The sequence below is a fragment of the Bifidobacterium platyrrhinorum genome (genome assembly GCF_010667645.1).
Taxonomy (GTDB): domain Bacteria; phylum Actinomycetota; class Actinomycetes; order Actinomycetales; family Bifidobacteriaceae; genus Bifidobacterium; species Bifidobacterium platyrrhinorum.
In genome coordinates, this window is record NZ_WHZV01000005.1 from 109,940 (window position 1) to 166,805 (window position 56,866).

Below are 56,866 nucleotides of genomic sequence, written 5' to 3' on the forward strand. Positions count from 1 at the left end.
AGGTGAGGCTGGAGACCGCGTACGCCGGCATCGGCACCGGCGCGCTGCTCGTCCTCATCTACGGCGCGCTCGGATACGTGGGCGTCGTCTCGGGCACCATCGCGGCCATCGACCCGTCGAAGGACACCGGCGCCACCGTGCTCACCAATCTCACCTCGTCGGTGTTCGGCGCCGCCGGCACCGCGTTCCTCGGCCTGGTGTTCGTCGTCGCCTGCCTGAACGTGTGCACCGGGCTGATCTGCACGTGCGCCACCTATTTCCACGAACGGTTCCGCACCGTCGCCGGGCATGGCGTGACCTATCGCGCATGGCAGGTCGTCTTCACCGTGTTCAGCTTCGTCGTCTCGAACGCCGGTCTGAGCCTCATCATCAAGGTGTCGGTGCCGGTGCTGTCCGCGCTGTATCCGATCGCCATCGTGCTGGTGCTGCTCGCGCTCACGCACCGCGTGTTCGGTTCGCGTTTCCCGCGCGTCTATTTCTGGACCGTGGCCCTTGTGGGCGTCGTCGCCTTCGCCGGCTGCGTCTCCTCCCTGACCGCCGTGGCCGGGGGCTCCCTGCCCTGGCTGGACGCGACGCTGGCGCTGCTGCCCCTGCAGGGATACCAGCTCGGGTGGTTGGCACCGGCGGCGCTCGGCGCCGTATTCGGCGTCATCGATTCGCTCGTGCGTCGATGATACGGCGTCGCCCGCTCACCGCGCTTTGGCCGCCGCCTCGTTGATGCAGCGGATCGCGTTGAGGGTGCGCGGGTAGCCGATGTAGGGCATGCATTGGGAGACGACGGCGATGAGAAACGCCTTCTCGTTGCCCACGCGCATGTTGGCGGCGGCATGGCTGGTCAGTTGCGGTTCGCATCCTCCCTGCGCGGCCAGGAAGCACAGGGTGATCATCTCGCGTCGGCGTACGTCGAGGCCGCCGCGCGTGTAGTAGTCGCCGAAGCAGTTGTCGGCGAGCCATTTGTTGATGTGCCGGGTCTCCTCGGGGCCCGAAGCGGCGAAGCCGCGCATGCGTTCGCCGAAGATGCCGATCTGCGCCCGTTCTCCGGCGGCGGCACGCGTCTCCGTCGTGGTGGTCGATTGGCCCTCCAGCGGCAGGTCCACGCCCTGATCGACGAGGATGTCGTTGGTGAGGTTGAGGAACGGCAGCACGCGCCCGAATCCGAGGTAGGCGACCGCCTGGTAGACGATCTCCTTGGCCTGGACGGGGGTGACGCCGCTGCGCAGGGCGACCGGGAGCAGCATGCCGTAGGCGTCCGCGCCCTGGCTTCCGATCAACGTGGCGAGGATCGCCATCGAACGGGTCGGATCGTCGAGGTCGGGGTGGTTCGCGCCGGGCTCGTGCACCACCTCGTCGTACGCGAAACGGGAAAACAGGTCGATGAATTCAGGATCGCACTGTGCAAGCGTGGGTTTGCCGTCCGCGAACAGACCGCCTTTTCTGCCGAACATGGGGGCTCCTTCCATCATGGGCGGCCATGCGTCCGCCGGTTCGGTCACCAGCGTAGGAGCCACGGGGGCCGCAGGCAAATGCCGCGCGGGACGTCCGGACCATGCCCGGCGGGCATGCGGGACGGACGCCCCGCGCCGACGTCACGACTGCCAGTAGTAGTCGAAGAAGTCGGCGATCTTGGCGGTGGCGTCGCGCAGCACTTCGATGCGCGGCAGGTAGACGATGCGGAAATGGTCGGGCTCGGCCCAGTTGAAACCGCCGCCGCGCGTGATGAGGATGCGCTTCTCATGCAGCAGGTCGAGCGCGAACTGCTCGTCATCGTGGATGTTGAACCGTTTCACATCGATCTTCGGGAAGATGTAGAACGCGGCCTTCGGTTTGACGGCGCTCAGGCCGGGGATCGCGTTGATCGCGTTGTAGATGTATTCGCGCTGCTCGTAGAGACGGCCGCCGGGTACGATGTAGTCATTGACGCTCTGGTGGCCGCCTAGCGCGGTCTGCACGATGGACTGGGCGGGCACGTTCGAGCAGATGCGCATGTTCGCCAGCATGTTGATGCCCTCGATGTAGTCCTTGGCGATGCGCTTGTTGCCCGACAACACCATCCATCCGACGCGGTAGCCGGCGATCATGTGCGACTTCGACAGGCCGGAGAACGTGACGCAGAACAGGTCGGGGGCGAGCGAGGCGATGGACGTGTGCGTCAGCCCGTCCATGACGAGGCGGTCGTAGATCTCGTCGGAGAAGATCATGAGGTGGTGCTCGCGCGCCAGGTCCACGATCTGCTGCAGCACCTCCTTCGGGTAGAGCGCGCCGGTGGGGTTGTTCGGGTTGATGAGCACGATGGCGACGGTGCGGTCGGTGATCTTGGCGCGCATGTCGGCGATGTCCGGGTACCATTCGGAGCCCTCGTCGCACACGTAGTGGACGGCCGTGCCGCCGGCGAGGTTCACGCAGGCGGTCCACAACGGGTAATCGGGGCTGGGGATGAGCACCTCGTCGCCGTCGTCGAGCAGGGCGGACATGCACAGGTTGATGAGCTCGCTCACGCCGTTGCCGGTGTAGATGTCGTCGATGGTGACGTTCGGCAGGTTCTTGAGCTGCGCATATTGCATGATGGCCTTGCGCGCGGAGAACAGGCCCTTGGACGGCGAGTAGCCTTCGGTCTCCGTGAGCTGGTGGGCCATGTCGTAGACGACCTCGTCCGGCGTGCGGAAACCGAACGGCGCCGGGTTGCCGATGTTGAGCTTGAGGATGTGGGTGCCGTCGGCCTCCATGCGGGCCGCCTCGTCGACGACGGGGCCGCGCACGTCGTAGAGCACGTTGTCGAGCTTGTGGGATTTGCCGAAGGTGCGCCTGCGCGGGGGCACCGCATCCGCCGCGGCCGCCGGCGAGGACGATTCGGCGCCGCCGGCCACGTCACCGTGCTCCGCCGGCGCGGGGACGCCGGACGCGCCGCCGCCCCGGAGCCAGCCGGCATCCACGTTGAGTTCGCCGGCGAGGAAGTCGAGGATGTCCTCGCGCGGCATGGTCTTGCCGGCGACGTACTGGCTGATGTGGCTCTTGCCCATCCTCACGCCGCGCTGTTCGGCGGCGCGCACCAGGTCGACCTGCTTCAACCCCCTGTCGTTCATCGCCTCGTGCAGCCGCTCCGCGAACACCGCTGTGGACATGTCTTCCTCCAAACCATGAAGTTCAATATCCATATTGAACATTGGTTCATAACCTAGAGGGAGTTCAAGACAAGTTCAATTCCATCCGCGCATCGTTTCGCATGCCGGACGGAGGGAATTGAACCTCCGCCCGGCATGCCATGCGGGGGATCTCACAGCAGATGCGTCTCGATCCATTGGGCGACGCCGTCCTCGTCGTTGGACGGGCAGATTTCGTCGGCGATGTCGAGCACCTTGGGGTTGGAGTTCGCGACGGCGACGGAGCGGCCGGAGAACCGCATCATGTCGATGTCCACGAGGTCGTCGCCGAAGGCGATGGTCCGCTCCGGGGCCACGCCCATGCGCTTACACAGGGTTCCCAGGGCATCGCGCTTGTTGGCCTTCGGGTTCATGAACATATACAACGTGCCCTCCGAGACGGACAGCGCGAAGTCGTCGGGAACCAGATGACGGATCGCCTCGCGCTGCTCACCTTTCGGGAACGCGATGATCTTGTCCGCGACGCCCGTGGGCACATCCGTTTCGGTGAAGTCGGTCAGGCGCCAGGTCTGGGTCTTCCAGTAGACGCTGACGTCGAAGTTCGTGTACCTCACGTCGTCCATGACGATGCCGACCTCGAGGCCGGGCATCGCGTCGAGCAGGGACCGGCATACCTCGCAGGCGCGCGACGACGGGAATCCGATCTTCATGAGATGGCCGTCGTCGGGCATACGGCCCGAGGTGAGCATGTCGTAGTCGGATTTCGCCGGATCGAAGTCGATGAGCGCGCCGTTGAGATAGATGCATGCGTCGACCGGCAGCCGCTCGGCGAGGGCGTAGCCGGTGCTCACGGGTCTGGCCGTGGCGATGGCGAACCGATAACCGGCATCATGCAGGCGTTCGACGGCTTCGACGGACCGCTCGGTGAGGTGTCGTCCCTCGAAGGTGGGGGCTCCGTGCAGCAGCGTGCCGTCGAGGTCCGCGACGATGAGTTCCGGAGCGCGGAGGCCATTCACGACGGCCCCGCTCACAGCAGCCCCTCGCAGTAGGAGCGGACGAGCTCGGCGGAATGGTGCAGCTTGGCGTGCTCCTCCTCGGTGAGTTCGAGTTCGACGATCTCGTTGGCGCCGTTGGCGCGCAGTTCGGTGGGCACGCCGAGGAACACGTCGTGCTCGCCGTATTCGCCGTCGAGGAGCGTGGAGACGGGCACGATGCGGCGCTCGTCCCACAGGATCGTCTGTACGATGCCGGCCACGGTGGAGGCGATGCCGAAGTTCGTGCCACCCTTCGCGGCGACGATCTCGTTGCCGCGCATGCGCGTCTTCGCCTCGATCTCGGAGGTGGAGACGGAGGCGAAACGGCTCTGGTTGTCCGCGAGGAACTTGGCGAACGGCTTGCCGCCGAGCGAGACGGTGGACCATGCGGCGAACTGGGAGTCGCCGTGCTCGCCCATGACGAAGCCGCCCACGTTGCGCGGGTCGAGTCCGGTCTCCTCGCCGATGATGGTCTTGAGACGGGAGGTGTCGAGCGCGGTGCCGGTGCCGAGCACCTGCGTGCGCGGCAGTCCGGAGCGCTTCCACGCGTACCAGGCCATCACGTCCACGGGGTTGGAGACCATGACGATCACGCCGTCGAACCCGGAGGCCATGACATGGTCCACCACATCGCCGACGAGGCCGACGGTGAAGCCGAGCTCGGCGAGACGGGTGGAGTTCTTCGGCGGCTTGCGGCCGACGGTGATGACGACGATGTCGGCGTCGCGGCAGTCGGAGTAGTCGCCGGCGCGCACCTTGACGTGGCGGTCCTGGAACTCACTGCCGTCATCGAGGTCGTGGCTCTCCCCCATCGCCTTGTCCGCGAAATGGTCGATGAGCACCAGCTCGTTGCACAGGCCGTGCGTGACGATGCCGAACGCCGCGGTGGCGCCGACCTGGCCGGTGCCGACGATGACGACCCTGTTGCGGTTCATGGTGACCATGTGTGTCTCCTTCAGTGTTATGGCCGATCGGGCCGCGGGACCCATAAACGAACGGGACCCATGACCGAACTGACGGTCATGGGTCTCCTGCGCATGTATGCGTGCGATCCGCGGATCAGATGAGGTTGAACTTGGTCATCAGGCCGAGGGCGATGATGATCGCCACCCAGATCAGCGCGATGATGACGGTCCAACGGTTCAGGTTCTTCTCGGCGACGCCGGAGGTGCCCGCGTTCTGGGTCAGGCCGCCGCCGAACATATCGGACAGGCCGCCACCCTTGCCCTTGTGCATGAGGATGAGCAGGGTCAGCAGGCAGCTGAGCACCACGACGATGATTTCAAGGGCGATCTTCAGAGCGGTCACGGGTGGATTACCTCCGGTTTGGATTCGGTCTGCGCTCAAGCATAGCGCAACGTGCTGAAAAACGGGAAGGCCCGGTCAGCGGGTGGCCTTCTCGGTGAGCCGGCAGATCTTGGCGAGCTCGTCCACGTCGAGCGCGGCGCCGCCGATGAGGAAGCCGTCCACGTCCGGTTCCCCGATGAGCTCGACCGCGTTGCGGGACGAGACGGAGCCGCCGTAGAGGATGCGCACGGTGTCGGCGACCCTGTCGTTGAACGTGGTCCGCAGGTCGTCGCGGATGGCCTGCGCCGCGTACTGCGCGGACTCGGGCGTGGCGACCATGCCGGTGCCGATGGCCCACACCGGTTCGTAGGCGATGAGCAGACGGGAGGCCTCGTCCTCGTTGAGGTCGCGGGTGACGTCGTGCACCTGGCCGACGGCGAAGTCGAGCTCGATGCCCTGGCGGCGTTCCTCGAAGCTTTCGCCGACGCACAGGATCGGCCGCATGTCCGCGGCGAGCACGGCACGCACCTGGTCGACGATGTTGGCGTCGTCCTCCGGGTGGTACTTGCGGCGTTCGGAATGCCCGATGATCACGTACGAGCAGCCGAGGTGCGCGATCATGTCGGCGGAGATGTCGCCGGTGAACGCCCCCTGGTTGGTGACGGACACGGATTGCGCGCCGTAGCGGATCTTCAGCTTGTCCGCCTCGACGAGCACCTCCACGCTGCGCAGCGAGGTGAAGGAGGGGAACAGCGCGACCTCCACCCTGCGGAAGTCGAAGTGCGCGTCGCGCAGCAGCCATGCGAGCTTCTGCACGAAGTAGGTGGCCTCGAGATGGTCGAAGTTCATCTTCCAGTTGCCCGCGACCAGCGGGATGCGTTCGGATGCCATGGTCCCCCTTCAATGGGCCGCCGATGAACGCGGCCTCATGCGATGAATGATACGGGCGGGTGCGACAGACAGCATTGGCTCCCCGTGCCGGTCGGGCGCGGGGAGCCAATGACGGTCCGCATCGGGATCAGACTACTCGAGCACCTTCAGGCCCGGGAGCTCCTTGCCCTCGAGGAACTCGAGGGAGGCGCCGCCGCCGGTGGAGATGTGCGAGAAGCCGTCCTCCGGGAAGCCGAGGTTGCGCACCGCGGAGGCGGAGTCGCCGCCGCCGACGATGGTGAAGGCGCCGGCCGCGGTCGCGTCGACCAGGCCCTGCGCGACGGCCTTGGTGCCGGCCGCGAACTCCGGGATCTCGAAGACGCCCATCGGGCCGTTCCACACGACGGTCTTGGAGTCGACGATCTTGTCGTGGAACAGCTTCTGGGACTCCGGGCCGATGTCGAGGCCCATCTTGTCGGCCGGGATGGCGTCGGCGGCGACGACCTCCGGGGCGACCGGGGTGTCACCGGCCGGGAAGCCGGCGTTCACGACGATGTCGGTGGGCAGCACGAGCTCGACGCCGTTCTTCTCGGCGGTCTCGATGTAGCCCTTGACCTTGTCGAGCTGGTCCTCCTCGAGCAGGGAGGTGCCGACCTCGTAGCCCTTGGCCTTGAGGAAGGTGAACACCATGCCGCCGCCGATGACGAGGCGGTTGGCCTTGTCGAGCAGGTTCTCGATGACGCCGAGCTTGTCGGAGACCTTGGAGCCGCCGAGCACGACGGTGAACGGACGCTCCGGGTTCTCGGTGGCCTTGGACAGCGCCTTGACCTCCTTCTCGACCAGCAGGCCGGCGGCGGCCGGCAGATCGGCGGCGACGTCGTAGTTGGAGCCCTGGGCACGGTGCACGACGCCGAAGCCGTCGGAGACGAAGACCTCGCCGAGGGCGGCGATCTTCTTCGCGTACGGAGCGCGCACGGCGGGATCCTTGCTGGTCTCCTCCGGGTTGAAGCGCACGTTCTCGAGCAGGACGACATCGCCGTCGTTCATCGCGGCGACCTTGGCCTGGGCGTCCTCGCCGTAGGTGTCCTTGGCCAGCGGGACCTCGATGCCGAGCAGCTCGCCGAGGCGGGCGGCCACGGGGGCGAGGGACAGCTCGGGAACGACCTTGCCCTTCGGGCGGCCGAGGTGGGCCATCAGGATGACCTTCGCGCCTTCCTCGCGCAGCGTCTTGATCGTCGGCAGGGCGGCCTTGATGCGGCCGTCGTCGGTGATCGTGGTGCCGTCCAGCGGGACGTTGAAATCGGCGCGAACCAGGACGCGCTTGCCCTTGAGATCTCCAAGATCCTTGAGTGTCTTCATGAATATCCTTTCATAACCGCTTTCGCGGGAAAGTGGCGATGTCTTGCCACTTCGCATAATACAACAGGCCCGCCGGGGCGGCGGGCCTGACACAGGATTTTTTGGAACGTCTTCGGGAAACGTTCCCGGAACGTTCAGGAACGCGCCTTCGCGGTCTTCTCCGCGAGCTGCAGCAGACGGCGGATGCGTCCGGCGATGGCGTCCTTGGAGATGGGGGGCTCGGCGATGCGGCCGAGCTCCTCGAGGCTGGCGTCGCCGTGTTCGAGGCGCAGCTGGCCGGCGGCGCGCAGGTTGTCCGGCACGTCCACGCCGGCCTCGTCGAAGAGTTCGAAGGCCTTGCGCACCTTGTCGCAGGCCTCGGCCGCGGCCTTGGCGGAGCGGCGCATGTTGGCGTCGTCGAAATTGGCGAGGCGGTTCGCCTTGGAGCGGGTCTCGCCGTCGGAACGCTTGCCGGTCCAGTCGCGCGCGGAGCGCATGGCCCCCATCGAGTTGAGCATGCGTTCGATGGAGTCGGGATCGGTGAGCGTCACGCGGTACGACTTGCTCAGCTGGCGCGGCTTGGCGGTGATGCCGAGGCGGCGGGCCAGGCCGGCGAGGGCCATCGCGGCCTCGTTGCACGGGCAGATGATCTCCATGTAGGGGTTCTTGCCCAGGTCGGACAGGATGCCCTTGGCCATGAAGGCGCCGCGCCATGCGGCGCGCACCTGGGCGATCTTGCCCTGCACGATCTTGACGGGCAGGCCGCGCACGGCCTTGTTGCGGTCGATGAGACCGGTGGCCACGGCGAGGTTCACCGCTCCGCGCTCGACCTTGACGACGTGGTACTGGTGGGAGCCCTTGGGAGTGGTGCGCGTCGAGGTGATGAGCTTGGCCTCGAGGTTGTACAGGTCCTCGATGTTCGTGCGCAGCCATTCGGCGGCGACGAGCGAGTCGAACGTGGCGAGCATGACCACTTGCTTCTGGGCGTTGTTCATGAAGCCGCCTGCGAAGCGAATCATGGCGGTGACCTGCGCCTTCCTGGCGTCCGCCTTCTCGTCCTCCAGCGCCGCGAGCTCGCTTTTCACATCATCCAGAAGAGCCAAGAGCCAACCTCCTAAGTCTCGTCCCTCTCAATGGTTCCGGGGTTCGGGTCCGGCGCGGAAGATGAAGATCATGCCCCCGCTGTCCGCCGAACTTCCGTGATACCGGCCATCTTGGACAACCCTCGCGCCGTTCCCGCTTTTTCGCGATGGTCGTCTCGACATGTGGTCAGGGCCGCGAAGCGCGCGATTCAGCGCCTTTTACGCTGCTCGCGGGCGGAAACCGTGACATCAAGCCCATGTGAACGCAAACGCTTCGCCAATGCCTCGCTCATGGCCACCGACCGGTGCTGGCCTCCGGTGCAGCCGACGGCGATGGTCACGAAGTGCTTGTCCTCGCGCGCGTATCCGTCGATGGCGACGAGCAGCGCGCGCTCGTAGGCGTCGAGGAACTCGGTCGCGCCCTTGCTGTTCAGCACGTAGTCGGCGACGGGCTTGTCCGCGCCGGTCAGCTCGCGCAGGCTCGGCACCCAGAACGGGTTGGGCAGGAAGCGCACGTCGGCGACGAAGTCGGCGTCGGTGGGGGTCCCGTATTTGAACCCGAAGCTGAAGATGTGCACGGACACTGTCTTCGGCCCCGAGCCGACCATGGCCTCGTACAGTTTGGTGGACAGCTGGTGGATGCTCAGCGCGGAGGTGTCGATGACCGTGTCCGCGCGCTCCTTGAGGTTCTCGAGCAGCGCGCGCTCCTCGTTGATGCCGTCGATGAGGCGGTTGCCGTGCTGCAGCGGATGGGGGCGTCGCACCTGCTCGTAGCGTTTGACGAGCACGTCGTCGCTGGCGTCGAGGAACAGGATGCGCGTGCGCACGCCGAGATCGTCGAGGTGGCTGAGCACTTCGTTGAGGTCGTCGAAGTATGCGCGCGACCGCACGTCGATGACGGCGGCGAGCTTGTGCACGCCCTTGCCGCCGCCGGCGTTGGTCATCATGTCGACGAGGGGGACGAGCAGTTTGGGCGGCATGTTGTCCACCACGTACCAGCCCATGTCCTCCACGCAGTCGGCGGCGTGGGACCGCCCCGCGCCGGACATGCCGGTGATGAGCAGCACCTCGAAGCCGTCGGCGGGGTCCGGCTCGTTGCCCGTGGCCCCGTTGCGCGGGTTCGTGTTCGTTTCGGTGATCACAGGGTCTCCTCCAATGCGCGCCTCATGGCGATCTCCAGATGGTCGTCGTCGACGGTGACGTCCTGCAGGCGACGGTCGGCGTCGGACGGCGGATCGTCGTCCCAGATGCCCGTCATGAGCAGCACCTGGATGAGCGCCTGGTACAGGAGCATCTCCTCGCCGCCGATCGCATGGCCGCCGTGGGAGCGCCATGCCTGCATGAGCTTCGTGGGACGCGGGTCATAGACCACGTCGAGCAGCATGCCGTCGAACGCGTCGCCGGGGCGGTCGAGCGTTTCGGCGAGGCCGTCCGCGGCATGCCCGGGAATCGTGTTGATCACGTAGTCGGATTCACGGGCGGCGGCGGTCACCCCGTCCGCGTCGGACAGGTCGATCTCGTCGTAGGGACGGCCTTCGACGCCGCGGAACGCCTTCGCGGCGGAGTCCAGTCCGAGGTCGCGGCCGGGGTGGCGCGCGGCGATGGTGATACGTTCGACGCCCGGCAGCATCAGGCAGGCCGCCGCGGCCGACGTGGCGGTGTTGCCGTTGCCGATGATGAGCGCACGGCGTCCCGTCCGCCCGTTGCGATGCACGCCGAGTTCCCGGTCGGCGTGGTCGAAGGCCAGCTGGATGCCGACCACATCGGTGTTGTAGAGCCTGATCGCCGGCTTCCCGTGGGGCCATGCGGGATCGTCGTGGGTGGATTCGTCCCAGTCGAGCACCGCCGTGTTGGCGACCCTGAGCTCCCGCGCCCACACGTTGCGGGGCGTGCCGTACGGCTGGATGGTCTTCTTGAGCGGCATCGTCAGGCTGAGTCCCCGCCACGTGGGGTCGAGCCCCTTGAGGAACCCGTCGAGGTCCCCCTCCCCCACCTCGTGCCTGTCGTACGTCCAGCCGTCGAGTCCGAGCGAACGGTACGCCGCGTTGTGCAGCACGGGCGACAGCGAATGCGCGATGGGCTTGCCGAGCACCGCGCACCGATTGGCGATCGTCATGCTTCCCTCCTTGCCTTCCCGGTTCTCCCCGACCATCCTACTCGGGCCGTCCGGACCGCGGACGGAAGCCGTCTCCTCATGGCCGGCGCGCGCCGCTGCCGCCGGCGGCGCCCGTATCGCCGGCACCGCCGGTTCCGTCCGCATCGTCCGCATGCAGGGCGTCATAGATGGCCTGCGCCTTGGCATGGCCTATTCCCCTGACCTGTTCCAGCTCCTCGACGCCGACGCCGCGCATCGCCTTGACCGAGCCGAAATGCGCGAGCAGCCGCTTCTGGTAGGCGGGCCCCACGCCGGGGATGCCGTCGAGGGCGCTGCGCAACGCCCCCTTGCGTCTCGTCTGCCGGTGGTAGGTGATGGCGAAGCGGTGCGACTCGTCGCGCACGCGCTGCAGCAGGTACATGCCCTCGGACCGGCGTTTGAGGATGATCGGGTAGTCGTCGTCCGGCACCCACACCTCTTCGAGCCGTTTGGCGAGCCCGCATACGGCCACGTCGTCGACACCGCAGTCGGCGAGCGCCTTCGCGGCGGCCATGGCCTGCGGCCTGCCGCCGTCGACGACGACGAGGTTCGGCTTGTAGGCGAACCGGTGCCGGTCCGTGTTCTGCTGGACCACAGCGTCGCCCGCGCCGGCGTCCCGCGCGGCCGCGCCCAGCCCGTCGCCGGCACCGGCGCGCGTGCCCGTCGCCGCCTCCGCGCGTCGTTCCGCCTCGATGCTCTCGCCGGAGTCGCCGGCGATGTTGCCGTGACGGAAGCGCCGCGTCAGCGTCTCGTAGAGGGCGCTCAGGTCGTCGAGCGCGCCCTGGCCGTCCTTGCCGCGGATGGCGAAACGCCGGTATTCGCTTTTCTTGGCGACGGCGTCCTCGAACACGACCATGGAGGCCACCTGGAAGGCGCCGCCGACCGTGTTGGAGATGTCGTAGCATTCGATGCGCAGCGGGGCTTCGGCGAGGCCCAGCGCGTCGGCGACCTCGTTCATGGCGCGGGTGCGTGCGCCGATGTCGGCGATGCGGCTCATCTTGGCGCGCGCCAGCGCCTGCGCGGCGTTGTCGTTCGCCCTGTCCATGAGCTGCCGCTTGTCGCCTCTGCCGGCGACGCGGATCGTGACCGCGCCGCCGCGCAGTCCGGTCAGCCATGTTTCGAGCTCCCCGCGCCGGGACGGTTCGAGCTCGATGGGCGTGATGACCTCGCGGGGCACCGGGGCGATGGGGGCGAGCAGGTCGGCGCGTCCGGTGACCTCCCGGCGCGCGTTGCGTTCGCGCGTCGCCCGCGCGCGGGACGCCGCGTCGGTCGCGGTCACACGCTGCGTGGAGCCGATGGCGTCGCGCCGTTCCTCGACCTTCGCCGTCGCGTTCCCGTCCGCGCCGGAGGCGGCCGGCGCGTCGGGACGCGTGTCGGCCGCGGCGTCGTTGCGCGCGTCCGAGTAGACGCGCACGAGCAGGTCGGCCATGAGGTCGGCGTCGTCGATGTCCTCGACGCGTTCGACGCTCCAATTGCGTTCGCCGCGTATCGCTCCGGCGCGCACGTGGAAGGCGTGCACGGAGGCTTCGATCTCGTCGGTGGCGAAGCCGAACACGTCGGCGTCGACCTGGTCGTCGAGCACGACCGCGTTCTGTTCGACGACGGTGGAGAGCATGGCGATCTCGTCGCGCAGGCGCGCGGCCTTCTCGAATTCGAGGTCGGCGCTGGCCTCCTTCATGTCGCGGGTGAGCTGCGCGATGTACGACCTGCCGAGCCTGCCGGTCATCACGCCGACGAGCCGTTCGCACATGCGCCGGTGCTCCTTCGCGTCGATGCGGCCGACGCACGGCGCGGAGCATTTGCCGATGGAGGCGAGCAGGCAGGGACGTCCCGTGAGTTCGGCCTTGCGGTAGACGCCGTCGGTGCAGGTGCGCACGGGGAAGGTGCGCAGAAGACGGTCGAGTCCGTGGCGCAGGTCCCACACCTTCGCGTAGGGGCCGAAGTAGCGGGTGTCGCGGCGTTTGCGGCTGCGCGTCACCCATACGCGCGGCACCGTCTCGCCGGCGGAGACCGCGAGGTACGGATAGGTCTTGTCGTCGCGGAACTGCACGTTGAACCGCGGGTCGAACTCCTTGATCCACGTGTATTCGAGGGTGAGCGATTCGAGTTCGGTGCCGACGACGGTCCATTCGAGGCTGCGTGCGGTGAGCACCATGGTCTGCGTGCGTGGGTGCAGCAGGTACAGCGGCTGGAAGTAGTTGGTCAGGCGGTTGCGCAGGTTCTTCGCCTTGCCGACGTAGATGACGCGTCCCTCGCCGTCGCGCCATTTGTAGACGCCGGGCAGCGCCGGGATGTCCGAGGTCTTCGGTCGGAACAGGTCGCGCGAGTCGCCCAGCAGCGGCGCACCGTTGCGGTTCGTCCTCGCCGTCGGGCCGCCGGCGCCGGACACGTCGGCCGTCGCTTCCCCGCGCAACGCGTCGGCCGTCCGGCGCCATGTCTCCGGCGAGTGCCGTTCGATATCGTTGGTCATACACCACCATCCGCAACAGATTCTGCATAATATGCGACCGCATCCAAGGCGTTGCGACGCGATCGAGCGGCCGGCCGGGGCGTGCGGCGATCGACCGTGGGCTTGGCCGAACGGCCTGGAGTGTGTCGGGCGCCGCACGCCCCGGCCGGCCGCGGACACCGGACGAACCGGAAACGGCGGGCTACAGCATGTCCTTGAGGAAGCGGCCGGTCCAGGACGCCTCGCATTGCGCCACCTGTTCGGGCGTGCCCTGCGTGACGACGGTGCCGCCGCCGTCGCCGCCCTCGGGCCCCAGGTCGATGATCCAGTCGGCCGACTTGACCACGTCGAGGTTGTGCTCGATGACGATGACCGTGTTGCCCTTGTCGACGAGACCCTGCAGCACCTTGAGCAGCTTGTTCACGTCCTCGAAGTGCAGGCCGGTGGTCGGCTCGTCGAGGATGTACACGGTCCTGCCGTCGGAGCGGCGCTGCAGTTCGGTGGCGAGCTTGACGCGCTGCGATTCGCCGCCGGAGAGCGTGGGCGCGGGCTGGCCGAGGCGGATGTAGCCGAGGCCGACGTCCACGAGGGTCCTGAGGTACCGGGAGATGCCGGTGTACGCCTTGAAGAAGTCGGCGGCCTCCTCGATGGGCATGTCGAGGATGTCGGAGACGGTCTTGCCGTTGTACTTCACCTCGAGGGTCTCGCGGTTGTAGCGTTTGCCGTGGCAGGTCTCGCATTCCACGTACACGTCGGGCAGGAAGTTCATCTCGATCTTGAGCGTGCCGTCGCCGTGGCACGCCTCGCAGCGCCCGCCCTTCACGTTGAAGGAGAAGCGGCCGGGCCCGTAGCCTCGCACCTGCGCCTCCGGCGTCTTGGCGAACAGGGCGCGGATCTTGTCCCACACGCCCGTGTAGGTGGCGGGGTTGGAGCGCGGCGTGCGCCCGATCGGGTTCTGGTCGACGTGGATGACCTTCCTGACCTGGTCGAGGCCCTCGACGCGGCGGTGCTTGCCGGGCACGATGCGCGCGCCGTTGAGCTTGTCGGCGAGGACCGGGTAGAGGATCGTGTTGACGAGCGAGGATTTGCCGGATCCGGAGACGCCGGTGACGACGGTGAACACGCCGAGCGGGAAGCTCACGTCGATGTTCTTGAGGTTGTTCTCGCGAGCGCCGACGACCTTGAGCTGCACTGTCCTCCTCACCTTGCGGCGGTGTTCGGGCACGGCGATCTCGCGGCGGCGGGCGATGTAGTCGCCGGTGATCGAACGCTTCGCGTCGACGAGGTGCCTCGCCGGGCCGGAGTAGACGACCTCGCCGCCGTGCTCGCCGGCGCCGGGGCCGATGTCGACGAGCCAATCGGCCTCGCGGATCGTGTCCTCGTCGTGTTCGACGACGATGAGCGTGTTGCCGAGGTCGCGCAGATGGTGGAGCGTCTCGATGAGGCGGGCGTTGTCACGCTGGTGCAGGCCGATGGACGGCTCGTCGAGCACGTACATGACGCCGACGAGGCCGGAGCCGATCTGCGTGGCGAGTCGGATGCGCTGCGCCTCGCCGCCGGACAGGGTGGCGGCGGCCCGCGACAGGGTGAGGTAGTCGAGGCCGACGTCGTTGAGGAAGCCGAGCCGGGCCCTGATCTCCTTGAGCACCTCGCCGGCGATCATGGCGGCGGAGCCTTCGAGCCTGAGGCCGTTGACCCATTCGAGCGCGCGGGCGACGGGCATGTCGCACACGTCGAAGATGGACAGGCCCTCGACGGTGACGGCGAGCACCTCGGGCTTGAGCCTACGACCCTTGCACACCTGGCAGGGCACTTCGCGCATGTACGACTCGTAGTATTCCCTCATCGACTGCGAATCGGTCTCCTCGTGACGGCGCATGAGCGTGCGCACCACGCCTTCGAAGCCGGTGGAGTATTCGCGCAGGCGGCCCCAGCGGTTGCGGTAGGAGACGTCGACCTTGAACTCGTGGCCGTAGAGGATGTCGTGGCGCACGTCGGCGGGCAGGTCCTTCCACGGGGTGCGCATCGAGAAGCCCATCTCGCGTGCGAGGCCCTCGAGGATGTGGCCGTAGTACTGGGAGGTCATCTTCGTGTTGCTCCACGGTTCGATGACGCCTTCGGCCAGCGACTTGTCCGGGTCGGAGATGACGAGCTCCGGGTCGATCTCGAGTTTGAAGCCGAGGCCGGTGCAGGCGGGGCATGCGCCGTAGGGCGCGTTGAAGGAGAAGGTGCGCGGCTCGATCTCGTCGAGTTCGAGCACGTGCCCGTTCGGGCAGCTGCGGTGCTCGGAGAACGGTCGGCGGCGCGCCGGGCTTCCCTCCTCCTCGTCGACGAAGTCGATGACGATGGACCCGTTGGCGAGTTTCAGCGCGGTCTCGACCGAGTCGGTGAGGCGCTGGCGCATGCCGTCCTTGACGACGAGGCGGTCGACGACGACCTCGATGGTGTGCTTCTTCTGTTTGGCGAGCGTGATGTCGTCGGACAGCTGCCTCATCTCGCCGTCGATGAGCGCGCGGGCGTAGCCGTCGGAGCGCAGCAGTTCGAGCATGTCGACGAATTCGCCCTTGCGCCCCTTGACGACGGGGGCGAGGATCTGGAAGCGCGTGCGCTCGGGATAGCCCATGAGCGCGTCGACGATCTGCTGCGGGGTCTGCGAGGCGACGGGTTCGCCGCATTCGGGGCAGTGCGGCACGCCGGTGCGCGCGAACAGGAGCCTGAGATAGTCGTAGATCTCGGTGATGGTGCCGACGGTGGAGCGCGGGTTGCGGTTCGTGGTCTTCTGGTCGATGGACACGGCGGGGCTCAGGCCCTCGATGAAGTCGACGTCCGGCTTGTCCATCTGCCCGAGGAACTGGCGCGCGTACGCGGACAGTGATTCGACGTAGCGGCGCTGCCCTTCGGCGAACAGGGTGTCGAACGCGAGCGACGACTTGCCCGAGCCGGACAGGCCGGTGAACACGACCATGCGGTTGCGCGGGATGGCGAGGTCCACGTTCTTCAGGTTGTGCTCGCGCGCGCCCTGGATGGTGATCTTGAGGTCGTTGGGGATGTGCGAGATGTCGGCCACGAGCGAACCGTCGTGCTCGACGAGCGGCGCCTTGCGGATCTCGCGCGCGAGGAACGAGTCGCTGGTCATGACCTTCTCGACGACGACCCCGCCGTTCCTGCCGCCCGTCGTCTTCCGTTTCGTCGCCACGATCCCCGCCTTCCGTCGATGCGCCGCCGCGCCCGTCAAGTCCGCATCAAGGATACCCGATGGCGCGACGGAATTCGAACACCTGTTCGATGGCGTGTCCGCGGCCGTTCCGGGCCGCGAGGGCCCGCAACGGTCACGCCGGGACGCCGTCCCCGCCGTCCTCCCGCTCGAGCACGGCCTCGCGCAGCGAGGTGAGCCCCGTGTCGGGGTCCTTGTAGGTGACATAGGCCTTGGTGGAGACCTCGAGGATCTCGCCGGTCTTGCTTTCCGGCGCGGAGACGATCACCTGGAAGCCGAGGCGCGGCAGCACGGTGAGGGCGCGCTGCGTATAGCGCCCGTCGGCCTTGATGAGGGCCTCGTCGAGGAACAGCGTCGTATAGCTCGGCCTGAGGCGGTTCTCCATGCCGCCGCCGAGCAGGTAGATGAGCGCCGCTCCGTACACGAACGAGGTGAGCTCCTGCAGGGCGCCGCCGGAACGTCCGCCGGTGGAGGTGATGCGTTCGTCCGGCCCGTCCTCATGGTGCACGATCGCGTAGAAGGTGGACCGGCAGCGCGGGTCGAGGTCGCGAGCGCCGTAGCTTTTCACGCCGTTCGCGTCCCGCACCTGCGCGAGCTGGTCGCGCAGCAGCCCGATCATCGGGGCGCAGGAGACGAAGATCGAGCGCATCTCGTCCACGTCGTTCCTTCCGGAGGATTTCCAGCCGTCGAGCGACGCGATGGCGTGGGCGAGCCGGGAGGAGAAGACGCGGTCGGGGCGTCGCACGTCCGCGTGCAGGGACAGGCTGCCGTGCTTGGGACCGAACCGTTGTCCGTCGAGCATGGCGTTGATGCGGTCCAGCTGGTCGCGGATGTCGCCCGCGTCGGTGTCGATGGCGCGTTTGACGGTCAGCAGGCCCATGCGCAGCTGTTCGAGGCAGCGACGGTATTCGGAGCCCGTGACGCTCTGGGCGGTGAGTCGCGACAGTCCCTCCAGCTCGTCGAGGTAGTAGCGGTGGTCCTCCACCGTGGCGGTCAGCGCGTCGTCGTCCTGGTCGTACATGGCCTTGTACGAGCCCATCTTCGTCTCGACGACGCTTCTCGCCGCCTTCGTCCGCGCCTCCAGCCCCTCGATGCTGGCGGCCATGTCGGCGACGACGCCGTCGACGACGCGTTGCGGGAACGGCTTGCCGTCTGTGTGCGCGCCGGCGCCGATGATCATGTGGGCGCGCAGCGTCGCGTCCGTCAGGCCGGCGAACCGGCGCTCGTAGGCTTCGGCGAGCAGGGCGGAGGCACGGCCGTCGACCGGCGCGGCGTCCTCCCCGTCCGCCCGCCCGTCGCCGTACCCGGCCTCCAGCCATGCGCGGGCCGCGTCGACGGCGCGTCCCGCGTCGTCCGCCGCCTGGCGTTCGGCGAACCGGCGGCGCTCGTGCCGGTCGCGTTCCCGTTCCAGTTCCTCCCTGCGCCGGGCGAGCCCGGCGAGTTCGGGGTCGTCGCCGATGGATCCGATCGTCGATTCGATGTCATGGACCCTGTTTTCGGCGCCGTGGACGTCCACCTTCTCCCATGCGGCGTAGGCGAGCTGTTTGGACAGCTCGCATTCGCCGCGCAGGGCCTCCAGCCGGCGGCGGGCGTCGGCGTAGGCGTCGTCCGCATCGCGCAGACGCCCGCGCGCGTCCTCGGCCTGGGACGCGAGCATGGCGAGGTAGGTCCCGTTGACGTAGCCGATGATCTGCCTGCGGTCCCCGACGCCGTGCTGTCCGTGCCGTCCGCTTTTGATCTGGCCGTCGGCCTGCACCTGACGGTGCACGCGGTCGGCATCGTCGATGGCGGCGACGCAGAGGGCGTCGAGACGTTCGGAGCGGGTCTGCGCGCGCAGCCAGCCGGCGAACGGGGAGTCCTCGCGGTAGCGCAGTTTCGAGGACATCCATTCCCCGTCCGCGGCCGGCGTCCCGGCCGCCGCGGCGTCATCGTCGCCGCCGCGTGCGAGGTCGACGAACCGCCACGTGCGGCGGGCCATCGCGTGCGGGTCGATGGCGCTGACCTTGGCGGCGAATCCCCGTTCGTGACGGCTGTCGACGAGGATGGTCTGCGCGATCGGGGCGTAGACGACGTTCATGGCCTCCCGCCACTCCTCCTGGTCCTCGCGCACGTCCATCAGTTCGGCGACGTACGGCAGTTCGGCGGCGTCGAGCCCGGTGGCTCGGCACAGCATGGCGCGCGTCTCGTCCATCTGCTGGGTGATGCGGGTGCGCTGCGACTTCTGCCGCTCGTAGTCGCGTTCGAGCCGTTCCAGTTCGCCGCGGGCCTGCGAGCGGGCGGCGAACGCCTCGTCGCGCCGGTCGTCGAGTTCCGCCACGCGTTGCGGGTAGAGGCGTGTGAAATCCACGGCGGCGATCCTGCGGTCCGTCCACCCGTGTTCGTCGTCGGGCATGGTCTCGCCGATCGATGCGAACCCGGATGCGATGCGCTCGTGGTTCGCCTTCACGTCGTCAAGCGTCCGCCGGGCCTGTTCGAGTTCCGCTTCGAGGCGGGCGCGGTTGCCGCCGTCCAGCCCGTTCATCTGGTCCCGGATGGCGTCGATGCGGACGGTCAGGTCCTCGGAGGCGCGCCGGGCGGACTGGGCGGCCGCCTGGTGTTCGCGGCGCTCATGCTCGTCGAGGGGCATCCGACCGGCGACTTCGGCGCGCATGCGCGCCTGCGTCCATCGACGGATCGTCGCCGCGCCCGCCGGACGGGAGGGGTCGACCTCCTTGAACGCGAGGACGTCGCGGTGCGCGTCCTCGTAGGCGCCGTAGGCGTCGCGGATGTCGGCGAGCGCCTTCACGCGCTTCGCCTTCTCCTCCATCTCGCCGAAGTTGGCCTCGTAGCGTTCGTAGTCCTCGACGGCGCCGCGGGCGAGCTCCAGGGCCTCGGGCACGCCGAGCACGCCCTGCTTGAAGATGTCGTCGAGCCGCGATGGGGCGTCGGCGGATTGGATCCTGTGCAGCAGGCGGCAGGCCTCTTCGCTCAGCCCCATCATGCCCCAGATGTGTTCGTGGAACGCGTCGGCGTTGGTGAAGGTGTCGCAGCCCGGGTAGGCGGCCTTGAGCTGTGTGGGTGTGAACGGGTGTTCGCGGTGCGCGTCCATGGCCCGCGGGTCGATGGGTTCGCCCCATGCCACGTATTGGCGTTTCACGTCGCCGCGGCCGTCCCCGGCCATGAGGTAGAGGAATTTGCCGCAGGAGAGCACCTGCCCGCTGGTCATGTTCCGGTAGGTGTCCACGATGGCGCCCCATACGGGCTGAGGCGCGCCGTCGGCGTCGCGGCCCCGCAGGTAGATGGGTTCCTCCCCGCCGGCGTCGCCGCCCACGCCGACCATGCCGCGCAGGTAGGTGTAGTCGTTGCGTTCGGACCGTCCGGAGTTCGACGCCTTGTTGAACGGCGTGCCGGTCGGGTACAGCAGCGAGATCTGCGCGTCCACGAGCGTGGATTTGCCGGATTCGCTGGCGCCGGCGAGCAGGGTCACGGGCAGGTCCGGGTCGGTGGAGGGGCGGAATTCGTGGTAGCCCTGATATGAGCCCCAGTTGACGAGGCGGCGGCTTTCCATCATCCACCGGTCGGCGATCATCTGCGGTTCCCTGAATGCCATGGTCACTCCTCCCCGTCCTCGTCCGCGGCGTCGTCGGCTGCCACGCCGAGCCATGCGTCCGCCAGCGACCGGTCGAGCACGGCGGGCACGAGCGGCGTGATGCGGTACATGCCCTCTTCGTCGCCGGCCGCCAGATACCCGTAGGTGGTCATCGTGTTGACGAGCGTGGTCACCTGCCTGAGCACGCCCTCCTCGTCGTTGCGCGAGGCGAGGTATCCCGCGCCGGTGGCGAGCGCGGCGCGCATTTCGTCGAAGCCCACGATCCATCGGTCCGGTTCCACGCGCATGTTCTCGTATTCGAGCACGCGGATGCGCAGGAACGCGAGCAAGGACGCCTCCTCGCGTCTGAGGCTGGTGCGCGTCTTGAGCGAACGCAGGGCGACGTCCGGCCCGGTGACGGGGGTCGCGTACATGATGCGGTGGCGTTCGTCGTAGACGAGTTCGAGCATGTCGTTGTTGAGCGATCGGATGACCGCGTCGCGGTTGTCGTTGACGAGGTCGACCAGTTCGCCTTCGATGTACCGTTCCCTTTTGAGCGCGATGGCGGCCATGCGGGCGTCGGCCGTCATGTCCCCGAGGTCGCCTTCGAACAGGGCGTGGGGGTTGGCGTCCGTCCCGTCCGCCCGGGGGTTTTCGCCGATGGTGTCGTCGGTCATGGTCTTCCTTCCTCCATGATGTCGTCCAGTTCGTCCGGGGAGGCCGTCAACGGCCGTGTGCGCCAGTCGCGCGTTTCGCCGCCGGCCGTCGTGCAATGCCAGACGACGCCGCCGGGCCGTTGCGAGCCGATCGCGCCGAGGAAGCCGACGAGCTCGCTTTCGCGCCGTTCCGCCGCGGGCAGCCGGTTGAAGCTGGCCGCGATGTCGACCGCGCCCGCGACCGTCACCGGATCGCGTCGGATGAGCTCGATCATGCGGCGCAGCCGCGGGCCCCCGTTGTCGACCAGGGCCTTGAGGTCGACGCGCGGCCCGTCGGCGCCGCCGGCGTCCAGCCCGGGCGGTGATGTGCGGACCATCGACCGTGCCGGGCGTGTGGGCAGCGGGGAGAGCCTGACGCCGGCGACGTCCGTGCCGTAGGGTCTTCCATCCCCGCCCGGATGGGCCTTCGCGTCCGCGTTGACGGCCGCGTACAGCCGGTTGAGCCGCGTGAGCATGGACCGGTAGCGGGTGTCCGTCCGCTGGCGCACGAGACGTCCGATCTCCTCGTTGGAGACGCGCATCTGGGCGCGTACCGCCTCGATGCCGTCGTAGATGTGCGCGAGCTCGTCCCTCACCTGCCCGAGCAGCGCGGCGGACTCGCCGGCGAGGTATGGCGTCCTTGCGATGTCGCGCAGCGCCTCGTCGATCTGCTGGCGGCCTTCGTCGGTGATGATCACCTGGAAGGCGTCCTCGAAGCGCCGCCCCATGTCGGAGTCGCCGAAGCTCGCGCGGTATTCGGCGTCGTAGGCGCCCAGTATCTCGTCGACGCTCATGTCGCCGGCCTGCATGCGCCGGCGGAGCGCGTCGCCGTTGTCGCGTTCGGCGAGCACGAGTTCGCGCAGGTCGACGGGCACGCCGCGCAGCGTGTTGTGGATGACGGCGATGACGTCGCCCACCTGCGAGTCGGTGAGCCGTTCGTCGCGCCGGCCCTGTTGGATGCGTTTGATCTCGTGCCTGCGTTCCTTGATCTCGCGGTTGAGCAGGCGCACGCGTTCGCCCGGGTCGGCGGTCAGCCGCATGCGCGCGTGCTCGATCTCCATGATGATGCTGTTGGCCTGCGCGCCGGACAGGGACCGCGACTCGTCCTCGAGCCGTCCCAAAGCCTCGATGGCCCGGTGGGCGCGGGCGGTCAGGCGGTAGAGGAAGCGGTGGGACGCGGCGTCGTGCGAGTTGGCGAGCCACGCATAGTCCCCCTCCCCCTCGCGGGTCAGATCGACGAGCACGCGATGCGCCGCCTCGGCGAACGTGAGGTCGGGATCCGGCGTGTAATCCCCGCAGTCGGCGAGCGAGGAAAGCCCCTGGGCGAACCGTTCCTCCAGGGTCTCGCGCGGCAGTTCGCCGGTCAACGGGTCGAACGCCGCCTTGAGCAGCGCCACGTACATGCGCGAGTTGCGGCGCAGCAGCAGTCTGAGCACGCCGGTCTCGTAGACCGGCCGCAGCCGTTCCATCTCCCGTCGCGCATCGCCCATGGCGCACCTCCCGTCCGCGTCTCACCTAGAAGCTAACACACGCCCGCGCGGGCGGCGTGTCAGGAGGACATGCCGATGACGCGGTCGCACCATCCTGCGGCGAGCTCCTCGTCATGGGTGACGACGAGGACCGCCGCGCCGCGCCGCGCGAGGTCGCGCAGCAACGCGCCCACCCGTTCCATGCGCGGGCGGTCCAGTCCGCTGGTCGGTTCGTCGAGCACGATGAGCCCCTTGCCGCACATGAGCGCGGAGCCGATCGCCACGCGCTGCTTCTGGCCGCCGGACAGGCTCATCGGATGCCGGTCGGCCACGTCGGCGAGGTCCAGGTCGTCCAGCAGCCGTTCCCGTCGGGCGGCGAGATCGCCGTCGGACGGGTCCATGCCGAGGGAGAGCTCCCCGCGCACGCTGTCGGCGAACAGCTGCTGGTTGACGTCCTGCATGACAAGGAACCCGACGCGCATGAGCCCGCGGGCGCGGGCCGGCGCGCCGTCCAGCAGGATGCGCCCCGAAAGCGGGCGGGACAGCCCGGTGAGCGTGCGCACCAGGGTGGTCTTGCCGGCGCCGTTGCGTCCCATCAGCCCGACGATCTCGCCGCGGCGCAACGCCATGTCGGGTATGGCGCGGCGGAACGCGTCGCGTCGCTCCCCACGGCCGCGCCGCCGAAGGGGCGACGCCCGCCGGCTCCGTCCGCCGTACCCGACGACGAGGCCTTCGGTGCGCAGCAACGCGCCGTCGTCGGCGCCGCCGACAGCCGGCGCGGAGGCCTTCAGCCTCGCGACGCGGCTCCTGGCCGGCCCCAGGTCGGTGGCGCGCAGGCCCAGATCCGCCACCCGTCCGGCGGGCATGGCGAGGAACTCCCCCGCATCCCATTCGCGCGTGATCCGGCCGCGTTCGCACAGCACGTACCGGTCGGCCACCCCGTTCAGCCAGGCGAGGCGATGCTCGGCGATGAGCACGGCGACGCCCTCGGCCTTGAGCCGGATCACGGCACGCCGCATGTCGTCGACCGCGGCCGCGTCGAGGTTGCCGGTGGGCTCGTCCATCACGACGAGACGCGGGCCGAGGACCGTCGCCGCGGCGACGGCGATGCGCTGCCGCTGCCCGCCGGACAGACGGAACGCGTCACGGTCCAGCAGACCGGTCACGTCGAACCGGCGCGCCACATCCGCCACGCGCCGCCCGATCTCGTCGGCGGGCATCCCCATGTTCTCGCAGGGGAAGGCCAGCTCGTCGGTCGTGTTCGCGTTGAAATACTGGGTCTTCGGATTCTGGAACACGCTGCCCGCCAGCGGCGTGAGACGGTCGACCGGGCCGCGGGCCGCGTCGACCCCGCAGGTCACGGCGCTTCCGTCGAGGTCGCCGTGGAAGAACGCGGGCGCAAGCCCGTTGACGACGCGCGTCAGCGTGGTCTTGCCGCACCCGCTCGCACCGCACAGGACCACGCATTCGCCGGCGCGCACCCCCAACGAGACGTCATGCAGCGCGGCACCGGCGGCGTTCGCGTAACGGAAGGAGACGCCATGCACACGTACGGGATCGACGACGCTCATCCGATCACCCCCGCGGTGTCCAACGCCAACGGCGCGGCGCACGCCAGCATGAACAGCCAGTCGACGGCACGCATGCGGATCGTCGTGCGCGAGGTGTGCACGCCGGAACGGCCCAGACCCTTTGTCAACGCGGCCACCGACAGGTCCTGCGCCACGAACGCCGCGTTCATGAGCAACGGCACCAGCACATGTTCCAGCATGCGCATCGGATGCCGCAGCGCCGCGAAACGGCCGGACACGAGCCCACGCAACGCCATCGTCTCCCGGATGCGCCGGTAATCCCCGGCGATGGTCGGAAAGAAACGGATGACCACCACGCACGGCACCACCACGGACTCCGGCACGCGCATGCGCCGCATCGCGCACACGAACGCGCTCGCCGTCGTGGTCGAGACCGCGTACGCGCCCGTGATGAGGCACGGCAGCATCATGCCCAGTCCCACGGCGAGCGCCGGGATCACATGCAGCCATGGTGCGCCGAGGGATTCGGGGTCGAGCATGGCGGCGACGGCCAGAACGGTGTACAAGGCGGCGAAACGTGTCGCCATGCGGCGGCGCCCCGCGGCGACGAGGGGCAGGAGGAACAATGCGGTCATGATCGCCTGGGTCGCGGCTCCCGCATGGAGGAAGAGCATGAGATTGGCAAGCAGCAGCAGGACCAGCTTCGTGCGCGGGTCGAGGGCCGCGGCGCCGGGGGTTCCCGGCATCAGGCGAGTCCGGCCTTGGCGAGGTGCTTCCTCATCAGCCGCATGCCGAACAGGCCTCCGACGGCCGCGCACACCAGGATCGCCGTCATCGACGCGGCGAACGTGCCCATGTTGATGTTGGCGAACACGCCGTCGATGTAGGCCGCGTCCTTGCCGCGCGCCTCGAGGCTCGCCACGTAGGCGTCGCGCATGAACCACAACGGCAGGATGGGACCGGTCAGGCCGTAGGAGAACACCACGTAGGAGACGAGCAGCGGCGCCTTGCCGCGGTAGGCGCCGGCGCGCGCGATCAGATCGGCGGCGACGGGGAACACCACGCTCGCCGCGAACGAGAGGATGAAATGGCCGGAGACGAACAGGAACAGGCCGATCACCATCCCCATCACCGTGATGCCGCCGAACCGTCCCACCCGGGCGACCGACAGCATGTAGACGGGTCCGGAGATCAACGCCGCGATCGCCGGAAGGAAGATGGAGCCGAACCCGCCGGTGAACAACGTGCTGACCAGCGTGGCCACGCATACCATCACGAAGTAGAGGGCGGAGAACACGCCGATGGAGATCAGTTCGGGCACCTGCAGCCGCGTCCCGCGGGAGGCGACGGGCGGGTTCTCGGGAGTGGTCCTGGGTGCGGTGCTGTCGCTCAATGGGTCTCCGTTTCATGCGGGGGCGTGACGGCGGCGTATGCCGGCGATGGGCATTCCCAATGTAACGGGGCGGGACCGCGATGGCAATACCCCGGGGAGAAATAATCCGCCGTCGTCCGGGCCGCCCGTGCTTATGCACCGGTTTATCCACCATTGCGCACATTCCCTCCATCCGTTTTGCGTCGGGGCGACGTCCGTACCAAAGTGGTGACCGGCGATCACCAAAGGAGGTTCGCCCGCGGCCGTGCGGCCGACGCAAACGAAGGGACGAGGAACATGACAATCGCAACCGGCACATGCGGCACCGACGCACATGGGACCATCGACGACGGCGAAGGGCGCGGGGAGGACCCCGGCATCGACACGTCCGCGGGACCGTGGGTCGAACGGTTCAAGGAGGACGTCGACCGGCAATACGTCTCCGACGGGCAGATACCCCGGGCCACGGGGCTCATCACGGCCATCGTGCGCGAGGCGCTGAACCAGGGGTTCTCGGTGCCGGACCCGGCCGAGCCGCTGTTCGAGAAGGCGCGCGACGGCAGATGGCCGTGGCCGCATGTGATCGTGCAGCGGGACGGGTACCTGCTGTCCTTCCACCTGGCGGAATCCTCGCGGGCGGGGACCGCGCCGAAGACCCGCGTCCTGGGCGCACGCGCCGCGGCGGACGGGACGCCGAAATGGATCGAGGAACGGTCACGCGAATTCGTCGGCACGGGGATGATGGTCATGCGCGTCGACAGCGACATGGTCCATTACCGGCAGAAGACCAGCAGGGACACGACCAACACGATGATCGAGGAACGCATGCCGTCCCTGTTCAAGGCGCTCTCGGACGCGACGAGCACGCAATACCGGCTCGCCGACATGGAGCGCAAACGCGCCCTGACCCTCGAACAGGCGCAGCGCGAGTGCCGCAGCGAACGGCTGTACGCCGCATTGCGCCGGGAGGCGGCGCTGCATGCGGACCTGGACCGCGAGCGCGGCTATCTCGATCTCGTCGAACGGAGGCTCGGACCGGAACCCGTCGGCGCGGACCAGTCCGACATGGAGGAGTTCCGGCGGCTTTCGGACGCCATCGCCCTGATGCGCCGGCGCATCGACGCCCTCGACCCGCTGACCTCCGGCGGCGTCGCATGGGCGGACCAGCCCGAGCCGACGGATGCGGACGTGTTCGAGTACATGCACCGCAACCAGGGACCCGCCCCGTTCGCGTGGGATCGGCCGGCGCCGGTCCCGTCGCCGCGCCATGACGATTTCAGGCCGATGCCCCCGGACGATTTCAGGCCGATGCCCCCGGTCGGCGACGGTTTCTTCGACTAGGCGGGTGCATCCCCGCGCGCCGATTACGTGCATGCAACACCACATTGGCATACTGTCCGGCAATGCCGTCGACGCGCCCCGTGGAGGGCGGAAGGAAGGTCACGATATGCCGCAGGTGTCGCAACGCGCCGCAGAGGCGCTCTATCCGAGCGTGCGAGAGATGTTCGAGCTGGCCGCGCACGTGCCGGACGCCGTCTCGTTCGCCATCGGCGAGCCGGGCTTCGACACGCCGCAGCCGGTCATCGACGCCGCCTACCGGGCCGCGAGCCTCGGCGACACGCACTACACGCCGAACCGCGGCGCGGCGGCGTTGCGCGAGGCGTGGTGCGAGCACCGCAACACGGCGGACGGCACCGACTACGACCCGGACACGGACGTGATCGTCACGGCGGGCGGCATGGAGGCCGTGTACCTGGCGATGCTGGCGACGCTCGATCCGGGCGACGACATCCTCATCCCCGACCCGGGCTATGCGAACTATTTCGGACAGGTCAGGCTCGTCGGCGCGAACGTCGTGCCGGTGCCGCTCGACGCGGGCCACGGCTTCCGTATGCAGGCCGCGGACGTGGAGGCCGCCGTCACTCCGCGCACACGCGCGATCCTGCTCAATTCGCCGTCGAACCCCACCGGCGCGGTCATCGACGCCGAACAGCTGGATCTCATCGCCGAGGTGTGCGAGCGGCACGACCTATGGGTGATCAGCGACGAGGTGTACCGCTCGTTCGTCTACGATCCGTCGGTCGAATGCCTGTCGATCGCCGCGGTGCCGGGCATGCGCCGGCGCACCGTGGTGGTGGACAGCTTCTCGAAGACGTTCGCGATGACCGGTTGGCGCATCGGCGCCGCGTTCGGTCCGAAACCGATCATCGACCGGATGACGGTGATGCAGGAGGACATCGTCTCCTGCGTGCCGGGCGCGCTGCAGACGGGGGCTGTCGCCGCGTTGGAGGGATCGAACGAGATCCTCGACGAGATGACGGCCGTCTACCGCAAGAACCGCGACATGGTCGTCGCCGCCGTGGAGGGCATGCCGATGGTCTCGTGCGCGACGCCGGACGGCGCGTTCTACGTGCTGGTGGACGTGCGCGGCACCGGCATGGACGACCATGCGTTCGCGGTCGACCTGTTGGAACGGGCCAAGGTGGTGGTCACGCCCGCTTCCGGGTTCGGCGATCGCGGCCGCGGCTACGTGCGTCTGAGCTACGTGGGCACGCCCGAAGCCACCGCCGAGGGCCTGCGCCGCATGCGCGCGTATCTGGAGGGCTACTCCTCGGCGACCAGTTCGAGGTAGGAGTCGTTCCACAGATCCTCGTCGCCGTCGGGCATGAGGAGGACGCGTTCCGGGTTGAGCGCCTCGACGGCGCCCTCGTCGTGGGTGACGAGCACGATCGCGCCCTCGTACTTGGCGATGGCCTTGAGGATCTCCTCGCGCGAGGCGGGGTCGAGGTTGTTGGTGGGCTCGTCGAGCAGCAGCACGTTGGCACGCGAGGTGACGAGCGTGGCGAGCGCGAGTCGCGTCTTCTCGCCGCCGGAGAGCACGCGGGCCGGCTTCATCGCGTCGTCGCCGGAGAACAGGAACGAGCCGAGGATGGAACGCGCCTGCGTGTCGTTGAGTTCGGGGGCGACGTGCGTGAGGTTCTCGAGCACGGTGGCGTCGAGGTCGAGCGTGTCGTGCTCCTGCGCGAAGTAGCCGATCTTGCAGCCGTGGCCGTAGTCGACGGAACCGGTGTCGGGCTGTTCGATGTGGGCGAGCAGGCGCAGCGTGGTGGTCTTGCCGGCGCCGTTGTAGCCGAGGATGACGACGCGCGAGCCCTTGTCGATGGCGAGGTTGACGCCGGCGAACACGATGTTGGAGCCGTACGCCTTGGAGATGTCCTTCGCCATGATCGGGGTCTTGCCGCACGGCGCGGGTTCGGGGAAGCGGATGTCCGCCACCTTCTCCTTCTTCTGCGCCTCCGAGGTGTTCTCGAGGAGCTTCTCGGCGCGGCGCATCATGTTCTGTGCGGCGACGGCCTTGGTGGCCTTGGCATGCAGGCGGATGCCCTGCTTCATGAGGCGTTCGGCCTTCTTCTCGGCGACCTCGCGTTCGCGGCGTCGGCGCTCCTCGTCGACGACGCGCTGGTGCAGGTACGCCTTCCAGCCGAGCGAGTACATGTCGATCTGGCCGAGCTGCGCGTCGAGGTGCCACACCTTGTTGACGACCTCGTCGAGCAGTTCGGTGGAGTGGGAGATGACGAGGAAGCCGCCCTCGTACTTCTTGAGGTAGCCGCGCAGCCATTCGATGGAATCGGCGTCGAGGTGGTTCGTGGGCTCATCGAGGATGAGCGTGTCCGCATCCGAGTAGAGGATGCGCGCCAGTTCGATGCGGCGGCGCTGGCCGCCGGACAGGGTGCCGAGCTTCTGCTCCATGACCTCCTGGGGCAGGCCCAACGAGGCCGCCATGGTGATCGCCTCGGACTGGGCCGCGTAGCCGCCGGCCTTGTCGAAGTCCTGCATGGCCTTGTCGTAACGGTTCATGGCCTTCGTCATCACATCCGGGTCCGGGTCGGTCATCTCCTTCTCGGCCTTGCGGATGCGGCTGATGATCGAGGCGATGTCGCGCGCGCTCATCATGCGGTCGAGCGCGGTCTGCTCCGGGTCGGCGGCGTGCGTGTCCTGCGGCAGGTAGCCGAGCTTGCCGGAGACGCGCACCTTGCCCGCGGTGGGCAGCATGTCGCCGGTGACGACGCGCGTGAGCGTGGTCTTGCCGGCGCCGTTGCGCCCGACGAGGCCGATCTTGTCGCCCTTGGCGACATGGAAGTCGGTGGGGTGCAGCAAGGTGCGCGCGCCGATCTGAATCTCCAGACCCTGTGCATCGATCGCCATAAACCCCACCCGTCGCTTTCCGTGTCGTTCGTCGTCGGCGCCATGCGCCGTTTTGCCAACGACCCACTATAACGGCAGGGCGGAAGAACGCCCCGCACGGCCGGACTAGACTGGACGGTGGATCCGGACGCCCATGCGTCCGGGAGGGAATATCGGGAACCGGCCGATTACATGAGCCCGGGGAGGTCGCCATGGATACAACGAACGATGCGGAACGTCGTGGGACCCTGCTGCACGCCGCCTACGCCGCCGCCGACGTGCGCGAAATGGAACGCCCGCTGCTGGATGACGGCGTGCCGCTGATGCGCATGGCGGCGAACGCCGTGGCGCATACGGCCGCGGCGATGCTCGACGACGAGGACGTGGACGTGGAGGACGCGGTCGTCACGTTGTTCGCCGGCGCCGGCGACAACGGCGGCGACGGCCTGTTCGCCGCGGCGATGCTCGCCGAGGAGGGCGCGCAGGTCAACGCGGTGGCGGTCGGCCGCTCGTTGCACGACGAGGGGTTCGCCGCGCTCGTGCGCGCCGGCGGCAAGATACTGGTGCTCGACCCGTCGGCGGAGATCCCGGGATGCGCGTCCGGGTTCACGCCCGGCGAGGCCGGCGAACGGCTGCACGCCGCGGTCGACGTGGCCCGGCGTTCGCATCTGGTCATCGACGCGATGACCGGCATCGGCCTGACGGGCGCGCTGCGCGGCATCCCGGCGGCGGTCGCCGCGTCGCTCGGCGTGCCCGCCGCCGACGGGCGCGGGGACCTCGTGTCTCCGCTGCCCGATCGTCCCGCGCTGCCGGACCGCGAGGGCGACGACGGGCTGCCGCTGGTGCTCGCCGTGGACACGCCGTCCGGCGTCGGAGTGGACGACGGTTCGCTCACCGGCGCCTACATCCCGGCGGATGCGACGGTGATGTTCGGTGCGATGAAGCCGTGCGCGATGCTGCCGCCGGCCACCTTCGCATGCGGCCGGCTGACCCTGGTCGATTTCGGATTCGACCTGGACGGCGTGGAGCCGGCCGCCGAGGCGGTGGACCGCGACCTGGCGGCCGGCGCGATACGTCTGCCGCGGGTCGACGATGCGAAGTATTCGCGCGGCGTGGTGGGCCTGGTCACCGGCTCGGCGCGCTACCCGGGAGCCGCGGTGCTCACCACGAGGGCGGCGGCGCGCACGAACGTGGGCATGGTCCGCTACCTCGGCCCGGAGCGCGCGCAGGACATGGTTCTCGCGGCGTTGCCGGAGGCGGTGCTCGGCAAGGGACACGTGCAGTCGTGGGTGGTGGGATCGGGTGTGCCGGACAACGACGGCGACCCTGAGCTCCGCGACATCCAGCGCGAGACGATCGCCGCGCTGCTCGCCCACTATTCGACGGACGACGAGGGGTCGGCGGCGATGCCGCCGGTCGTCGTGGACGCGGGCGCGTTGGATCTGCTGCCGGACCACGTGCCGTCGCAGGTGGTGCTCACGCCGCATGCGGGAGAACTGGCCCGCATGCTGGGCGTCTCCACCGCCGAGGTCGCGTGCGAGCCGCTGCGATTCGCGCGCGAGGCGCAGACGGCCACGGGCGCGACGGTGCTGCTCAAGGGGCCGGCCACGATCGTGGTCGGCGACGGCGGGCACACGTTCGTGGCGGGGGCCGGCCCGGCCTGGCTGGGCACGGCCGGCGCGGGCGATGTGCTCGCCGGGCTGACGGGGGCGTTGCTCGCGCAGACGGGCACGGCGGATCCCGATCCGGAACTGGTCGCGGAGACGGTCGCCTCGGCCGCGTACCTGCACGGCTCGGCCGCGGCCATCGCCTCCGAATCCGAACAGCGCGGCTGGCAGGAGCCGGAATTGTTCGGCATGCGCGGGCGGTCGCGGCGGTTCCATACGCTCGGCCATCCGATCGTCGCCTCGGACGTGATCGGCGCGATCCCGGACGCGTTGGCGGACGCGCTCTCCTGACCCGAGCACACCGCCACGTAGACTGGACCCGAATCCATTCGACACCCGATCCCATGCAAGGAGCCATCATGGCCGACTCCCCCATCACCGACGTGATCTTCGATTTCTGCGGCGTCCTGCTCGACTGGCAGGTGCGCGCCTGTCTCGAGGGCCGTTTCCCGGACGACGTCGTCGACGCGATCTGCGCCGACGACGACCCGCACGGGTTCTTCCGCTACGAGGACCGCATGGACGCGGGCGAGGACTTCGACCGGATCTGGCCGGACGTGGTGCGCGAGCAGGGCGGGGAGATCGCGGCGGTCTTCCGCTACTACATCGACCATTACGGCGACGCGTTGCCGCGCATGCTGCCCGGCATGGAACAGCTGCTGCGCGACCTCAAGGCCCACGGCTACGGCGTGTGGGGGCTGACGAACTGGTCGCATGAGACGATCCACATCGCCTTCGACAAGTACCCGGTGCTCGGCGAACTGCTGCAGGGCACGGTCGTCTCCGGTGTCGAGAAGATGCACAAGCCGAACGCCGACATCTACGAGCTGGCGCTCTCCCGCTTCGGTCTCGAGGCGGACGGGTGCGTGTTCTTCGACGACACCGCGAAGAACGTGGCCGGCGCGAACGAGGTGGGCATCCATGGCCTGCTCTTCTCCGGCGCCGTCGCCGCGCGCGATTCGCTCGCCGGACTCGGCGTGCGGCTGTAGACGCCGCACGGCCGCACGGCGTCCCCATACCAGGGCATCTCACCGTACGGCCGTGCGGATGGAATCCCCGGCTATAACCTCGACCCCCGGCCATCCCCACTGGTATAACTGCTATTTATGACGCTTCTGCAACTCAAATACATCGTCAAGATCGTCGAATGCGGTTCGATGAACGAGGCCTCGCATGAACTCTACGTCTCCCAGCCGGCCCTGAGCTCCTCCGTCAAGGAACTGGAGAAGGAGCTCGGCATCGAGATCTTCACCCGTTCCTCGCAGGGCATCGCGCTGACGGTCGACGGCGCGGAGTTCCTCACCTACGCGCGCCAGGTCCTCGACCAGGCGTCGCTGCTCGAGGAACGCTACAAGAACGCGAAGCCGCGCAAGCAGCTGTGCACCGTGTCCACGCAGCACTACATGTTCGCGGTCGAGGCGTTCGTCGAGATGATCGACTCCATCCACTCCGACGAGTACGAGTTCACGATCCGCGAGACCCGCACGCGCGACATCATCGATTCGGTGGCGAACATGCGCTCCGACGTGGGCATCATCTACCTGTCCGATTTCAACAAGGACGTCATCGGCAAGCTGCTGCGCGAGAAGCATCTCGAGTTCCACGCGCTCTTCCGCGCGCCGCTGCACGTGTTCATCTCGCGCACGAATCCGCTCGCCTCGAAGAAGATGGTCACGATGAAGGACCTCAGGCCCTACCCGTTCATCCAGTACGAGCAGGGCGAGGACGGCTCCTTCTACTTCGCCGAGGAGGCGGTCTGGCCGGACTACTCCCCCAAGCAGATCAACGTGACCGACCGCGCCACGATCCTCAATTTCATCATCGGCCTCAACGGCTACACGGTGTGCACCGGCATCGACAACGGCGACCTCAACAACGAGAAGATCTGCACCGTCCCGCTCGACTCGGACGAGACGATGCTCGTCGGCTGGATCACCAACGAGCGCGCCAAGCTCTCCAAGGCGGCGGAGACCTATCTCGACAAGCTCAAGAGCGTCGTGGCGGCCCACGGCTACAAGCTCATCGACTAAAACGGCCGATCCTCGCCCCGGATACGGCCCAGGAAATGTGAACCGCACCCCGATTGTCGGGACTGAAGCAATTCGGATTCGATGATCGGAGGTGCGGTTTCTCGTGTCCGGGGATCGCCGGCGTCATTATGACGATGATTTCGTGCGGGCTACGTTAGGCCCGATTCAGAACCGGCGGGCCGTCACATCGTCCCCGTACCGTCCATAGTCGTCCGCCGTGCCGCCGGGGCCGCTCACGCTCCAGGACATCGGGGTGACGGTCTGCCCCGTGAAATCATGACGGTCGAGGATCCGCATCGTGCAGTCCGAATCGGGCATGCAGACCGCTCCCGAGGCGCTGTCGAACATCGCGAAACCCGTGTAGGCGACGTCCCCGTCGTCGTCCGTGGCCTGGTAGTCGATCGAATAGTACGTGTATGTGTTCGACGTCGTGTTGTGCACGGTGATGGGGATGGACCGGTATCCGTAGTCATCGGTCATGTCGCCTATGGACACGACGGCGAGCGCGGGTGCCTTCGTCTGCCTGCCCGCCGTCTGGAATTCCTCGACGGCGGCACGGTACCGCTCGCCTTCCGCCTTGGCCCCGTCGAGGGATTCCCTCGCCTTGGCCACGTCCTTCCTGCGCAGCCCGATGTCCTGTTCGGATTCCCCGAGGTCGCTCCGGGCCAGTTCCAGCCTTCGCCGTTCGGCCCGGTACGGCGCGCTGCCGGCCACGTCGATGTCCGCGGCGCCCCGCCTCCAGCCGGCCGCCGCGAGGGCCGCGGGCACGCCGAGCATGACGATGGCGCACGCCGCCGCGGCCGCGATCCTCGCGGCACGACGGACATCCACGGCGCGCACGGCCCCGCGCACCGTGTCGATGGCGCGTACGATCGCCCGGTACAATGCGTCATCCCAATGGTCGTTCCCGTTGCCTCTCATGGAATCACCTTCGTCGGCATGTCCGCCGGGAACTCCTTCTCGGTGTACGAGGAGTCCGCCTGCGCGGTCCTGTACCGGTATTTCACCGGTTTGAGCAGCGCCCCGTCGTGGCCGTCGGTGAGCGTCAGGTCGTCCACGGCCACCGCCCTGCCGGGGTAGACGCGTATGTTCGACGCGCCTTCGGTCACGTCGTCCTCGAGCACCGCGCCGTCATCGCCCACGATGACGTATTCCACGGTGATGTCGGTGACGACGTGTCCGGTACGGTTGCGCAGCACGATGCGTGGGCGCATGAACGGGTCGCCCGGTGTGATGCCCTGCCCCACGTCGAACGATTCCATGGCGAGCGTGCCGTCCGCCGCCGCGTCGTCCGGCACGTACCGGCGGTAGGCGTCCTCATCGGACCGGTTGCTCCGTCTGGCCTGTTCCTCCTGCCTGCGCAGGTCCTTGAGCTCGGAGACCAGCTTCTTCGATGTGTCCCTGTTGGAGTCGGCGCTTCGCTTCGCGTCCCCGACCTGTCGCGCGAGTTCGTGGTAGGCTGCGGTGTCCCTGGGATCGGCCGTCGCACGGCCGATGGCGTAGGCCCCGCCGTAGGCGGCCGCGCACGCCGCGATGAAGGCGAGCAGGACGACGACGGTCCGCACGGCCCGTCGTTTTCCGCCGCCCGTCCGTGACCTGCCGTCGTTCTTGTCCCTCGCCGCTGCACCGTCCCGCATATCTCCACTGTAACGATGCGGCCACGTCGTACGGCGTCATGTCACCGAAAGTTCATCTCCGCCGCGATGCGGATTCCCCGGGGCCCGCGCCGGGGATCGCGGCCGTGGCCGCGGTGGCGGCGAGTCCCTTGAGCACGGCGGCGATCACCTCGCGGTCCTCGGCGTCGATGCCGCGCAACGCGGCGAGCATGGCCGGCAGCGATTGCGTCCAGTGCGCGGTGAGCTCGCCGAACGTGCGGTATCCGCTTGCCTCGAGGATGGCGAACAGGTTCTCGATGAACAGGCGGCGGCGGTCGTCGTCGTACCGGGCCATCCAGTCGTTGAGCGTGCGGGCCGCGTAACGGGCGCCGCCCGACAGGCCGTCCGCGTGCACGAACCGGCCGTCCTTCACCTGCCAGTTCAATGCGAAGTGCTGCATGATGCCGAGTCCGTCGCTCGCCACCACCTCGTAGCCGGCGTCGGCCCGTTCACGGTTCTCGAACAGCATGCCGATGACCGACGATTCGGGTACGGACTTGCGCACCTTGCCGGCCACGCGCCGGTATTCGGTCGATTCGAGGAAGGATTCGTCGAAGCCCGGCCCGTCATGCGAGTACACGGCGGCGATGCGCGCCGCGATGTCGTCCGGCATCGCGGCGGCCGCATACACCGCGAGGTTGCCGCCTTTGGAATGGCCTCCCACCATCAACGGCCCGTCCCACCGCGCGGCCGCATCGGCGAGATAGCGCACGGCGGCCGACTGCGAGGCGACCGGCCGGCGGAACGCCATCGCGAAGTCCTCCTTCCAGCCGATGATCGAGCTGTCGGTGCCGCGGAAGGCGACGTAGAGCGTGCCTTCGCCCACGTCGAACACGCATGCCGAGAACTGTTTGGTGGACGCCGCGTCGAACTCGTCCACGTAGCCGCCCACGCGCAAGGCGCGCCAACGCGGGCTCTCGCACATGGCGCGCAGCAGATCGACGTTCAGTTGCGGAGACCACACGCGCCCGAACATGGCGTCGTAGCATTCGGCGCGCAGCAGATCGCGGATGGGGACCATCGGGATGAGGCTTCGCCGTCCCGTCTCCCCGCAGGCACGGTCTCCGACATGGATGCCGTGGTCGGGAACGCCGCCCCCGCCGCCATGCCATCGCGGCACGTTGCCGGGCATGCGCGCATACGCCAGCTGCGACAGCACCAGGCTGTCCACCTCGTTGAACGCGTCATCGTCGAACGTATCGAACCGCGTCCGCAGATCATCCGTCACATTGCCCATGGCAACCTCCCCGCCCGCGGGCGGCGGCGCGATGGATCGGACCGCCGCCGTTTCCCGGGCGCATTATGCATATCTTAGATACGCCACCGGTGAAAGGCCCCCGCGGACACAACCTATCGGCCACATGCCACACGGAGCATGGCGGCGGGAACTATCATGGGTCCCATGAATTGGTTGATGATCGTCGTAATGGTCGCATTCGTCGTCATCATCGCGCTGGTCGCGATGTGTTCGGTGCAGCACCATCTCGACGCCAAGGCAAGCCGGTTGCGGAAGGGTTCCGAGGAGGACCGGCAAATGGCGCACGACCTCGACGAGATCTCCCGCAAGATGGATCGGGGCCGGTATTTCCCGTTCTGACCGCTCAGACGGGCAAGAGTCAGTCGTCCATGGCCTCGTCGACGGATTCGGGCAGGAACGGTGCGAGTTCGGGAAGCCCGTCAAGCGATTCAAGCCCCATGCGTTCCAGGAACAGATCGGTGGTGGCCAGCAGCGAGGCCCGCGACTCGGCGTCCATGCCGGCGTCGCGCACCAGTCCGCGCACCATGAGGGACCGGATCACGCCGTCGGAGTTGACGCCGCGGATGGCGGCGACCTGGGCGCGCGTGACCGGCTGGCGGTAGGCGATCACGGCGAGGGCCTCGAGTGCGGCCTGGCTCAGCCGGGCGGCCTGTCCGTCGGTGACGAACGCGGCGACGACCGGTTCGTACACGGCGCGGCTCGCGAACAGCCAGCCGCGCGCGCTGTGCCGCAGTTCGAAGCCCCGGTTCGACACCTCGTACGCGGCCTGGAGCCTGCCGAGCGCCTCGCTCACCGTCGTCTCGTCGACGGCGAGCACGCGGGCCAGGTCACCGGCCTGCTGAGGCTCGTCGGCGACCATGAGGATCGCCTCGAGGCAGGCTTTGAGCCCTCCGGGAAACTCCTCCACGGAAAGCGTCCTACGGGCGGGGGCGGAGGCGGTCGTCATGCGAAGTCCCTTTCGTCGATGGTCATATCGTCGCCGAATCCCTCGGCGGCGCCCGGCGTCCAGCGCAGATGGAGCGGGTCATACGGCGCCGTCTGCCTGAACTGCACGGCGCCCTGCCTGAAGAACATGAGCACGGCGAGGAACCTCGCCACGACCTCGGCGGTGCCGTGGGCGTCGGCGGAGAGGTCCCCGAAGGTGAGCGACTCCCCCTCGCCGAGCGCGCGCAGCCGGTCGCGCACCAGTCGGGCCTGCGCCCTGAGGTCGGCCGGCGGCACGTGCAGCTGGCGCACGCTCACCTCGTCAACCGGGGCGTGCGCGATCGTCCTCGCGGCGATGCGGGCCAGATCGTCCGGCCCGACCGTCCACACCAGTTCCGGCAGCAGCGCGGACACCGTACCGTCCACCGCACCCGGATGCGGAAACCGTCCGGCGTTCGCCGTCAGACGCGCGCGGAAATCGGCGGCGGCCTGCCTGTAGGCCCGGTACTGCAGCAGCCTGGCGAACAGCAGGTCGCGTTCGCGCAACGCCTCCATGCCGGTCGCGTCGCGGTCGTCCCGCTCCTCGCCGGCCGGCAGCAACGCCGCGCTCTTCGCCTCGACGAGCACCGAGGCGACGTCGATGAAGGCGCTCGCCTCGTCCATGTTGCGAGCGAAGTCGAGGCCGCGCACATGGTCGAGGAACTCCTCGGTGACCGAGGACAGCGACACCTCGGTCAGTTCGAGCCTGCGGTTGGCGATCATGCCGAGCAGCACGTCGAACGGGCCTGAATACACATCAAGGTTCACGGAGAACCCGGGGGACGCGATTGCGCCGGAATCCTCTGGCATGGCGTCCATTCAGGCGATGACCCCGTTGGCGACGAGCTCGCGCGCGACCTCGCGGTATTCCTTGCTGGTCTTGTGCTGGGGCGCGAAGATCGTGATCGGCGCCGCGGCGACGGTGGAGTCGGGCAGCTTGATGGACCGGGAGATGACGGTGTGGAACACCTTATCCTGGAACGCCTCGTAGATGCGCTGCATGACCTCCTCGCAGTGGAGGGTGCGCGTGAACATCGTGACGAGCACGCCATACACCTTCAGCGAGGGGTTGATACGGCTCTGCACCTTCTCGATGGACTGCATGAGCAGGGCCACGCCGCGCAGCGCGAAGAACTCGGCGGCCACGGGGATGATGACGCCGTCCGCGGCGGTCAGCGCGTTCACGGTCAGCAGGCCGAGCGACGGCTGGCAGTCGATGATGATCACGTCGTACTCGTCGCGCAGGGGACGCAGCACGGAGGCGAGGATCTGCTCGCGCCCCACCTCGGTGACGAGCTGCACCTCGGCTGCGGACAGGTCGATGTTCGCGGGGATGATGTCGAGGTTCTCGAACGCGGTGTGGCGCACCACCTCGTGCACGTCCATGCGGAAGTCGAACAGCGCGTTGTAGATGGTGCGCTCCACGGTGTTGGCGTTGATGCCGAGCCCCACGGTGGCGGCGCCCTGCGGATCGAAATCGACGATGAGGCATTTGCGGCCGTACTGGCTCAACGCGCCGGCGATGGAGATGGAGCTGGTGGTCTTGCCTACGCCGCCCTTCTGGTTGCACATGGCGATGACCCTGGCCGGCCCGTGCCGCTTGAGCGGCTCGGGGGCGGGGAAGGTCTCATACTCGCGTCCAAGCATATCGGTAGGCATATCGTTCACCTTATCATCATCGTCATCGGATTGAGGTCATCTCGCACGGGGATGCGCGGTCAGGTACGTCTCGATGAGGTTCTCCGGGCTCACATGCGTGTAGATCTGCGTGGTGGTCACGCTCGCGTGGCCGAGCAGCTCCTGCACGGTGCGCACGTCCGCGCCGCCCTGGATGAGGTGTGTGGCGAAGGAGTGGCGCAGCGTGTGCGGGTGGAGCGGCTTGTCGATGCGCGCGCGTTCGCCGGCCGCCTTGACGACCTCCCACACGGATTGCCGGGACAGGCGCGCCCCGCGTTTGTTGAGGAAGACCGCACGGCGCTCCGGCCCCTTGCGCGCCCTCGCCTCCAATGCCGGGCGGGACAGGCGCAGATAACGGCCCATCGCCGCGCAGGCGTGGCCTCCCACCGGCACGAGACGCTGCTTGGACCCCTTGCCCATGAGCCGGACGATCCGCTCCCCGAGGTCGATGTCGTCCAGATCGAGTCCCACGGCCTCGGACACCCGGCATCCGGTGGCGTACATGAACTCGAGCAGCGCCTTGTCACGCAGCATGACCGGGTCGTCGCCCTCCACGGGCACCGCGTCGAGCAGGCGGGCCGTCTCGTCGACGGTGAGCACGTCGGGTAGCGTGGATGCCCCTTTGGGCGCCTTGACCGTGGCGGACACGTCGTCGGCGACCATGTGCTGGCCGAGCGCGAAGCGGTGGAACTCGTGCACCGAGGCGAGTCTCCTCGCCTTGGACCGGGCGCTCTCCCCGTCGGCGTCCAATGCGGCGACGTAGTCCTCCACGTCCTGTCTGGAGATCCCGTCCGGACGGTCGACTCCCCTGGCGCGCAGGAACGCGATGTAGCGTCTGAGGTCCGACGTGTACGCCGTGACGGTCGCCCGCGCCAGCCCCCGTTCGACGTCGATGTGTGCGGTGAACTGCTCCAGCAGCCGGTCGAATCCGTTGTCCATGATGCCCCCATGATATGCGAAAACCCCGCACGGGGCGGGGTTTCGGCGCTTACGGCCGGCCGGCGGGCCGGACGAGTGTCGGCGCGGTTCGCGCCGATGCGTCTCAGGCGGCGACCGGGGCGTTCACGTCCGCCGGCAGGGCGGCCTTGGCGGCCTCCACGATGGCCTTGAAGGTCTCCGGATCGGAGACGGCCAGCTCGGCGAGGGCGCGGCGGTCCAGCTCGATGCCGGCCAGGTGCAGGCCCTGGATGAAGCGGTTGTAGGTGATGCCTTCGGCGCGGACGGCGGCGTTGATGCGCTGGATCCACAGCTTGCGGAAGTCACCCTTGCGGGCCTTGCGGTCGCGGAAGTTGTAGTTGAAGGAGTGGAACAGCTGCTCCTTGGCCTTGCGGTACAGGCGGGAGCGCTGGCCGCGGTAGCCCGAGGCCCTCTCGAGAACGACGCGACGCTTCTTGTGGGCGTTCACTGCGCGCTTGACACGTGCCATAATCTATTTCCTCAGCTTTCTGATGTCTTGTTCCCGGATGGGGCTCACTTGGCGAGCATGCGGTTGAGCTTCTTGGTCTGCGGGCCGGCGAGGACCTGATCGGCCTTCAGCGCGCGGCGCTTGCGGGCGGACTTGTGCTCAAGGTTGTGGCGCATGGAGCTGCCGACCTGCATCAGCTTGCCCGTGCCGGTGCGACGGACGCGCTTGGAAGCGGCGGAGTTACTTTTCATCTTCGGCATTGCTGCCCTCCTTGTTGATGTGCTTCTTGTTGGAAGTCGTGGGGGAAACCGAGGCCTTCGCTTCGGCCGCGGCCTGGGCCTGGGCCTCCTGCTTGGCGGCGAGACGCGCGGCCTGTCGGGCCTGGCGCTCGGCGCGGGACTCGGCGCCGCGACGGCGCTGCTCGGACTGGGTGTGCACCTTCTTGCCCTTGGGCGCAAGCGTCATGATGATGTTGCGGCCCTCCTGCTTGGGCTTGGACTCGACGGTGCCGTACTCCTCCACATCCGCGGCGAGGCGCTGCAGCAGCTCCACGCCGCCGATCGGGCGGGACTGCTCGCGGCCGCGCAGCATGATGGTGACCTTGACCTTGTCACCGCCGTTGAGGAAGCGCACGACATGTCCCTTCTTCACGTCGAAGTCGTGGTCGTCGATCTTGAGGCGGAAGCGGATCTCCTTGATCTCGGCCGTGTTCTGGTTGCGGCGGGCCTCACGAGCCTTGATCTTCTCGTTGTACTTGAACTTGCCGTAATCGATGAGCTTGGCGACCGGAGGCTTCGCGTTGGGCGCCACCTCGACGAGATCGAGGTTCGCTTCCTTCGCCAGGTTGAGGGCGACCGAGGTCGCGATGACGCCAACCTGCTCGCCGTTCGGGCCGATCAGGCGCACCTGCGAGACGCGAATCTCGTCGTTAATGCGTGGTTCGTCGCTGATGATGACTCCAATCCTCTGATTTTCCTTGACGGAGCGCACATGGAGGTCGTTCAGCGTTTCGGTTCCATGGCAGGCCGATGCCCATGCGCGGTCCTGCGCGCATCGCATTCATTCCGACGCCATAAGGCGTCCATATCCATCGCCGGTTCATCCGCACGATGTCGGCCCATGCCGTGAACCCGAAGCCCTGAAAGGCTTCCAGGTGGGGTTGCCCCGCTTTCTTGATTTCTCAAGCCAAATGAAGAGTGTACCACACGGCCGGACATTCGCCGGCCGTGTGCCATCGGCGTGTCTTCGGCCGGCTGTCAGTCCTTGAGGTCGAGCACGTCCGGCTTGGAGCCGTCGTGCACGAAGTACACGTCGTACCAGGTCAGGAACGTGTAGACGGTCCAGATGCGGCGGCGGTCGTCGGTCTTGCCGGCGTAGTTGTCGTCGAGCATCTTGAGGATCGCGTCCTGGTCGAAGAACTCGTTCACGTAGTCGCGTTCGAACACGGAGCGCACCAGCTTGTAGTACTTCTCCTCGCGCAGCCACTTCTTGATCGGCACGGGGAAGCCGAGCTTCTCGCGGCTCTTCCACTCCTCGGGCAGGTGGCGGCCGGCCGCCTGGCGGAACGCGTACTTGGTGTTCTCGTCGTTGATGAGCCACTTGGTGGGCACCTGCTCGGCGACGCCCATGAGCACCTTGTCGAGCAGCGGCACGCGCAGCTCGAGCGAGTGGGCCATGGTGAGCTTGTCCGCCTTGAGGAGGATGTCGCCGGGCATCCACTGGTGCATGTCGAGGTACTGCTTCTTCTTGAGCTCGCTCAGCCCCTTGCCCTCGATGCGCGCATAGGTCCTGTCGACGATGCTCTGCACGCTGGGCGCCTTGCGGTACGCGGGCTTGAGGATGCGGTCGGACTCGGACTCCTCGAACACGCGCGCCTGGCCGATGAAGCTCTCCTCGGCGGGCGCGAGGTTCGCGTACAGATGCCATGCGCCGTGGAAGGTCTTGCCCTTGCACCAGCGGGCGATGGCGTGGCGGGCGCCTGCAGGCAGGTGGGTGAGCCAGCGGGTGACGACCTTGATGGCCTTCGACTTCGTGTGCACGCCGTAGTCGATGTAGCCGCCGAACAGCTCGTCGGCGCCCTCGCCGGAGAGCACGACCTTGACGTCGTGCGCGGCGAGCTTCGAGAGGAAGAACAGCGGCACGCAGCTCGGGTTGGAGTCGGGCTCGTCGAGATGCCACTGGATCTGCGGGAAGGCGCTGAACGCCTCCTCGTCGGTCAGGGCCTCGGCCGTGTTGTTGAGCTTGAGGATCCCGGCGAGTTCGCCGGCCTGCTGGCTCTCGTTGTAGGTTCCCTTGCCGAAGCCGATCGAATACGTGTGCTGCGGTCGGGCCACGGCGGCCACGTAGCTGGAGTCCACGCCGGAGGAGAGGAACGAGCCGACCTCCACGTCGGCGATCTGGTGGGCCTTGACGGAGCCGACGACCGTGTCGTCGATGGTGTCGACGAGATGGTCGAGCGTCACGTCCGACTCGCGGAAGCGCTCGTCGTAGTAGCGGTGGATGTCCATCTTCCCGTCGCGGTACGTGAAGTAATGGCCTTCGGGCAGTTTGAACACGCCCTTGAAGAATGTCTCGGCGAACGGCGGGTACTGGAAGGTCATGTACGGCTTGAGCGCCTCGCGGTTGAGCTCCTTGACGAAGTCGGGGTGCTGCAGCAGGCTCTTGATCTCGGAGGCGTACATGAACGTGCCGTTCATCTTCGCGTAGTAGAAGGGCTTGATGCCGAAGTGGTCGCGCGCGCCGAACAGCTCCTTCTTGGTCTTGTCCCAGATCACGAAGGTGAACATGCCGCGGATCCTCTGCAGCAGGTCGACGCCCCACTCCTCGTAGCCGTGCAGCAGCACCTCGGTGTCGGATTCGGTGGTGAACGTGTGGCCGGCCTCGATGAGCTGCGCGCGCAGCGGACGGTAGTTGTAGATCTCGCCGTTGAATGTGATGACGAGGTTGCCGTCCTCGTTGTAGATCGGCTGTTGGCCGCCGCCGAGGTCGATGATGCTCAGACGCCGGTGGCCGAGGGCCACGTGGTCGTCCACGTACCTGCCTTCCGAATCGGGGCCGCGATGGGCGATGATGTCGGTCATCCGCTTGATGACCGGGCACTTGACGTCGATCGGGTCGTCGTTGACGAATCCGGCGATTCCGCACATAAGGTATTCCATCTCCTCGGGGTTGGCTCAATGGGCAATACCCTACCAACGCGATGTGACGGTCGTGTGGCCGCCGTGCGGGCGCGTCCGCCGGTCTTCCCCGCGTCTACCGCACCTCGCGCAGCAGGCCGGGGATGCCCTCCTTCCTCAGGATCTCGCGGTATGGCCCCGCCTGTTCGGCGATGATGTTGTCGATCGCGCGCATGCCGAGCAGCTCGACGGGGGCGTGGTCGTCGGTGAGGATGCGCGCCTGGTCGCCGGAATCGGGCGAGGGGTCGCGCACGGGCGTCATGCGCGAGGCGACCTCGCTCATGTACGCGGCGAGCGCGCCGTCGTGCGTGCGCTCCCATGCCGCCGCACGCAACGCCTGCTCCTTCACGTCGCCGCGCATGGTGGAGGTGAGCGGTTCGGAGACGGTGGCGATGCCGCCGGTGCGCCGCCACGAGTCGCTGCACCCGTCGTAGTGCCCGAGCTCGTCGGCCGTCGGCGCCTTGGCGAACAGCTCGCGGTTCGTGGTGCCGGGCACGTCTGCGGTGTACGTGGTGCCGATGCGGCAGGCCCCGTCGAACACGTTGGCGATGGTGGTCTGGAGCGCCTCGTTGATGGAGCCGCGTCCGTCGGAGACCATGTTCATGTTGACGACCATCACGCCGCCGGGGTTGAGGTGGTTCCTGACCATGGTGAAGAACTCGTCGGAGCTCATCTGGAACGGGATGGTGATGTCCTGGTACGCGTCGACCATGATCACGTCGTACTTCCCGCGGGACGCGGCAAGCCACGCGCGCCCGTCGTAGGTGTCGACGGGCACGTCCGCGGGTTCGTCGAAGTATTCGCCGGCGAGGCGCGTGATCTTCGCGTCGATCTCGACGCCCCGCACCTTCATCTTCGGGTAGTAGCGCCTCAATTGCCGCGCGTAGGTGCCGGTGCCCATGCCGAGGACGAGCGCGGAGCGCGCATGGTCGGCGAGCGCGGGCGCGGCGAGGGCGGTGTCGTAGTACATGCCGGTCAGGCCCTGGTCCTTCATTGTGACGGACTGCACGCCGAACAGGACGTTGGTGGACAGGACGGTGCGGTCGGAAAGGTTCTTCACCTGCAGGTAGTTGTAGATGGACTCGCCCTCGTAGGCGAGCGTCGAGGAGTTCTCCCAGAACGCGAATCCGCTCATCGGCGAGAGCACGGCGGACACGGCGAACACGGCGGCGGAGACGGCGCAGGCGACGCGTTTCGCCCGCATCGAGACGAAGTAGACGATCGGGATGGCGAGCAGCAGTCCGGAGAAGACGAGGAACGTGACGAACGTGCCGACGGCGGGGATGGTGACGAATGTGGGCAGGAACGTGCCGAGGATCGAACCGATCGTGTTGCATGCGGACAGCCGGCCCACGACGGACGCGTTGTCGTCGAGCGAATCGGTGGCGAACTTGTTGAGCCCCGCGGTGACGGTGCCGAGCAGGAACAGCGGCGGCACGAACACGATCATGCAGCTGGCGAACGCGGCGATGACGAGGAAGTTCGTGGAGACGGTCACGATGAGCAGCCCGGAGACGAGCAGGACCACGTATTTGCCGACGAGCGGGATGAGCGAGATCCACACGGCGGCGGCCATGATGCGCAGGTACAGCTTGTCCGGGTCGGGGTCGCGGTCGGCCCACTTGCCGCCGAACACGGCGCCCAGCGCGAGGGCGATCATGATGGTGCCGATGATGATGGTCCATACGATCTGGGAGCTGGAGAAATACGGCGCGAGCAGGCGCGACGCGCCGAGCTCGGCGGCCATCACGGCCATGCCGGAGAAGAACTCGGTGACGTACAGGAACGTCTTGGACTTGAGGATCGGCCGCTCGCTCGCCGCTGTTTTCACTGCCATGGACCGCAACACTATTACACTGAACGGATATGGATATGAACGGGACCGGCGGCGCGGACGCGCACGGGGAAGCGGACGGGGCCATCCGGGCGGAAACGGGCGCGGGGCCCGTCGCCGTGGTGTTCGCCGCGGGCGAATACTACGGCGGGGTCATCGACGTGCCGCGGGGCGCGTTCGTCGTGGCGGCGGACGGCGGGCTGGACCACGCGCGCGCCGCCGGGGTGCGCCCCGACGTCGTGGTGGGCGATTTCGATTCGCTTCGCGGCGCGGCCCCGGACGCCGACGAACGCACGATCGCGCTGCCGCCGCTCAAGGACGATCCGGACCTGCTGAGCGCGCTGAAGGTGGCGTGGGCGCACGGCTGCCGCACGTTCCACGTCTACGGCGCGCTGGGCGGGCGCATCGACCACACGCTCTCCTCGATACGGCTCATGGCGCTGCTCGCGCATCACGGCGGCATCGGGTTCCTGCATGGCGACGGCACGCTCGTCACCGCGATCTGCGACGGCAGGCTCGACTTCCCGGCGCATGACGCGGCCCCCGGGCGCATGGTGTCGGTGTTCTCCCATTCGGACGTGTCGCGCGGGGTGGACGAGCCCGGCATGAAGTACGAGCTGATCGACGGCACGCTCACCGGCGACACGGTGCAGGGCGTGAGCAACGAATTCCGCCCGGGCATGGACGCGTCGGTCGGCGTGCGCGAGGGCACGCTCATCGTCACGTTCCCGGCGGAGGCGCCGGCGCCGCGCGTGGTGCGCCGCCATGCGTTCGGCGGCGACCTGGGCGCCCTGGATACGCGCGTCTCCCCCATTCTCAGGGGGTGAACGCGTCCGGCACGCCGCACGGGACCTATGGTGTGAACGCTCACGAAATTTTCGGCGTTTTCGTCCGGAAACACCCTGCGCCGCATTGCGTTTGGTACAGGTGACGCACTAGAGTGGGCGATGTTGGTAAACAATGGCTCCGGTGTGCCCCGCGCGCCGGCGTCACCCTACAAGGGAGAATTACATGACAGTTAAGATTGGTATCAACGGCTTCGGTCGCATCGGTCGTCTCGCCTTCCGCCGCATCTTCGAGCTCCAGGCTCGCGGTGGCCAGGCCAGCGACATCGAAGTTGCCGCCATCAACGATCTGACCACCCCGGCCACGCTGGCCTACCTGCTGAAGTACGATTCCACCCACGGCACCTTCCGTCACGACGACGGCACGCCGGTCGACGTGAAGGCCACCGAGGACTCCATCGTCGTCGACGGCAAGGAATACAAGGTCTACGCCGAGAAGGACGCCAACAACATTCCGTGGGTCAAGAACGACGGCGTCGAGTTCGTGCTCGAGTGCACCGGCTTCTACACCTCCGCCGAGAAGTCCCAGGCCCACCTGAACGCCGGCGCCAAGAAGGTCCTGATCTCCGCCCCGGCCAAGGACGACGTCACCCCGACCGTCGTGTTCGGCGTGAACCACGACATCCTCAAGGCCTCCGACAACATCGTGTCCGCCGGCTCCTGCACCACCAACTCCATGGCCGCCATGGTCAAGCTGCTGGACGAGAAGTTCGGCATCAAGGCCGGCTTCATGACCACCATCCACGCCTACACCGGCACCCAGATGCTGCTGGACGGCCCGCGCGGCACCAAGACCGGCCGCAACCTGCGCGCCGCCGGCATCAACACCATCGCCCACTCCACCGGCGCCGCCAAGGCCATCGGCAAGGTCGTCCCGTCCGTCAACGGCAAGCTGCAGGGCCACGCCCAGCGCGTGCAGGTCCCGGACGGCTCCGTCACCGAGCTGACCACCGTCCTCAACACCGAGACCACCGCCGACGAGATCAACGCCGCCTTCAAGGCCGCCTTCTCCGACACGGATTACTACGGCTACAACGATGAGGGCATCGTCTCCTCCGACATCCTCGGCGACACCCACGGTGGCGTCTTCGACCCGACCCAGACCGACGTCAACACCGTTGACGGCGTGACCCTGGCCCGCACGGTCTCCTTCTACGACAACGAGTACGGCTTCACCTCCAACATGATCCGCACCCTGCTGTACTTCGCCGAGATCTCCGAGTGAATGGTCGCGGAGCGATCCGCAACCGTCCGTCACGGACCTAGGTGAATGAAACCCCCGCCCTCGAAGCGGGGGTTTCTTCGTATCATGGGAGCCATGGCGAAAAAGAAGCATGGGAAGGGCGCGGGATCCACTCCCGCGACCGTGCAGCTGGAGAAGGCGGGCGTCGCGTTCACACCCTACGAATACGAGCATTCAAACGACCACATGGACGACGGCTACGGCGTGGAGGCCGCGAAGAAGCTCGGATTCGACGAGCACCAGGTGTTCAAGACGCTGATGGCGGACACGGGTTCGGAACGCGTGGTGGGCGTCGTGCCGGTGTCCGGCCATATGGACCTCAAGGCCCTCGCCGCCGCCGTGGGCGCGAAGAAGGCCGTGATGGCCGACCCGAAGGTCGCGATGCGCGAATCCGGCTACGTCGTCGGCGGCATCTCCCCGCTCGGCCAGAGGACGCATCACAGGACGGTGCTCGACGAAAGCGCCCTCGGGTTCGATACGATCCTCGTCTCCGGGGGCAAGCGCGGATTCTCGGTCGGCATCTCCCCCGAGGACCTGCTCAAGGTGCTCGACGCCGTCGCCGCCCCCATCGGCACCTGGTAGGGGGGGGGGCGGCCCGACCTCGTGACGGCCCGGACCGGCTCCCGGACCGTCACGACAAATCGACCACGATGCAGTCCTTGAATTCGTAGCCCTGCGCGTCGCACCAGTTCCACGCGTCGGATTCGTTCGAGAACGCCTCTCCGGAGAGCATCACGTAGTACATGGTCGTGCCGGTCTTCTGATAGGTGGGCCAATCCCCCGACCACACCAGCAGGATCTTCGGATGCTTGAGCTTGAGCTCCAGGTACTGCTGCCAGATCTGCTGGTAGTTCCAGGTGTGCCCTTCGGCGTACATGCCGTAGTTCTTGCTGGACAGCTGGTTGGTGAAAGTCGTCAGGAAGGTCGAGGCGCGCGGCTTGTCGTGCGCGATCTGACGTTCGATGGCGGCCTTGGCCGCATCCTCGCGTTCCTGCTCGTCGGAGGAGTCCGAACCGGACAGGCCGTCGGAGTCCGAACCGGACGAGCCGGACGACGACCCCGACGAACCGGACGAATCGGCGGAACCGGATGATTCCTGGCCGAGCTTGCAGGAGACGCTGATCGTGCGCGCCCCCGAACCGGACGAGGTCTCGGACGGCACGAACCAGTACTGCGACGGCAGGTAGACGATGGTCGCATTCGCGGAGGAACCGGACTTCGCCGTGACCGGGTCGCCGGAGAAGTCGAACAGCGCATCGGCGAACACGGCGCCGTCGGCGTCGGTGAGCGTGATGCGCGTGGCGTCGTCGTCCAGTCTCAGACTCGATTTGGAACCGCACGATTGGGTGATCCTGACCTTGACGACCAGGTTGGAGCCTTCCGTGTCGAACGATCTGAGATCGATTTTGGGCGCCTTCTCGCACACCTCGACGGTGAGCGAATCGTCCGAACCGGAGGAACCCGTCTTCGCTGACCCGGAGGAGGCGGAGGATTCCGCGGACGACGCCGCTCCCCCGTCTGCGAACCCGAACGTCCGGGCCATCCACATGCGCGTGGGCGGGATGAAGGTCATGGCCAGCACCATCACCAATACGGCCAGCACCGCCACCGCCGCGATGATGCCTGTCTTCAGCCGGTCCCGCCCTCCGGCGGGTGCGGCGACCACCGTTCCGCCGCCGGCGCCCGGCACCGTTCCCGCCATGGACGAACCGTCGGACGCCCCTGCCGGCGAATTCTCCGGCAGGGGGATCGGTTGCGTCGGCATTGTGACGGGGGCTTGAGGAACCGCCGCCGGCGCGGGGGCGACGCCGTCGACGACCGTCGCGCCCCAATCCTCCCGTTCATGACCGCAGTTCTGGCAGAACCGGTCGTCGTCGCCCAACCTTGCGCCGCATTCCGAACAGTATCGCATCCCCGTCTCCTCGCTCCCTTGGCTCTCCCCTTCCATGGTACCTCGCGGAGCGTGTCATACGCCCGGTTACGGCGATGGGGCGGGTGCATGACGCACCCGCCCCATCGAATCACGACTCCGGATCACGGCACTATGCCAGGGAACCCTTGCCGGAAGGCATCACGCCCTACCGGGGGTTCCGCCGTTTCACGCGCCGTAGCGTTCGAGGTACGCGTCGGCCGCGGCCTTGATGGCGTCGGTCACGTACGGTTCGCCGGAATCGGTGAGGATCGAACGCCCCGCCTCGAAGATCTCGCGCACGTTCGCGATGGCGAACACGGGGAAGCCGAACTCGGCCTCGACGGCCTTCACCGCGGACAGGTCGGAATCCTTGGTCTTCTCCATGCGGTCGACGGACAGCACGAGACCGACGACCTCGACGTCCGCCTCGGCCTTGAGCTTCGGGATGACCTCGCGCACGGCGGTGCCGGCGGTCATCACGTCGTCGACGAGCAGCACCTTCATGCCGTCCTTCAACTGGGTGCCGACCATCATGCCGCCGTCGCCGTGGTCCTTCTTCTCCTTGCGGTCGAACGTGTAGCCGACCTCCATGCCGTGGGCGGAGGTCAGGGCGATCGCGGTGGACACGCCCAGCGGGATGCCCTTGTACGCCGGTCCGAACACGGTGTCGATGTCCTTGGGCAGGTTGCCGGCCTCGATCTCGACGGCGATCTTCTCGGCGTAGAACGCGCCGAGCGTGGCGATCTTGCGGCCGTCGTCGAATGCGCCCGCGTTGATGAAGTACGGGGACTTGCGTCCGGACTTCAGCGTGAAGTCGCCGAACTTGAGCGCCTTGGATTCGAGCAGGAACTGCGTGAATCGGATGTCGAGCGATGCGTTGTCGGTCATGTCTTTTCCTTCCTTCGTTGCGGAATCGGCCAATGCGGCTCAGCGCCAGGTCTCGCCGGCGGCGAGTTTGGCGGCGAGTTCGGGGCGGTCGTCGAGCAGGTCGTCGAGCTCGCGGGCCACGCGCAGCGGCGCGACCGGATCGAACAGGGCCGCGGCCCCCACCTCGACGGCGTTCGCGCCCGCGTACAGGTATTCGAGCGCCTTCTCGCCGGAGTCGACGCCGCCGATGCCGATGATCGGGATGTCGGGCAGCACGGTGCGCGTGCGGTAGACGGCGACCAGGCCCATCGGCAGCACGGCCGGACCGGACACGCCGCCGGTCGTGTTCGCGATGATCGGCTCGCCGGTGCGGATGTTGATGCGCATGCCGAGCAGCGTGTTGATCATGCTCAGCGCGTCGGCGCCGTGCTCGACGGCGGCGCGCGCCGGCACGGTGATGTCGGTCACGTTCGGCGTGAGCTTGATGATCATCGGCTTGTCGGTCATCGGGCGCAGCTTGTCCATGAGCTTGGCGAGCGCGACCGGGTCGGTGCCGACGCTCATGCCGCCGTGCGTCACGTTCGGGCAGCTCACGTTGATCTCGAGCATGTCCGCGTCGGAGTCGGCGAGCTTGGCGACGACGGCCGCATAGTCGTCGTCGCAGTGGCCGGCCACGTTGGCCACGACCGTGGCGCCCGCCTTCTTGAGCTTGGGCAGGTCGTCCTCGAGATAATGGTCGACGCCCGGGTTCTGCAGGCCGACCGCGTTGATGTTGGATGCGGGCCCCTCGGCGGTGCGCGGCGACGGGTTGCCCTCCCACGGCACGGGCGAGCAGCCCTTGGTGGAGACGGCGCCCAGCTGGCTCACGTCGTAGAACCAGCGCACGGCCGCGTACTGGAAAGTGCCGGAGGCGGTGCCCACCGGGTTCTTCCACGTGACGCCCGCCACCTGGGTGGGGTGCTTCCACTCGTGCGCCTCGTACAGGTTGATATGGTCCGTATGCTTCGCGTCGGTCATCGTCACTTCCCCCATCCGAGCTGTTCGCGGGTGAACACCGGTCCGTCGGCGCACACCTTGAGTCGTCCGTCCACGGTGTCCACGGTGCACAGCACGCAGGTGCCGTAGCCGCAGCCCATGCGCTGCTCCATGCTCAGTTGGCAGGCGAGGTCGCGTTCCGCGGCCCATGCGGCGACGGCCTTCATCATCGGCAGCGGACCGCAGGACAGGATCACCGTGTCGAGGCCGTCGACGGTGAGACCGCCGTCCGCTTCGAGACGGTCGAGCAGGGTGATGACGTTGCCTTCCGACTCGTCGATGCTCACCGTCGCGTCGGCGAACGGCTCGACGAACCGGTCGGCGAAATGCTCGTTGCGGTAGCCGAACACGGCGGTGGTGCGCGTGGCCGGGTCGTCGGCGAGGCTCTGGGCCGTGTAGATGAGCGGCGGCACGCCGAGGCCGCCGGCGACGAGCACGTAGTGGGCGGCCGTCTTCGTGTTGAACGGCCGTCCCAGGGGACCGAGCACCTGGATCGTGTCGCCGGCCTCGAGCCGCGCGAATCCGGCGGTGCCCTTGCCGACGACGGCGAAGATGACGCTCACCTCGTCGTCATGCGTCTCGCTCACGCCGAACGGCCGGGGCATGGGCATCATCGGGTCGTCGGTGAAGATGTTGACGAACTGCGCGGGGCGCGCGTGCTCGGCGATGTACGGATCGCGGAAGGTCAGCCGGATGACGCCCGGCGTGAGTTCGGTGACGTCGGTGACGTCGACGGGATGGCGCGGCGGGAAGAACCCCGCGGCGACGGCCTCGTTCACCACGTCGTAGGTCGGGGTGAAGGTGGCGCTCATGATGCTCCTTACGTTGGTCGTTTCTGTGGTTGCGATGGTCGGGATGCGACGTCGGCTCCGCCGGCTTGGGGGCTACAGCACCGCGCGCAGGTCGTCGCGCATGGCCAGCGCGGCGTCGCGTGCGGTCTCGGCGACGAGCGCGAGCGCGTCGTCGCAGGACATGGACGCGTTCCAGCGACCGCTCCTCTTCCATGCGCCGATGATGCCGCGCGACGAGTTGACGATCGCGCCGGAACCGTCCGCGTCGAACATGCCGCGCACGTCGGCGGCGGTGCCGCCCTGCGCGCCGTATCCGGGCACGAGGAAGAAGGTGTGCGGCATGCGCGCGCGCAGCGCCCTGCCCTCCTCGGGATGGGTGGCGCCGACGACCGCGCCGACGCGCGAATAGCCGTGTCCGCCGATCGAGTCGGCGCCCCAGCCCTCGACGAGGTCGGCGACGTGCTCGTAGACCTTCGACCCGTCGGCGAGGTCGAGCATCTGCAGTTCGCTGGACGAGGGGTTGGAGGTGCGCACGAGCACGAACAGGTCCTTGTCGCTCTCCTTGGCGGCGTCGACGAACGGGGTGATGCCGTCGGTGCCGAGGTACGGGTTGACGGTCACCGCGTCCACCTTCCACGGATCGAACCCGCTCACGCCGGTGAGCATGCGCGCGTAGGCGGCGGCGGTGGAGCCGATGTCGCCGCGCTTGACGTCGGCGAGCACATACAGGCCGCGGCTGGCCGCGTATTCGCAGGTCATCGTGTACACGTCGACGCCGGCGGGGCCGAGCGCCTCGTACATGGCGATCTGCGGTTTGACGGCGGGCACGAGCCCGGCGATCGCGTCGATGATTGTGCGGTTGAATTCGAAGCAGGCGACGGCGAGCTGCGCGGCCGGCGCCTCGTCCGGGCTTTCGACCGAGTCGCGTACCTCATCGGCGAAACCGGCCGTCACCTGCGGCGGCACCAGCGCCTCGGTGGGGTCGAGTCCGACGACGCTCGGGTTCTGCGTCTCGTTGATCGCGTCGATCAGGCGGTCCATGCGTTTCCTTTCGTTGATGTCCTACAGGCGGCTGAACGCCATTTCGCCGCCGATGATGGTGGCGAGCGGGCGACCGGTCACGGCCCATCCGCCGAACGGGGTGTTGCGTGCCTTCGAGTGGAATGCCTCCGGGTCGACGGTCCAAGCGCGGGAGGTGTCGAGCACGACCAGGCCGATGCCTTCGGCATCCTTCACCGCGCCCAGGTCGAGCACGCGCTTGGCGTCCGGTTCGCGCGAGGCGTCGGTCTCGCGGTCGAGCAGCGCGGTCACGTCGGTGGCCTCGTGGCCCATGAGGCGCATCGGTTCGACGCTCATCAGTTCGATGAGCCGTTCGTCGGAGATGTAGCCGCCGTCGACGAGGGTCCTGTGGCAGACCCCGTACGCGCATTCGAGGCCGATGATGCCGTTGGGGGCGTCGAGGAACCCGCGTTCCTTCTCCTCCATGGTGTGCGGCGCGTGGTCGGTGGCGAGCAGGTCGACGGTGCCGTCGGCGACGGCCTCGCAGGTGGCCTTGCGGTCGGCTTCCGAACGCAGCGGCGGGTTCATCTTGGCGAGCGTGCCGTATTCGAGCAGCGCCTCGTCGCTCAGGGAGAGGTAGTGGGGCGCGGTCTCGCAGGTGACGGGCAGCCCTTCGGCCTTGGCGGCGCGGATCGCCTCGAAGCTGCCGGCGGTGCTCACATGCTGGAAGTGCACGTGCACACCGGTCTCGCGGGCCTTGGCGATGTCACGCGCGACGATCTTCAGCTCGGTGTCCTCGGGGATGCCGGGCACGCCGAGTTCGCGCGAGACCGGTCCCTCGTTCACCGCGCCCGTGTCGTGGTGTTCGCAATGCTCGATGAGCGGCAGTCCGGACTCCTTGGCGAGCGCGAACACCGCGTCGAGCGTCTCGGGGGTGACGGCCGAACCGTCGTCGCTGATCGCGGTGACCGGATGCGCGAGCTGGTCGGCGTCCTTCATGTCGTCGCCGACGCCGGGCATGTGGCGGCGCCAATGCTCCAGTTCGGTGGCCTCACGGCCGGCGCGGCCCTTGGACGCGCACACGCACAGGTCGTAGCGCACCGGCAGCGTCACGTCGTGGTCGGCCGCGTAATGCTGGAGGAAGTCGATGACGTCGTCGCGGCCCGTCGACAGCACCTCCCGCGCGCCGGGGGCGTCCGGATCGGCGATCGTCTCGCCGTCCATCGCGGGCACGGTGTTCGGCATGATGAGCACGTCGGTGTAGCCGCCGGAGGCCGACGCGGCGCAACCGGAGACCATCGACTCCTTGTAGGTCTGCCCGGGATCGCGGAAGTGCACGTGCGGGTCGGCGAATCCGGGGGCGAGCGTAAGACCGGTGGCGTCGATCTCGAGGGCGTCGAAGCCGGACGCGCCGGAACGCTCCCCCTCCAGCAGCGCATCGGCCGCCAGCGGCACCTTCACGTCGATGATCTCGTCGGTGTTCCATACCTTGATGTTGCGCAGCGTCGGCATGTCGGCTCCTTACAGTTTCGCTTCCTCGTCGCAGTAGTCGCAGCGGTACTCCTGGCGCTCCGAATGCGTCAGGTGGAACATCTGCTCGATGCCGCGTTCGGTGGTGGTCACGCAACGCGGGTTGCGGCAGGTGAGGATGTTCACCACGTGCTCGGGCAGCGTGGGCGTCTTCTTCTCGACGATCCTGCCGCCGCGCACGATGCCGACGGTCGCGGTGCGCGCGACGAGGCCGAGCACGTCGAGGTCGATGGACGGACCCTTCTTGCCGTCTTCGTCCTCGATCTTGATGATGTCCTTCGTGCCGTACAGATGGCTGTCGGTGTTCATGATGAGGGCGAGCTTGGTCTTCGCCGGGTTGATCTTCAGGTACTCGAGCACCTTCAGCGCGGTGCCGGCGGGCACGTGGTCGATGATGATGCCGTTCTGGATGCTGGTGACCTCCATCAGGCCTGGACCTCCTTGTTCTCGAACGGTTCGTAGCCGGGCAGCTCGTCGCCCATCACGGTGCTTTCGAGGGCCATGCGCATGAGCATGCCGTTCTTCACCTGCTCGAAGTAGGCGGCGCGCGGGTCGTCGTCGACCTCGACGGCGATCTCGTTGACGCGCGGCAACGGGTGCAGCACGGCCATGTGCTCTTTGGCCAGGGCGAGCTTGTCCTCGTCGAGGATGTACGTGTCGCGCAGGCGCAGGTAGTCGTCCTCGTTGAAGAAGCGCTCCTTCTGCACACGGGTCATGTACAGCACGTCGAGGTCGCCGATCACGGAGACCAGGTCCTTGACCTCCACGTAGGAGCAGGACGGGGTGGCGTCGATGCGGTCGAGCACGTACTGCGGGGTCTTGAGCTCGTCGGGGCTGATGAGCACGAAACGCACGTTGCCGAAGCGGCACAGCGTCTCGATGAGCGAGTGCACGGTGCGGCCGAACATGAGGTCGCCGCACAGGCCGACGGTCAGGTCGGTGACGCGGCCGAAACGCGACTGCAGGGTGGCGAGGTCGGCGAGCGTCTGCGTGGGGTGCATGTGGCCGCCGTCGCCCGCGTTGATGACAGGCACGGAGGCGGCGCGGGAGGCGACGAGCGCCGCGCCTTCCTTCGGGTGGCGGATCGCCACCACGTCCACGTAGTTGGACACGGTCTTCAGGGTGTCGGCGATGGATTCGCCCTTGGTGACGGAGGCGAGCTGCGCGCCGGCGAAGCCGATCACCTTGCCGCCGAGACGCAGCATCGCGGTCTCGAAGCTCAGACGCGTGCGGGTGGAGGGCTCGTAGAAGAGCGTGGCCAGCACCCTGCCGTCGCAGGCGTGCGCCACTTCCCTGCGGTGCGCATCGATGTACTGCGCCTTGTGCAGCAGATCGGTGATCTGGGGGATGGAAAGATCATCGAGCGAAATGACGCTCTTGCCAAGCATCGGCGTCTCCGCCGGTTCCTGTTCAGTTGACACGGCTCACCTTTCGTGCGTGAAACGGACAAGGTGGCCACTAGCGTGACCTATCCGACTATAGACCATTTCTCCGACGCACGCCGCACGACCCGTCCCCCCGCGCGTCACCCTCCGTTCACCTTGCGTGGGCGTGCGGAGGATCCTCCGCACGCCATACGCGCTACAGTACGTTTCCATGTTCACCTTCGAGCAGTTGGAACACTGCAACCGCACCGAGCTCGCGATCTGCCGGTTCGTCTCCGCGCATCCCGAGGCCGCGGCGTACATGTCCGTGCGCGAGCTGGCGGCGGCCACGTACGTCTCGCCGTCTACGGTGATGCGCTGGTGCGCGCGGATGGGATTCGACGGGTTCGACGCGTTCAGACGGGCCGCCCGCACCGCCGCCAAACGTCCGGAGCAGGGTCCCGTCCCGCAGGCCGATCTGGGCGAGTTGTCGTTGTTCTTCTCCCGCGCCGACTCCCCCGCGTTCGAGGCGATGCTCGGCGAGGCGGTTTCGTTGCTGGAGAAGGCCGACCCGATCGTCTTCATCGGCGAAGGGTCGTCCGGCACGATCGCCGACTACGGCGCGCGCCTGTTCGCGAATCTCGGCCTGTTCGCCATCGGGTTGACGGACGCGTTCTATCCGTCCGGGACGTTCGCCCGGCCGGGCATGGCGGTCGTCGCCGTGTCGGAGAGCGGAGAGACGCCGAAGCTGTTGGAGACGGTGGAGGGCTTCGCCTCGCGCGGCGCGAGGCTCCTCGCGCTGACGAACACGCCCGGCAGCACGCTGGCGGGGATGTGCGACTGGTCGTTCGCCGCCGGTCTCGCGTCTGAACGCGTCAACGGCGGCTACAACGCGACCAGCCAACTGCCAGCCGTGTTCGTCATCGAATCGTTGGCCCGCCGTCTCGTCAGGCCGCGCTCCGATCCGGGTCGGTCCGATCGGCCCCGTTCCCGTTGATCGGCCGCAGCACGCGGCACGGGTTGCCCACGGCGACCACGTCCGCGGGGATGTCGCGCGTGACGACCGAACCGGCGCCGATCACCGTCCCGTCGCCGATGGTGACGCCCGGCAGCACGATGACGCCGCCTCCCAGCCAGCAGCCACGCCCGATGCGGATCGGCCTGGCGTACGTGTTCCACCGGTAGTGCGCGTCGCCCGGCTTCCAGCCTTCCGCGAGCCGGTCCGCGAGCTCCACCGGATGCGTGGCCGTGTACAGCTGCACGTTCGATGCGATGAGCGTGTCCGATC

51 protein-coding genes and 1 pseudogene (2 of these 52 cut by a window edge) are annotated in these 56,866 nt (G+C 67.8%); 11 read left to right on the forward strand and 41 right to left on the reverse strand.

Annotated elements, in window-relative coordinates:
- On the forward strand, positions 1-674 hold the 3' portion of the coding sequence (gene brnQ / locus GFD21_RS07025; RefSeq protein ID WP_318643741.1) for a branched-chain amino acid transport system II carrier protein. The gene continues 667 nt to the left of window position 1, outside the view; the window shows 674 of its 1,341 coding nt (coding positions 668-1,341); its start codon lies beyond the left edge, outside the window; the stop codon is at positions 672-674.
- A gap of 15 nt (positions 675-689) precedes the next feature.
- Here brnQ and GFD21_RS07030 read toward each other — a convergent pair whose 3' ends face one another.
- From GFD21_RS07030 to GFD21_RS07115, 18 genes are all read right to left on the reverse strand, one after another.
- On the reverse strand, positions 690-1,445 hold the full coding sequence (locus GFD21_RS07030) for a carboxymuconolactone decarboxylase family protein (RefSeq protein ID WP_163197266.1): 756 nt from the start codon (positions 1,443-1,445) through the stop codon (positions 690-692).
- A 141-nt stretch (positions 1,446-1,586) separates the two neighbouring features.
- Complete coding sequence (locus GFD21_RS07035; protein WP_191996885.1) at positions 1,587-3,119, reverse strand: aminotransferase class I/II-fold pyridoxal phosphate-dependent enzyme; 1,533 nt, start codon at positions 3,117-3,119, stop codon at positions 1,587-1,589.
- Between the two features lie 152 nt (positions 3,120-3,271).
- Positions 3,272-4,129, reverse strand: a complete 858-nt coding sequence (locus GFD21_RS07040) for an HAD family hydrolase (RefSeq protein WP_163197267.1) — start codon at positions 4,127-4,129, stop codon at positions 3,272-3,274.
- The gene (locus GFD21_RS07045) at positions 4,126-5,076 is read right to left on the reverse strand and encodes an L-lactate dehydrogenase (protein ID WP_163197268.1); all 951 of its coding nucleotides are present in this window, start codon (positions 5,074-5,076) and stop codon (positions 4,126-4,128) included. The genes GFD21_RS07040 and GFD21_RS07045 overlap by 4 nt, the downstream gene beginning before the upstream one ends.
- Positions 5,077-5,191: 115 nt before the next feature.
- Positions 5,192-5,440, reverse strand: a complete 249-nt coding sequence (gene secG, locus GFD21_RS07050; RefSeq protein ID WP_163197269.1) for a preprotein translocase subunit SecG — start codon at positions 5,438-5,440, stop codon at positions 5,192-5,194.
- Between the two features lie 75 nt (positions 5,441-5,515).
- Positions 5,516-6,310 (reverse strand): triose-phosphate isomerase, encoded by a 795-nt coding sequence (gene tpiA / locus GFD21_RS07055; protein WP_163197270.1) that lies wholly within the window; start codon positions 6,308-6,310, stop codon positions 5,516-5,518.
- Between the two features lie 132 nt (positions 6,311-6,442).
- Complete coding sequence (locus tag GFD21_RS07060; RefSeq protein WP_163197271.1) at positions 6,443-7,648, reverse strand: phosphoglycerate kinase; 1,206 nt, start codon at positions 7,646-7,648, stop codon at positions 6,443-6,445.
- A gap of 134 nt (positions 7,649-7,782) precedes the next feature.
- On the reverse strand, positions 7,783-8,730 hold the full coding sequence (gene whiA, locus GFD21_RS07065; RefSeq protein ID WP_163197272.1) for a DNA-binding protein WhiA: 948 nt from the start codon (positions 8,728-8,730) through the stop codon (positions 7,783-7,785).
- Between the two features lie 188 nt (positions 8,731-8,918).
- Complete coding sequence (rapZ, locus tag GFD21_RS07070) at positions 8,919-9,851, reverse strand: RNase adapter RapZ (RefSeq protein WP_404801565.1); 933 nt, start codon at positions 9,849-9,851, stop codon at positions 8,919-8,921.
- Positions 9,848-10,819 carry a shikimate dehydrogenase family protein gene (locus GFD21_RS07075; RefSeq protein WP_163197314.1) on the reverse strand — a complete coding sequence of 324 codons (972 nt, stop codon included), beginning with the start codon at positions 10,817-10,819 and terminating at the stop codon, positions 9,848-9,850. The genes rapZ and GFD21_RS07075 overlap by 4 nt, the downstream gene beginning before the upstream one ends.
- Positions 10,820-10,901: 82 nt before the next feature.
- Complete coding sequence (gene uvrC / locus GFD21_RS07080) at positions 10,902-13,313, reverse strand: excinuclease ABC subunit UvrC (RefSeq protein ID WP_163197273.1); 2,412 nt, start codon at positions 13,311-13,313, stop codon at positions 10,902-10,904.
- A gap of 181 nt (positions 13,314-13,494) precedes the next feature.
- Positions 13,495-16,428 (reverse strand): excinuclease ABC subunit UvrA, encoded by a 2,934-nt coding sequence (gene uvrA / locus GFD21_RS07085; RefSeq protein ID WP_163197315.1) that lies wholly within the window; start codon positions 16,426-16,428, stop codon positions 13,495-13,497.
- Between the two features lie 193 nt (positions 16,429-16,621).
- On the reverse strand, positions 16,622-20,095 hold the full coding sequence (locus tag GFD21_RS07090) for an ATP-binding protein (RefSeq protein ID WP_163197274.1): 3,474 nt from the start codon (positions 20,093-20,095) through the stop codon (positions 16,622-16,624).
- Between the two features lie 2 nt (positions 20,096-20,097).
- Positions 20,098-20,751, reverse strand: a complete 654-nt coding sequence (locus tag GFD21_RS07095; protein ID WP_163197275.1) for a DUF4194 domain-containing protein — start codon at positions 20,749-20,751, stop codon at positions 20,098-20,100.
- Positions 20,748-22,259, reverse strand: coding sequence for a DUF3375 family protein (locus GFD21_RS07100; protein ID WP_163197276.1), 1,512 nt, complete (start codon positions 22,257-22,259; stop codon positions 20,748-20,750). Before GFD21_RS07100 ends, GFD21_RS07095 begins: the two co-directional genes overlap by 4 nt.
- A 59-nt stretch (positions 22,260-22,318) precedes the next feature.
- The gene (locus GFD21_RS07105; RefSeq protein ID WP_163197277.1) at positions 22,319-23,809 is read right to left on the reverse strand and encodes an ABC transporter ATP-binding protein; all 1,491 of its coding nucleotides are present in this window, start codon (positions 23,807-23,809) and stop codon (positions 22,319-22,321) included.
- The gene (locus tag GFD21_RS07110; protein ID WP_163197278.1) at positions 23,806-24,516 is read right to left on the reverse strand and encodes an energy-coupling factor transporter transmembrane component T; all 711 of its coding nucleotides are present in this window, start codon (positions 24,514-24,516) and stop codon (positions 23,806-23,808) included. The genes GFD21_RS07105 and GFD21_RS07110 overlap by 4 nt, the downstream gene beginning before the upstream one ends.
- Positions 24,516-25,163, reverse strand: a complete 648-nt coding sequence (locus tag GFD21_RS07115; protein WP_163197279.1) for an MptD family putative ECF transporter S component — start codon at positions 25,161-25,163, stop codon at positions 24,516-24,518. The genes GFD21_RS07110 and GFD21_RS07115 overlap by 1 nt, the downstream gene beginning before the upstream one ends.
- A 276-nt stretch (positions 25,164-25,439) precedes the next feature.
- On the opposite strand from GFD21_RS07115, the gene GFD21_RS07120 reads away from it, so the two are divergent.
- Together GFD21_RS07120 and GFD21_RS07125 are read left to right on the forward strand one after the other, a co-directional pair.
- Positions 25,440-26,483: a hypothetical protein gene (locus GFD21_RS07120; protein ID WP_163197280.1), complete on the forward strand. Its 1,044-nt coding sequence runs from the start codon at positions 25,440-25,442 to the stop codon at positions 26,481-26,483.
- A gap of 106 nt (positions 26,484-26,589) precedes the next feature.
- Positions 26,590-27,774, forward strand: a complete 1,185-nt coding sequence (locus GFD21_RS07125; protein ID WP_163197281.1) for a pyridoxal phosphate-dependent aminotransferase — start codon at positions 26,590-26,592, stop codon at positions 27,772-27,774.
- Here GFD21_RS07125 and GFD21_RS07130 read toward each other — a convergent pair.
- Positions 27,747-29,348, reverse strand: coding sequence for an ABC-F family ATP-binding cassette domain-containing protein (locus GFD21_RS07130; protein WP_163197282.1), 1,602 nt, complete (start codon positions 29,346-29,348; stop codon positions 27,747-27,749). The genes GFD21_RS07125 and GFD21_RS07130 overlap by 28 nt on opposite strands.
- A gap of 191 nt (positions 29,349-29,539) precedes the next feature.
- Between GFD21_RS07130 and GFD21_RS07135 the strand changes: the two genes are divergently transcribed.
- The 3 genes from GFD21_RS07135 (at position 29,540) to GFD21_RS07145 (ending at position 33,024) form a co-directional block, all read left to right on the forward strand.
- Complete coding sequence (locus GFD21_RS07135) at positions 29,540-31,285, forward strand: bifunctional ADP-dependent NAD(P)H-hydrate dehydratase/NAD(P)H-hydrate epimerase (protein WP_163197283.1); 1,746 nt, start codon at positions 29,540-29,542, stop codon at positions 31,283-31,285.
- A 68-nt stretch (positions 31,286-31,353) separates the two neighbouring features.
- Positions 31,354-31,983, forward strand: a complete 630-nt coding sequence (locus tag GFD21_RS07140) for an HAD family hydrolase (protein WP_163197284.1) — start codon at positions 31,354-31,356, stop codon at positions 31,981-31,983.
- Between the two features lie 117 nt (positions 31,984-32,100).
- Entirely contained in the window at positions 32,101-33,024 is a 924-nt protein-coding gene (locus GFD21_RS07145; protein WP_163197285.1) for a LysR family transcriptional regulator, read from the forward strand.
- Between the two features lie 165 nt (positions 33,025-33,189).
- On the opposite strand, the gene GFD21_RS07150 is transcribed toward GFD21_RS07145, so the two are convergent.
- The 3 genes from GFD21_RS07150 to GFD21_RS07160 form a co-directional block, all read right to left on the reverse strand.
- Complete coding sequence (locus tag GFD21_RS07150; protein WP_163197286.1) at positions 33,190-33,945, reverse strand: hypothetical protein; 756 nt, start codon at positions 33,943-33,945, stop codon at positions 33,190-33,192.
- Positions 33,942-34,589 (reverse strand): hypothetical protein, encoded by a 648-nt coding sequence (locus GFD21_RS07155; protein ID WP_163197287.1) that lies wholly within the window; start codon positions 34,587-34,589, stop codon positions 33,942-33,944. The genes GFD21_RS07150 and GFD21_RS07155 overlap by 4 nt, the downstream gene beginning before the upstream one ends.
- A 124-nt stretch (positions 34,590-34,713) precedes the next feature.
- Entirely contained in the window at positions 34,714-35,916 is a 1,203-nt protein-coding gene (locus GFD21_RS07160; protein WP_163197288.1) for a DUF2974 domain-containing protein, read from the reverse strand.
- Between the two features lie 165 nt (positions 35,917-36,081).
- Between GFD21_RS07160 and GFD21_RS07165 the strand changes: the two genes are divergently transcribed.
- Positions 36,082-36,276 (forward strand): hypothetical protein, encoded by a 195-nt coding sequence (locus GFD21_RS07165; RefSeq protein ID WP_163197289.1) that lies wholly within the window; start codon positions 36,082-36,084, stop codon positions 36,274-36,276.
- 19 nt (positions 36,277-36,295) lie between these two features.
- Here GFD21_RS07165 and scpB read toward each other — a convergent pair whose 3' ends face one another.
- The 9 genes from scpB to GFD21_RS07210 all read right to left on the reverse strand — a co-directional run bounded on the left by scpB (position 36,296) and on the right by GFD21_RS07210 (position 44,995).
- Positions 36,296-36,883, reverse strand: coding sequence for an SMC-Scp complex subunit ScpB (gene scpB / locus GFD21_RS07170; protein WP_163197290.1), 588 nt, complete (start codon positions 36,881-36,883; stop codon positions 36,296-36,298).
- Positions 36,880-37,710: a segregation and condensation protein A gene (locus GFD21_RS07175; protein WP_225431714.1), complete on the reverse strand. Its 831-nt coding sequence runs from the start codon at positions 37,708-37,710 to the stop codon at positions 36,880-36,882. The genes scpB and GFD21_RS07175 overlap by 4 nt, the downstream gene beginning before the upstream one ends.
- Before the next feature lie 9 nt (positions 37,711-37,719).
- A complete protein-coding gene (locus tag GFD21_RS07180) occupies positions 37,720-38,559 on the reverse strand; it encodes a ParA family protein (protein WP_163197292.1) in 840 nt (279 codons plus the stop codon).
- Between the two features lie 36 nt (positions 38,560-38,595).
- Positions 38,596-39,516: a site-specific tyrosine recombinase XerD gene (xerD, locus tag GFD21_RS07185; protein WP_163197293.1), complete on the reverse strand. Its 921-nt coding sequence runs from the start codon at positions 39,514-39,516 to the stop codon at positions 38,596-38,598.
- A gap of 103 nt (positions 39,517-39,619) precedes the next feature.
- Positions 39,620-40,003, reverse strand: coding sequence for a 50S ribosomal protein L20 (gene rplT, locus GFD21_RS07190; protein ID WP_163197294.1), 384 nt, complete (start codon positions 40,001-40,003; stop codon positions 39,620-39,622).
- Positions 40,004-40,047: 44 nt separating this feature from the next.
- Positions 40,048-40,242 carry a 50S ribosomal protein L35 gene (gene rpmI, locus GFD21_RS07195; RefSeq protein ID WP_163197295.1) on the reverse strand — a complete coding sequence of 65 codons (195 nt, stop codon included), beginning with the start codon at positions 40,240-40,242 and terminating at the stop codon, positions 40,048-40,050.
- Positions 40,223-41,041 (reverse strand): translation initiation factor IF-3, encoded by an 819-nt coding sequence (gene infC, locus GFD21_RS07200; protein ID WP_225431715.1) that lies wholly within the window; start codon positions 41,039-41,041, stop codon positions 40,223-40,225. The genes rpmI and infC overlap by 20 nt, the downstream gene beginning before the upstream one ends.
- 197 nt (positions 41,042-41,238) lie before the next feature.
- Positions 41,239-43,128: an asparagine synthase (glutamine-hydrolyzing) gene (gene asnB, locus GFD21_RS07205; RefSeq protein ID WP_163197296.1), complete on the reverse strand. Its 1,890-nt coding sequence runs from the start codon at positions 43,126-43,128 to the stop codon at positions 41,239-41,241.
- A gap of 106 nt (positions 43,129-43,234) precedes the next feature.
- A complete protein-coding gene (locus GFD21_RS07210; protein WP_225431716.1) occupies positions 43,235-44,995 on the reverse strand; it encodes a spermidine synthase in 1,761 nt (586 codons plus the stop codon).
- A gap of 29 nt (positions 44,996-45,024) precedes the next feature.
- Between GFD21_RS07210 and GFD21_RS07215 the strand changes: the two genes are divergently transcribed.
- From GFD21_RS07215 to ybaK, 3 genes are all read left to right on the forward strand, one after another.
- Positions 45,025-45,819 (forward strand): thiamine diphosphokinase, encoded by a 795-nt coding sequence (locus GFD21_RS07215; RefSeq protein ID WP_225431717.1) that lies wholly within the window; start codon positions 45,025-45,027, stop codon positions 45,817-45,819.
- Between the two features lie 184 nt (positions 45,820-46,003).
- Positions 46,004-47,062: a type I glyceraldehyde-3-phosphate dehydrogenase gene (gap, locus tag GFD21_RS07220; RefSeq protein WP_163197297.1), complete on the forward strand. Its 1,059-nt coding sequence runs from the start codon at positions 46,004-46,006 to the stop codon at positions 47,060-47,062.
- Positions 47,063-47,155: 93 nt separating this feature from the next.
- Positions 47,156-47,662 carry a Cys-tRNA(Pro) deacylase gene (gene ybaK, locus GFD21_RS07225; protein ID WP_163197298.1) on the forward strand — a complete coding sequence of 169 codons (507 nt, stop codon included), beginning with the start codon at positions 47,156-47,158 and terminating at the stop codon, positions 47,660-47,662.
- 49 nt (positions 47,663-47,711) lie between these two features.
- Here the strand turns inward: ybaK and GFD21_RS07230 are convergent, their stop codons facing one another.
- The 9 genes and pseudogenes from GFD21_RS07230 to pyrB form a co-directional block, all read right to left on the reverse strand.
- The gene (locus GFD21_RS07230) at positions 47,712-48,782 is read right to left on the reverse strand and encodes a hypothetical protein (RefSeq protein ID WP_225431721.1); all 1,071 of its coding nucleotides are present in this window, start codon (positions 48,780-48,782) and stop codon (positions 47,712-47,714) included.
- A 144-nt stretch (positions 48,783-48,926) separates the two neighbouring features.
- A pseudogene (locus GFD21_RS11460) lies at positions 48,927-49,028 on the reverse strand (zinc-ribbon domain-containing protein); the annotation flags it as partial.
- A gap of 150 nt (positions 49,029-49,178) precedes the next feature.
- Entirely contained in the window at positions 49,179-49,880 is a 702-nt protein-coding gene (pyrE, locus tag GFD21_RS07235; RefSeq protein WP_163197300.1) for an orotate phosphoribosyltransferase, read from the reverse strand.
- 39 nt (positions 49,881-49,919) lie between these two features.
- On the reverse strand, positions 49,920-50,891 hold the full coding sequence (locus GFD21_RS07240; protein WP_163197301.1) for a dihydroorotate dehydrogenase: 972 nt from the start codon (positions 50,889-50,891) through the stop codon (positions 49,920-49,922).
- The gene (locus GFD21_RS07245) at positions 50,879-51,706 is read right to left on the reverse strand and encodes a dihydroorotate dehydrogenase electron transfer subunit (protein ID WP_163197302.1); all 828 of its coding nucleotides are present in this window, start codon (positions 51,704-51,706) and stop codon (positions 50,879-50,881) included. The genes GFD21_RS07240 and GFD21_RS07245 overlap by 13 nt, the downstream gene beginning before the upstream one ends.
- 72 nt (positions 51,707-51,778) lie before the next feature.
- A complete protein-coding gene (pyrF, locus tag GFD21_RS07250; protein ID WP_163197303.1) occupies positions 51,779-52,726 on the reverse strand; it encodes an orotidine-5'-phosphate decarboxylase in 948 nt (315 codons plus the stop codon).
- A gap of 21 nt (positions 52,727-52,747) precedes the next feature.
- Positions 52,748-54,196, reverse strand: a complete 1,449-nt coding sequence (locus GFD21_RS07255; protein ID WP_163197304.1) for a dihydroorotase — start codon at positions 54,194-54,196, stop codon at positions 52,748-52,750.
- Between the two features lie 9 nt (positions 54,197-54,205).
- Positions 54,206-54,640, reverse strand: coding sequence for an aspartate carbamoyltransferase regulatory subunit (locus GFD21_RS07260; RefSeq protein ID WP_163197305.1), 435 nt, complete (start codon positions 54,638-54,640; stop codon positions 54,206-54,208).
- Positions 54,640-55,602 (reverse strand): aspartate carbamoyltransferase, encoded by a 963-nt coding sequence (gene pyrB / locus GFD21_RS07265; protein ID WP_101622685.1) that lies wholly within the window; start codon positions 55,600-55,602, stop codon positions 54,640-54,642. Before pyrB ends, GFD21_RS07260 begins: the two co-directional genes overlap by 1 nt.
- 208 nt (positions 55,603-55,810) lie before the next feature.
- On the opposite strand from pyrB, the gene GFD21_RS07270 reads away from it, so the two are divergent.
- Positions 55,811-56,575: a MurR/RpiR family transcriptional regulator gene (locus GFD21_RS07270; protein ID WP_163197306.1), complete on the forward strand. Its 765-nt coding sequence runs from the start codon at positions 55,811-55,813 to the stop codon at positions 56,573-56,575.
- Here GFD21_RS07270 and GFD21_RS11340 read toward each other — a convergent pair.
- Positions 56,526-56,866, reverse strand: partial view of a sugar O-acetyltransferase gene (locus GFD21_RS11340; RefSeq protein WP_163197307.1) — the 3' portion only. The gene runs 289 nt beyond the window's last position; 341 of the gene's 630 nt are visible here — the last part of the coding sequence; its start codon lies off the right edge, out of view — the gene reads right to left on this strand; it ends in the stop codon at positions 56,526-56,528. The two genes, GFD21_RS07270 and GFD21_RS11340, sit on opposite strands and share 50 nt — an antisense overlap.

What these genes read in the sequence shown, in the direction of transcription:
- GFD21_RS07030 (WP_163197266.1), bottom strand. Translation starts at nt 1,445, where the DNA reads ATGTTCGGCAGAAAAGGCGGTCTGTTCGCGGACGGCAAACCCACGCTT.
- GFD21_RS07035 (WP_191996885.1), bottom strand. Translation starts at nt 3,119, where the DNA reads ATGTCCACAGCGGTGTTCGCGGAGCGGCTGCACGAGGCGATGAACGAC.
- GFD21_RS07045 (WP_163197268.1), bottom strand. Translation starts at nt 5,076, where the DNA reads ATGGTCACCATGAACCGCAACAGGGTCGTCATCGTCGGCACCGGCCAG.
- tpiA (WP_163197270.1), bottom strand. Translation starts at nt 6,310, where the DNA reads ATGGCATCCGAACGCATCCCGCTGGTCGCGGGCAACTGGAAGATGAAC.
- GFD21_RS07060 (WP_163197271.1), bottom strand. Translation starts at nt 7,648, where the DNA reads ATGAAGACACTCAAGGATCTTGGAGATCTCAAGGGCAAGCGCGTCCTG.
- uvrC (WP_163197273.1), bottom strand. Translation starts at nt 13,313, where the DNA reads ATGACCAACGATATCGAACGGCACTCGCCGGAGACATGGCGCCGGACG.
- uvrA (WP_163197315.1), bottom strand. Translation starts at nt 16,428, where the DNA reads ATGACCAGCGACTCGTTCCTCGCGCGCGAGATCCGCAAGGCGCCGCTC.
- GFD21_RS07090 (WP_163197274.1), bottom strand. Translation starts at nt 20,095, where the DNA reads ATGGCATTCAGGGAACCGCAGATGATCGCCGACCGGTGGATGATGGAA.
- GFD21_RS07095 (WP_163197275.1), bottom strand. Translation starts at nt 20,751, where the DNA reads ATGACCGACGACACCATCGGCGAAAACCCCCGGGCGGACGGGACGGAC.
- GFD21_RS07100 (WP_163197276.1), bottom strand. Translation starts at nt 22,259, where the DNA reads ATGGGCGATGCGCGACGGGAGATGGAACGGCTGCGGCCGGTCTACGAG.
- GFD21_RS07105 (WP_163197277.1), bottom strand. Translation starts at nt 23,809, where the DNA reads ATGAGCGTCGTCGATCCCGTACGTGTGCATGGCGTCTCCTTCCGTTAC.
- GFD21_RS07110 (WP_163197278.1), bottom strand. Translation starts at nt 24,516, where the DNA reads ATGCCGGGAACCCCCGGCGCCGCGGCCCTCGACCCGCGCACGAAGCTG.
- GFD21_RS07120 (WP_163197280.1), top strand. Translation starts at nt 25,440, where the DNA reads ATGACAATCGCAACCGGCACATGCGGCACCGACGCACATGGGACCATC.
- GFD21_RS07125 (WP_163197281.1), top strand. Translation starts at nt 26,590, where the DNA reads ATGCCGCAGGTGTCGCAACGCGCCGCAGAGGCGCTCTATCCGAGCGTG.
- GFD21_RS07130 (WP_163197282.1), bottom strand. Translation starts at nt 29,348, where the DNA reads ATGGCGATCGATGCACAGGGTCTGGAGATTCAGATCGGCGCGCGCACC.
- GFD21_RS07135 (WP_163197283.1), top strand. Translation starts at nt 29,540, where the DNA reads ATGGATACAACGAACGATGCGGAACGTCGTGGGACCCTGCTGCACGCC.
- GFD21_RS07140 (WP_163197284.1), top strand. Translation starts at nt 31,354, where the DNA reads ATGGCCGACTCCCCCATCACCGACGTGATCTTCGATTTCTGCGGCGTC.
- GFD21_RS07145 (WP_163197285.1), top strand. Translation starts at nt 32,101, where the DNA reads ATGACGCTTCTGCAACTCAAATACATCGTCAAGATCGTCGAATGCGGT.
- GFD21_RS07150 (WP_163197286.1), bottom strand. Translation starts at nt 33,945, where the DNA reads ATGAGAGGCAACGGGAACGACCATTGGGATGACGCATTGTACCGGGCG.
- GFD21_RS07160 (WP_163197288.1), bottom strand. Translation starts at nt 35,916, where the DNA reads ATGGGCAATGTGACGGATGATCTGCGGACGCGGTTCGATACGTTCGAC.
- GFD21_RS07165 (WP_163197289.1), top strand. Translation starts at nt 36,082, where the DNA reads ATGAATTGGTTGATGATCGTCGTAATGGTCGCATTCGTCGTCATCATC.
- scpB (WP_163197290.1), bottom strand. Translation starts at nt 36,883, where the DNA reads ATGACGACCGCCTCCGCCCCCGCCCGTAGGACGCTTTCCGTGGAGGAG.
- GFD21_RS07175 (WP_225431714.1), bottom strand. Translation starts at nt 37,710, where the DNA reads ATGCCAGAGGATTCCGGCGCAATCGCGTCCCCCGGGTTCTCCGTGAAC.
- GFD21_RS07180 (WP_163197292.1), bottom strand. Translation starts at nt 38,559, where the DNA reads ATGCCTACCGATATGCTTGGACGCGAGTATGAGACCTTCCCCGCCCCC.
- xerD (WP_163197293.1), bottom strand. Translation starts at nt 39,516, where the DNA reads ATGGACAACGGATTCGACCGGCTGCTGGAGCAGTTCACCGCACACATC.
- rplT (WP_163197294.1), bottom strand. Translation starts at nt 40,003, where the DNA reads ATGGCACGTGTCAAGCGCGCAGTGAACGCCCACAAGAAGCGTCGCGTC.
- rpmI (WP_163197295.1), bottom strand. Translation starts at nt 40,242, where the DNA reads ATGCCGAAGATGAAAAGTAACTCCGCCGCTTCCAAGCGCGTCCGTCGC.
- infC (WP_225431715.1), bottom strand. Translation starts at nt 41,041, where the DNA reads ATGCGATGCGCGCAGGACCGCGCATGGGCATCGGCCTGCCATGGAACC.
- asnB (WP_163197296.1), bottom strand. Translation starts at nt 43,128, where the DNA reads ATGTGCGGAATCGCCGGATTCGTCAACGACGACCCGATCGACGTCAAG.
- GFD21_RS07210 (WP_225431716.1), bottom strand. Translation starts at nt 44,995, where the DNA reads ATGGCAGTGAAAACAGCGGCGAGCGAGCGGCCGATCCTCAAGTCCAAG.
- GFD21_RS07215 (WP_225431717.1), top strand. Translation starts at nt 45,025, where the DNA reads ATGGATATGAACGGGACCGGCGGCGCGGACGCGCACGGGGAAGCGGAC.
- gap (WP_163197297.1), top strand. Translation starts at nt 46,004, where the DNA reads ATGACAGTTAAGATTGGTATCAACGGCTTCGGTCGCATCGGTCGTCTC.
- ybaK (WP_163197298.1), top strand. Translation starts at nt 47,156, where the DNA reads ATGGCGAAAAAGAAGCATGGGAAGGGCGCGGGATCCACTCCCGCGACC.
- GFD21_RS07230 (WP_225431721.1), bottom strand. Translation starts at nt 48,782, where the DNA reads ATGGCGGGAACGGTGCCGGGCGCCGGCGGCGGAACGGTGGTCGCCGCA.
- pyrE (WP_163197300.1), bottom strand. Translation starts at nt 49,880, where the DNA reads ATGACCGACAACGCATCGCTCGACATCCGATTCACGCAGTTCCTGCTC.
- GFD21_RS07240 (WP_163197301.1), bottom strand. Translation starts at nt 50,891, where the DNA reads ATGGGGGAAGTGACGATGACCGACGCGAAGCATACGGACCATATCAAC.
- GFD21_RS07245 (WP_163197302.1), bottom strand. Translation starts at nt 51,706, where the DNA reads ATGAGCGCCACCTTCACCCCGACCTACGACGTGGTGAACGAGGCCGTC.
- pyrF (WP_163197303.1), bottom strand. Translation starts at nt 52,726, where the DNA reads ATGGACCGCCTGATCGACGCGATCAACGAGACGCAGAACCCGAGCGTC.
- GFD21_RS07255 (WP_163197304.1), bottom strand. Translation starts at nt 54,196, where the DNA reads ATGCCGACGCTGCGCAACATCAAGGTATGGAACACCGACGAGATCATC.
- GFD21_RS07260 (WP_163197305.1), bottom strand. Translation starts at nt 54,640, where the DNA reads ATGGAGGTCACCAGCATCCAGAACGGCATCATCATCGACCACGTGCCC.
- pyrB (WP_101622685.1), bottom strand. Translation starts at nt 55,602, where the DNA reads ATGCTTGGCAAGAGCGTCATTTCGCTCGATGATCTTTCCATCCCCCAG.
- GFD21_RS07270 (WP_163197306.1), top strand. Translation starts at nt 55,811, where the DNA reads ATGTTCACCTTCGAGCAGTTGGAACACTGCAACCGCACCGAGCTCGCG.